Genomic DNA, 57,108 nt, shown 5'->3' on the forward strand with positions numbered 1-57,108 from the left:
TAAAGAAGATTTTAACAACGAAAAAATGTTTAATTTAAACCAACTCACTCCAGGTATTTATATAATGGACATTAAAGGAGAAGGATTGAGCTACACAGAGAAAATCATCATAAAGTAATTTTATTTTAAAGAGTCCCGAAAGTTTTTTCAGGACTTTTTTATTTAAAATATATATTCTATTCCAACCCCAATAGCTTGTCTTATTTGTGTTTTTGGTCCCTCAGTTACTTGTATTCCTGCGATTTCTCTTTTTGATTTGATGTCGTCGTCGTAAATTACATGTGCTCCAATATTAGCTTTCACATATTGATTTACCACGAGCTCTACTTGCAAATCACAATCAATATCAATGTTTCCAAAACGATTTACATAATCAGAATATAAACTCAACCGATTTTCTAAAATGATATTTTTGAAAATCTCTTTTTTGTATTTATTAGTAATTAAAAAACCAAGTTCAATTTTTGATTTTTCCCCTTCTGTAAGTAGATTTCCATCTAAATCATAAATGGCTTTAGGAACGCCAAAGGCTCCTTGATCAGCAAGTCTTTGATCTAAAACTAGGGTGGTTTTAAAGGTAAATGGCGAGATATAAAATGTTCTTCTCTTTTCCTTATCTATGTTTTCAGCACCTATTCCCATAAAAATGTATGCCGGAGCAAAAGGTTTTGAGATGGCTTTTTCCGTATTTGGATAGGCATAACCATTAGTGAATTGCGTATTGAAATTAAATTTAGCCGAATGGAACCAATTAGATAGCGTGTCTTTTCGATAGCCAAAAGTAGAGTTAAACTGAATCGCATCTTCTGTTTTTCGTAAGTCTATTCCGTCTTGTTTATTCAACCCATATTTAAAAATTAGTTCGTTTGACCAATTGTAATTACTTCGGTTATAAACTCTGTGGAATTTACCTTTAAATAATCCTGAAATCGAACTAGTTCCTCCTGCACTCCAATTGATAAAGGCGACTTCAGAAATATCAAATCCTAAACTGTTTTTTTTACTCCAATAGGTTAAGGGAAGGTAATGCGTTTTAGTTTGTATTTTGAGTGGTACAGTTAGCGATTTTTTTGCGCCCAATACTGTAATGGCAGGTCTAATCGTATCGTATAAAAATGTTTTTGTTACTTCTTGAGATAAACAATTAAAAGAGATGGAGCAGGTAAGGAATAGTAGCGTGTAGGTTAACAATTTCATTAAGGGGGCGTTATACGGATTATAGGTGTTTTTTAGTCAATAATTTTCTTCTACAATACCGATATGCAATGAAAACAGGCTCACTATATACTGGCTATTTTGAATTCATCACCGATTTTGTTTAAGAGGGCAAAATAATTATTTTAATAGTTTGAAAAAAGGATTTCAAGACTTTTAACGTCAATTTTGCAGTATTGTTGTAATTCAGCTACAGTTCCCTGTTCTATAAATTCATCTGGAATACCAAGAACGGTTATTTTTGAGGTATAATTATTTTCAGAGGCAAATTCAAGAATCGCACTTCCAAAACCCCCTTTTACAGTTCCGTCTTCAATAGTTACTATTGTTTTAAAGTTGTTGAATAGGATATGTAATACCTTTTCATCTAGTGGCTTTACAAAGGGAAAATCATAATGTGCAATAGTTTCTGGATGTTGCATTTTGGCTATAGCCAAAGTAACATTGTTACCGATGCTCCCATTTGATAAGACAGCAATTCTTGAGCCTTTCTTATTGCAAATGCTTCTACCGATTTCTATTTCTTGATACTTTCCTAAATTTGTAGCTTGCCAATTAGTAATTACTCCACGTCCTCGTGGATACCGAATCGCGATTGGATTATTTAATCCTAATTGGGCGGTATATAAAATATTTTGTAACGCAATTTCGTCGCTAGGGGCATATACAATCATATTGGGTATACAACGCAAGTAGGCTATATCAAAAACACCGTGATGTGTTGCTCCGTCTTCTCCCACTAAACCCGCTCTGTCCAGACAAAAAATCACCGGAAGATTTTGTAAAGCCACATCATGAATCACCTGGTCGTATGCTCTTTGCAAAAATGTAGAATAAATATTGCAATAAACGATCATTCCTTGGGTTGCCATTCCTGCGGCTAAGGTTACCGCATGTTGTTCTGCAATTCCAACATCAAAGGCCCGTTTTGGGAATTCATCCATCATAAATTTTAGCGAGGAGCCGGAAGGCATCGCAGGTGTAATCCCTATAATTTTTTCGTTTTTTCTAGCTAAATCTAAAATGGTCAAGCCAAAAACATCCTGATATTTAGGAGGTAAGTTTTCTTCGGATTTGGGCTGAAGCGCTCCAGTTGTAGCATCAAATTTGCCAGGAGCATGGTAAATTACCTGATTTTCTTCGGCTTGCTGTAATCCTTTACCCTTCGTTGTAATGATGTGAAGGAACTTGGGTCCTTTTATTTTTTGTAAACGTTTCAATTCTTTAATTACGGCAAAAATATCATGACCGTCAATAGGTCCCGAATAATCAAAATTCAATGATTTAATCATGTTGTTCTGTCTCGGATTTTTCCCTGCTTTTACAGCAGTTAAATATTGTTTCAAAGCGCCTACGCTGGGATCAATACCAATAGCATTATCATTTAGAATGACTAATAAATTAGCATCAGTAACTCCGGCGTGATTTAAGCCTTCAAAAGCCATTCCTGAGGCTATCGAGGCATCGCCAATGATTGCAATATGTTGTTTGTTGTAATCTCCTTTTAAATTAGAAGCTATTGCCATTCCCAATGCTGCCGAAATAGAAGTAGAGGAGTGGCCTACGCCAAAGGTATCATAGACACTTTCACTTCTTTTTGGGAAACCGGAAATGCCGCCCAACTGCCTGTTGGTGTGAAAATTATCTCTTCTTCCCGTTATTATTTTGTGTCCGTAAGCCTGATGACCAACATCCCAAACCAATAAATCATTTGGGGTATCAAAAACATAATGCAAGGCGATCGTAAGTTCGACAACACCTAAACTAGCTCCTAAATGCCCCTCTTTGACGGCGACAATATCGATAATGAAGTTGCGCAACTCTTGAGCCACTTGAGGTAGTTGCGTTTCCTCTAGTTGGCGTAAATCGGCGGGGTTGTTTAGGTTTGAAAGTAAATTAGCTGACATAAAGCAAATATACGATTTGGAATTGTATTTTTACATTCGATAAAAAAACTTGTTCCACAAAGAATTTAAATTTGCAAAATTTGCCGTCGATACCATGATAAATCCTTTCACTGACGAATATTTTATGAAAAAAGCGTTGCAGGAAGCTGTCATGGCTTTTGATAAAGAGGAAATTCCTGTAGGCGCCGTTATTGTCATTGATAATAAAGTGATTGCCAGCAGTCATAATTTAACCGAATTACTCCATGACGTTACGGCTCATGCGGAGATGCAATCTATTACTGCTGCTGCGAATTATCTTGGTGGGAAATATTTGATTGGTTGCACGCTTTATGTCACACTGGAACCTTGTCAGATGTGTGCAGGCGCTTTGTATTGGAGTCAGATTTCGAGAATTGTATACGGTGCCACAGATGAAAATCGTGGTTTTGTCAAAATGGGTACACAATTGCATCCTAAAACCAAAGTGGTTAGCGGTGTGTTAGCCGCAGAAGCGGCTGATGTAATGAAGCGTTTTTTTAAAGAAAAGAGGAAATGAACAAGACGCTCCTCTCTTTATTTCAATTGAGAATTGAATATGCGTTCTCGTTTTATTGCCGCGAATTATAAAATTAGTGTCAATTTTTAAATTACGAAACTTTCTATTTTTAAAATATTAAAAATCTCTAAAACAGGGAAGTACACGATCCTTAGTCCCAAATTCAAATATATTTTGTATAAGATATAACTTATTTTTTGATACTTTCATTTAGAGAATAACTATGTTTGTAATTTATTAAAAAAACCCGTCTCGCTTAAAGCTGACGGGTTTAGTACATTATATTAAAATCGAAATTGTTTACTTTATTATAATGCTAATTTACTGATCAACTACGCAAGCATAGCTTTACATGCCGATGCACACTTGCGACAAGCGTCAGCACATTTCATACACTGTTCCATATCTGTATGTTTTTCACATTCCGCTGCACATGCAGTACACGCTTCTTCACATTTTTTGCAAAGTTCATCTAAATTGTCTGCATTATTTTTACTTGCAGTAATTAACTCATTGCAAGCGTCCTTACAGGTATTGCAAAGTTCTGTGCAATTTTCCATTCCTGCCATTCCCTTGTTTTCAGTAGCGCAGGTTTCGCATGCTTCAACACATGTTTCACAAGCTGCAACGCAACTTTCCATTTTTGTATTTTCCATTTTGGTAGTGTTTATAATAGTTCTTCAGAAACCCTGTTGCCTGTTCTTCAGTTTCGCTGTTGCTCGATTTTAAACAATAATTTTTTAAAGCAAAGCGGTTAATTTTTTCTAGTTTTTTATGTCCAAATAGCAACTCTTTATTAAAGAGTTAGAAAAGATTGCTTAAACTTGCTCTAAATTTATTTGCTGTTACGGTTTCTTTTTAAAACAATAATAACAATAATTATAATTACAACAGGCGGAATTACCCACATTCCCCAACCCATTCCTGAACTCCAGTTACTATCATTCATCATAATTAAATCAATAAATATAAAATTAAGTATGATAATGGGATATACTATTGTATAATTTTAGGAATAAGTTTCATAATTGCCACATGGTTTTGCGTGGAATGATTAGTATAGGTTATCATATAAATCATCCATTATCTCCATTTGTAGAAAAACCCGTCTCCATCTTAACAAAATGTCTTTTAAATTTTTAGGTACCGTTGTGAAATAATTTAGGAATTTTTTTTGGGTGTAGAGCGCAACTATTTTTCTATCGATTAAAGAATATAAATGGAGGGGCAGGTTAAACGTACTATAAAATGCTAATTAAAGGGTTTTATTAGAGGTGTTGAGATTATATTTAGTTTTAACAGATAATTTTTTTTAAAAAAACCTAGCTAATAGGTTTAGTTAGTAATACTGCTACTATTTTTCTGGGCTATCTTATTTAGACTCTTGCATTGCTTTTAAAGGACCTTATTTTCCCATTTTTCTTGCAATTATTTTTATTAGTTTCTATACTTCTCTTGCCAGCTTTGCTCTTACAACCTTTTTGTTGCTTTGAGAAAGAGGTTCGATTGTTGTTAAATTTGAGGCTTTTCTACGTTGATTTATGGCGCTAAATGGATTTTCTATTTGTGGTTTTGATGGAGCAAATTTTTATTTATTTGTAGGAAGAGGGCATAGTGTGATAAATAGGAGCGTTTTTTTAAGTTGGTTTTTTAATATTAAAAATAGCTGTTTAGTGTTCCAATGTCGAAACACGTCCAGAAGCGTGAGGGATTGCAATGGAAATCCTTTATGGAACGCAGTGGAGTAAAGATTGAAGTGAAAAGCCCGACCCGCAGTTTTTACGCAGGGTCACGCCCAAAACAAAAAACCCTTACATCGCTGCAAGGGTTTTAAATATGAAATCATAAATCAGATTGCTCCTTTGTCGGAATGACAAATAGGACTAGTATCTGTAATATTCTGGTTTGAATGGACCTTCAACAGGAACTCCAATATAATCTGCTTGATCCACACGTAACGTTTCTAGTTCAACACCTAATTTAGCTAAGTGTAACATGGCTACTTTCTCATCTAAATGTTTTGGCAACATGTATACGTCATTGTTGTATGCCGCACTGTTTTTCCACAATTCGATTTGAGCTAGCGTTTGGTTAGTAAATGAGTTACTCATTACAAAACTTGGGTGACCTGTAGCACAACCAAGGTTTACTAAACGACCTTCAGCCAAAAGGATGATGTCATTTCCAGCAATGGTATATTTATCTACTTGTGGCTTGATTTCCACTTTTGATGCACCATGGTTGGTGTTCAACCATGCCATGTCAATTTCGTTATCAAAATGTCCAATGTTACAAACGATAGTTTTGTCTTTCATTTTTTCGAAATGAGATCCTAAAACGATATCTTTATTTCCAGTAGTTGTGATGATAATATCAGCAGTTGCAATAACAGTATCTAATTTTTTCACTTCAAAACCGTCCATTGCCGCTTGAAGCGCACAAATTGGGTCAATTTCAGTAACGGTTACAATAGACCCAGCACCTCTAAACGAAGCTGCAGTTCCTTTTCCTACATCACCGTAACCACAAACAATTACTCTTTTGGCAGCAAGCATTATATCAGTTGCACGACGAACTGCATCAACTGCAGATTCTTTACAACCGTATTTATTGTCAAATTTCGATTTAGTAACCGAGTCGTTTACATTGATAGCAGGCATAGGCAATGTTCCCGCTTTTACTCTTTCGTACAATCTGTGAACTCCTGTTGTAGTTTCTTCAGACAATCCTTTAATTCCAGCAACTAATTCTGGGTAACGGTCAATAACCATATTCGTTAAATCTCCACCATCGTCAAGAATCATATTCAATGGTTTTCTATCTTCACCAAAGAATAAAGTTTGCTCAATACACCAGTCAAAATCTTCCTCGTTCAATCCTTTCCACGCATACACTTGAATACCAGCAGCAGCAATTGCAGCAGCAGCTTGATCTTGAGTAGAGAAAATGTTGCATGAAGACCAAGTCACCTCAGCTCCAAGCGCGATTAAAGTTTCAATCAAAACCGCAGTCTGGATTGTCATGTGCAAACATCCTGCAATACGAGAACCAGCAAGTGGTTGTTCGTTTTTATATTCAGCACGAAGCGCCATTAAACCTGGCATTTCAGCTTCTGCTAGTTCAATTTCTTTTCTTCCCCAAGCCGCTAGAGAAATGTCTTTTACTTTGAAAGCCACAAAAGGCATAGTTGTAGTACTCATTTATAGTATATTTGTAAGTGTAAATTTTTTGCAAAATTACATAATAAGTTGTGATTTTAAAAGGAATCACAAATATTTATGAATTGTTTAATTTTGTAATGTTTTAAAAATCAGTAAAATAATTTTTTTAAGCCCAATATTTTTTAATTTTTGGAGCTATTTCCCGCTTTTTGTTGCAATCTTTTTATTTTTAAAGGAAAAATAAAAAGGATTTCCACTTCAATCGGGGCTAAAAATCAGAATACTACCATGCCATTATTCAAAACCATCCACTTTAGTACAGACACCCAAATTCTAGTTTGGAAAATAACCGAATCCTTTGAAGAGCTCCACAATCAAGTTCAGTTAAACGATAAAAATGCTATACGTCTCCAGGGAATGAAATCGCAATTGCACCAGCGTGCTTTTCTCAGTGTTCGGAAGTTGTTTCAAGAACTAGGCTACAGCGATTTTGATCTGTATTATGACGAATTAGGAAAACCACATTTACATGACGGCAAACACATTTCGATTACCCATTCCCATGAGTTTTCGGCGATTATCGTAAGCAGTAAAACCGTAGGAATCGACATCGAATTGCAGAGAGACAAGATTATCCGAATCGCAGATAAATTCTGCGACTCAGAATTTCAGTTTTTATTGCGTCGCGAGACTTCGGGCTTCGGGAGTGAAAACCAAAGTGATTATATTCGGAAATTGACTGTAATCTGGGGCGCCAAAGAATCCATCTTCAAAATCCGAAACGAAAAGGGAATCAGTTTTAAAAATCACATCAAAGTGCAATCTTTTGAAATAAAAGATAAACAAGGGCAAACGGAACTTCATTTTGGCAGCATAATCAAGGATTTTAACATCCATTTTGAAGAAATAGAGAATTTTACATTGGTCTACGCTTTTCAAATCAGCTAAGCATGTTCCCGGCTTTTAAAAATATTCATAAAAAGGAAAGTACTCATTTTTTGGGCTCTACGTTTTAGAATCTCTACATTTTCGCCTTCAAAAAGTTCGTCCAAAGTTGCAAACCACAAATTCAACCATACTCCAAATAAATTGGAAGTAATTTGATGGTTGAATTTTTTGTCTACAGCATTATGGACTGTGATTGGATTTCCGTTGTAATTTTTTGTACCCAAGATATTCGCTTCCCAAAAGTCGGTCAACTTTTCTAGATGTTCTTCCCAATCCGTTATCGTTTCATTAAAGAAAAAACCGATTTCCTGATCTGCTCTTATTTTGTCATAAAAAGTCCGAACTAAAAGTTTCAGATCGTCACGGTTTTCAATTTGCTTTTTCATTAAATGATAATCTTGTTAATAAATATTAAGGATATGCTCAAAATAGCGCTAATTATAGTAAAGTTGAAAATTACCTTATGTTTCATTTGCGCCAAAATCGAAGTGTTTACCAACATGCAAATTAGAACAATCAAGCCTAATTGAAACATTTGTATCAAACTAGTTCCGTTGCGAAGAATGTTCATTGCAGCAACTGAGCCCAGACAACTTTGTCCAATAACGATTAATGTTGCAAAACCTATGAAATTGTTGTTGAAGTCGGTAAGTGTTTTGTTATATAGTGTCATAATATTTGAATTGTTTGTTACTGCAAATTTACAGGCTCTTGAATTCACTATTTTATGACCTACATCATAATGATGCTTACTGTACGGCAGCTGTTTTACTATTTGTCAAATTTAGTCATCCTTTGATTGAGCCTTTGACAAAGCTTCTACTTAACGGATATTGTTTATCGATACACTTTTCTATTGACGATTTTAAGTTCTCCTTTTTTTTCTAGTGTTTTGATGGCTCTTATTACGGTCTCGACACGAAGTCCCGTCAAGTCACCCATTTTTTGCCGCGTCAAATCAATATGAAAACCCTCTTGCTCCTTCTTAAAATTAAAATAAGCAATCGAGTAGTCAAATAATTGTAATAAGCGATGCTCTGCATCTTGTGTGGAAATCTCAGCAGCCATAACCGATTTATAATGTAATCGGCGAGCTAAATTTTCAATCATGATAATGGAAACAGCTGGATTTTCAGCTATTAATTTCAAGAAGTTAGCTTTTGAAACACAGATTAGCTCGGAGTCTTCTACAGCTTCAGCATTAGCGGGATAGGTTCTTTCTAGAAACAACGGTGGTTCACCAAAACATTGTTTATCATAAAAAAATCCTTGCACGAATTCCCTGCCTTCATCATTAAAATTATTCATTTTTACTGTTCCTGAAATAATCTGGTAATAATGAGTGGCAAAGTTATCCTTCTCGAAAATTATTTCTGATTTTTTGTAGAGCCTTCGCACTGCATCATATTTTTCGAGCATTTCAATTTGGATCATAAGCTTGTTAATGTGAAGTTTGTGAATCTATAAGCAAAGATAAGTTTTCTTAAAGTAATGCTCACTTTCAAAAAAACGTATACTTTTACGCCGATTATGAAAAATGAAAAGCAGAATATATACAGTCAGATACTCGAGGCTAATGTAAAGAACCAAAAATTATTGGCCATTCTTCTTGATCCAGATAAAATAATTTTAGAAAATGTTACCCATTTAATTTCAAAAATTAAGCAGTCACCAGCAACGCATATTTTTATTGGTGGAAGCCTTGTGGAAAAGAATATTCTAGACGAATTAATTTTAAAGATAAAGATAAACTGTGATTTACCTATCGTACTTTTCCCCGGAAATCCTTCGCAGATTTCTGATCAAGCCGATGCAATTTTGTTTTTATCATTAATCTCAGGAAGAAATCCTGATTATTTAATTGGACATCAAGTGAAAGCAGCACCTATTTTAAAAAAAACCCAACTCGAAATCATTGCCACTGGATATATGCTCATTGAAAGTGGTAGCGAAACTGCGGTAGAAAGAATCAGCAAAACTAAACCTTTGGACAGAAACAATCTCGATTTAGCTCTGGCAACTGCACAAGCCAGTGAGATGTTAGGCAATAAATTGATTTATCTGGAAGCGGGAAGTGGTGCTAAGCGCGCAGTTCCACTGGATATGATTCGATTAATTTCAAAAAACATCACAATTCCGCTGATTGTTGGAGGCGGAATTATAGATTTGCAGGGAATTCAGAAAGCCTACGATTCAGGTGCAGATTTGGTCGTAATAGGAACTGCTTTTGAAAAGGACGTCTCTTTTTTTAATTAAAGTGTGTTGCTTACTGATTTATAATTGGAGCGCTACCAAATTGGCCATTCGTTTAAGGTTTTTGAGCAACTTAACAAACAATTTGTAAATGCGGCATGAAAACCTAAGTCTAATTTCGTAAATCCCAAATGTAAACATGATAGAATATTTTTTTGCCCAATACAGATCCTATCCAACATTAGATATCATCCTAGAAATTGTAGCGGTTATTTTTGGCTTGTTGAGTGTTTGGTATGCTAAAAAAGATGATATTTTGGTTTTTCCAACGGGATTAGTGAGTACTTCCATATTCGTTTATTTGCTTTGGAAATGGGTTTTGTGGGGCGATATGATGATTAATGGGTATTATTTCGTGATGAGTATTTATGGCTGGTACCATTGGACTCGAAAAAAAGGGGACAGCGTTGCGTTTCCAATATCAAAAATTTCAAGCTCAGAAAAACGAATTGCGATAATTCTTTTTATATTTACCGTCGCCTTTGTGGTTTCGGTATATCACTATTTTGATAAATTTACCACTTGGTTTGCGTATGTAGATACATTTATTACAGGAATTTTCTTTGTAGGAATGTGGCTCATGGCAAAAAGGAAAGTCGAGAACTGGATATTTTGGATTATTGGAGACTTGATTTCAATACCTTTATATTTTGCGAAAGGCTATACTTTTACCAGTTTTCAATATATAGTATTTACCGTAGTCGCCATTTTTGGCTATTTAGAATGGAAGAAAATCTCAGACAGCTCAGCAGTAGAGCCACAAAAATAATTAAAATAGCCTTATTTGGTCCCGAAAGCACGGGCAAGACTACATTAGCCAGACAGCTTGCGGACTATTATAAAACCGGATGGGTTCCAGAGTTTGCCCGGGAATACCTGCAGGAGAAATGGGAGACAACGCAACAAGTATGTGATCGTGAGGATATGATGCCTATTGCTTATGGTCAGACTAAATTAGAAAATGAACGCGCTTTAATTGCCAATAACTATCTTTTTTGCGACACCAACTTAATGGTAACTAAGGTTTTCTCTGAAGTTTATTACAATTATTGTGATCCTTCATTAGATGAAGCGGCTTGCGAGCATCAATACGATTTATTCTTCCTTACGGATATTGATGTGCCGTGGGAAAAAGACGATTTGAGAGACAAAGCGGAGGGCAGAGAATCTGTTTTTGCAGTGTTTAAACAATCTTTACTAGACAATAATAAACCATTTATTACCCTTTCCGGTGATAAGGACTTACGACTTAAAAAAGCAATATCGATTATAGACGATTTGACTTTAGCAAGAGAATTAGGGTTTTCGTCCCTTGATTTCATTCAAATTTATGAGCATGGAATTCCAATAAAAAATATTCAAAAGCAATTGAATTTTTTTAAATATGGAATTTCCAAAGTAAATTTGGTTCGTCCCGCAACCTTGTCAAATGGAGTTTTGAAAGTGTCAGAAAAAGGTTTTAAAGAAAATGCCAGTTTCTTTGATGCACACAAATCCAACTTGAAATTAAATAAATTTGTTCCTGCATCAGGCGCTGCAAGTAGAATGTTTAAGTTTTTAACTGAATTTATCAATGATTTTGATTTTGAAAACGAATCTATAAATGCCTATATTAACCGTAAAAAAGCCAATAAACTTGCTGTTTTTATCGTAGGAATGGAAAAATTTCCTTTTTTTGATGCCATTGATAGTAAGCTTAAAGCTGAATTCGCAGGTTTTGATGTAATGGATCGAAGTCTAAAGAATTATTATTTTATAAAGATGCTTTTGTCATCCGATGCTTTTGATTTTGCTAATAAACCAAAAGGGATTCTTCCTTTTCACAAATACAAAACTCATATTGCAACTCCGGTGGAAGAGCATTTGCATGAATGTACTCATTATTCAAGTGCAATTAACTGCTCTAATTTGCATTTTACGGTTTCAGAATCACATCAACAGCATTTCGAAAGTATAATAAATAACATCAAAGCTAGAATTGAAGACCAAGCTGGTGTGGCTATAAATGTTAGTTATTCCTATCAAAACGAGAGTACTGACACGCTCGCTGTGACTATGAAAAATAAGCCTTTCAGAGATGAAAAAGGAAAACTGGTTTTTAGACCTGGAGGACACGGTGCTTTAATTGAAAATTTGAATAATCTGGATGCTGATATTGTATTTATCAAAAATATTGATAACGTTATTCAAAATAATATCGAGAAAATCTCTTTGTACAAGAAAGGGTTGGCGGGTATATTATTAGCCCTACAGCAAGAGGTGTTCCGTTATTTAAGTGCCTTGAATTCTGAAACAATTCAGATAGAATTAGTAGAGGAAATGGTTCTTTTTATAAAGGAAAAATTGTGTATTAACCTGCGTGAAGATTTTTACGAAAGTAGTTTTGAAAGTAAAGTGGACTCCCTTAAGGCGGCTTTAAATAAGCCCATACGCGTATGCGGAATGGTAAAAAATGAAGGAGAACCAGGCGGCGGGCCATTTTGGGTAAGAAATGAGCAGGATGCAATTTCATTGCAAATTGTAGAAAGTTCTCAAGTTGATTTGGAAAGAGACCATCAAAAAGGGATCCTTAATGCCGCTACTCATTTTAATCCTGTTGATTTAGTTTGCGGGATAAAAAATTATAAAAACGAAAAATTTGATCTGCCTCAATTTGTCGATCACAACAGTGGATTCATAGTGGAGAAAAACACCGCTGGCAAGAACATTAAGGCTTATGAATTGCCTGGTCTCTGGAATGGTGCAATGGCAAACTGGTTAACGGTATTTGTTGAGGTTCCCCTGATCACGTTTAATCCAGTCAAGACTGTGAATGACTTGTTGAAACCAGCGCATCAATATAAATAGATTTACTGAATCAATCCCAAAGTGTTGGGACAGCATAAATGGAAACAGAAAAAATCATATCCGAATTAAGCTATAAAGCCGTCCGCAGCAGTGGAGCGGGTGGGCAGAACGTAAATAAAGTATCCTCTAAGGTGGTATTGACTTTTGATTTACATCATTCTCAAGCGCTAAACGAAGCTGAAAAACTTTTGATTGAAACCAAATTATCCTCTAGATTAACTGCTGATCTCGTTTTAATATTGAATTGTGATGAAGACAGAAGCCAGTTTAGGAATAAAGAAATAGTCACCAAGCGATTTCTAGAACTGATAAAAACGGCATTGCAGGTTCCAAAAGTGCGCAAACCAACAAAGATTCCAAAATCGGTTATTCGAAAACGAATTAAGGATAAGAAGAGCATTTCAGAGGTTAAGAAAAACCGAAGAAAACCTGATTTTTGATTTTTGATAAAAAGTTTAAAAGTTATACTTGGAACTTTAAACAAAAGAATTATATTTGCCCCGTCTCAAAGGGGTGCTCTAAATAACGAGCTGAGATTATACCCAACGAACCTGGACAAGTAATGTTGTCAAGGGAAAAAATGACAAACTAATAGTGTGCACGCTACTTTATTTGTCATAGGAAACAATCATTTTTTAATTTAACAAAAAGAATAATTCCCCCTTTTATTCGTAATCTTTTTACGGATGAATACTATTTTCAATTTTTCGTGCCATAAAGACACAAAGGCGTCAAGTGTAGCTTTTTTAACGTCTATTCTCTTTTCTCTTTCTTCTTTTTTCGCCTTTTCACAAGTTAAAGACACTACCAAAGTAAACCAACTGGATGCAGTATTAGTTTCAGCAGTGCGTGTGACCAATAAAACACCAGTCAGTTTTAGCAATTTGGACAAAAAGGATATTAAATTCCGAAATTTAGGGCAAGACATTCCTATTTTGATGAATTATTTGCCATCTGTTGTTACCACTTCTGATGCTGGTAATGGCGTAGGATACACTGGAATTCGGGTTCGTGGTAGTGATGCAACGCGAGTAAATGTAACGATTAACGGTATTCCTTACAATGACTCCGAAAGTCATGGCACGTATTGGGTAAACATGCCTGATTTTGCTTCTTCGCTTCAAAGTTTACAATTGCAGCGTGGTGTGGGAACGTCTACCAATGGTGCGGGAGCTTTTGGTGCCAGTTTAAACATGTTGACAGATAATTTTGCCAACGAAAGTACAGGGGAAATTTCAAACTCGCTTGGAAGTTTTAACACTCGAAAACACACGGTGAAATTCAGTACTGGATTGATGAATGATCATTTTGAAATTGCAGGTCGTTTGTCTGCCATTAAATCGGACGGATTTGTGGATCGTGGTGCCTCTGATTTGAAATCCTATTTTCTGCAAGGAACGTATGTGGGCAAAACCACGTTGATAAAAGCCTTAGTTTTTGGAGGAACGGAGAAGACGTATCAATCTTGGAACGGAATAGACGGCGAAACGCTGAACAGGGATCGCACCTATAATTCAGCAGGTGCTTTCACGGATGAACAAGGCAACGCTCGTTTTTACGATAATGAAACCGATAATTACCAGCAAGATCACTCGCAATTGCATTGGAATGAGAAAATATCTGAAAATTGGAGTACTAATTTTGCGTTGCATTATACAAAAGGGAAAGGTTTTTTTGAAAATTATAAAGAAGATGCTAAATTTTCTAGTTACGGCTTGACACCAATTGTTAACAATGCAACACCAATTAATAGAACCGATTTAATTCGTCAAAAGTGGTTGGATAATGATTTCTATGGAACTACATTTTCAGCCAACTATAAGGACACAAAATTAGATGTCATTTTTGGTGGTGGCTGGAACAAGTATGAAGGCCGCCATTTTGGTAAAGTGATTTGGGCGAGATTTGCATCTCAAAGTGAGCTTGGAGACAAATATTATGATGATTATGCCATTAAAACTGATGGAAATATCTTTGCAAAAGCCAATTATCAAATCACTGATAAATTAAGTTTATTTGGAGATTTGCAATTTCGATCTGTAAATTACAAAGCTGATGGTGTTCAGGTAAATTTGGTAGATGATACCTTTAATTTTTTTAATCCAAAGACAGGATTAACGTATGATGTCAATGGGAATAACGCTTTGTATTTTTCGTATGCGAGAGCAAACAAAGAACCCAATAGAGGTGATTATGAAGGTGGTAATGTGAAGCCAGAAAAGTTGAATGACTTTGAATTGGGTTGGAGGCATGTTGCTGAGAAAGTACAATTCAATACAAATGTGTATTATATGGCGTACAAAGACCAGTTGATCTTAACCGGAAATCTGGATGATGTAGGGGCTCCAATACGTTCTAACAGCGAAAAAAGTTACCGACTAGGACTGGAAATTGATGCCACAATTGCAGTAACCGATCAATTTATTATCCGTCCAAATTTTACCTTGAGTGCTAATAAAAATACTGATTTAGCTGTTGCAGGGCAAAATTATGGAACTACTGATATTGCGTATTCACCATCCGTTATTGCAGGAAATATATTGGTTTACACACCTATTGAAAATCTTCATATCTCCTGGTTGCAAAAATTTGTAGGCGAACAATACATGAATAATATCGAATTGCCAGCGGCAAAGTTGGCCGATTATTTTGTGAATGACTTGAACATTGCCTACACTTTTAAACCTAAAACAGTCTTCAAAGAAATTGTTTTTACGGGTTTAGTGAATAACTTCTTAGACAAAAAATACGTTTCTAACGGATACATGTATGATGTTTATCCATATTATTATCCGCAAGCGGGAATTAATTTCTTATTGGGGATGACGTTGAATTTTTAGAAAAGTATTTGTTGATAATTGGAATCCAGTGTTGCAAAGCACTGGATTTTTTTTGTTTTTCTGTTTTTGTCGTGGGTATTGTTTAGACGATAAAATTTACCTAATCTTGTAATGTTAAGGAATGACGTATTTTTTTAAATAGAGATGAAGGAGGATGTTTAAGTTTTATTGGCACCCAAGGAAATACTTTTATAAATGAAAAAATTAGTATTTACCGTTCTAGCAGTGGTGGCATTTAGTGGAGTTGCAATGTTAGGAACTCAAGAAGTGAAAGAAGAGGTGACAATAGATTTTGTTGCAGATAATTGTACCGATGTTTATCACGAAACTTATAAAGAATTCCAAGATTTAGGGTTAGAGTATAATGCTGCTAAAGAAGCCTTTGCTGCCTGTAAAGAAAGTAAGGTATTAAATTAGCTTAATAACCAGTTTTTACCAGGTTAATTTTTTTTATATGAAATATTTATATTTAGTTTTATTGTTAAATGGTTTGGCGGCAATTGCTCAAAATAACGTCCGAATTACATATTCAATTACACCTACAGGAGGATCATTAGAAAAAAATCAAGATGTAGTCAAGAGTAAAGTAGCTAATTCATTTGTTGGGATAGATGATGCACTAACAAGATTGAGTTACATGTTAATAGTAAAAGATCAAAAGTCTCATTTTTATCTAGAATCAATGTTAGATTTTAATGAAAAACCGGCTAGACTAGCGAGAGCTTTTGCTGGAAATGCTGAGTTTTTTAAAGATGAACAGCAAAAAACGATCATTAAAAAAGTTGATTTTTCAGATGAAATTTTTTATGTTAAGCTAGACTCAGTAGCCCAATGGGAATTGCGAAAAGAGCAAAAGATAATTAATGGTTACACTTGTTTTAAGGCTACAAGAGAAAAACTACTTAGATTGAAGCAAAGGAATCCACTTCATATTGTTGAAGCTTGGTACTGCCCTGCAATTCCTGTAAGAAACGGTCCCAAAGAATTTGGAGATTTACCAGGGTTAATTTTGGAGTTACAAGATGATAAAATTACATATTTGGCTTCAAAAATAGAACTAAATAATAATTTGAAAGTAACATTAAAGGAAGTGAACCATAAAATAATATCCGAAAATGAATTTTACAAAATAATTAAATTAACAGATGCTAATACGGCAGCTACTGTCAAATGATTTATTTCATTTGGTTGTCTATAAAAAAAATTAGTGTTTACCGCTCTAGCAGTGGTAGCGTTTAATGGAGTTGCAATGGCAAAAACGGAGGAAGTAAAAACCAACTCATTAAATGTAGAAAAAGTAGCGGAAAAAACTTGTGAAGAAAAAGCAGTTGATATTTATGAAGGAGTTATGGGTAGTGGGTCCGACAATTTGGCGTTACTGAATGATTTAATAGGTTTATGTCATTAAAATTATAAATAACGCTTCAAGACATCTTCTTGAAGCGTTTAAATTATTAAAACTATGAAATTTTTATGTCTATGTTTAATGTTAGTAACTACAGCCTACACACAATCATCGGGTAAAGTTAAATATAAGTTTTATGTGCCTTTAAAATTGGAAGGGAATCCATCTGAAAACACGAAACAGTTTGTTATAAAAATGGTTGATTACGCTAATAAACAGGAATTTGAACTAATTTTCAATAAATTACAATCGAAATTTTTATTGATTGAGACAATGAATTATAGTTCTGATTATGAACGGAAAATAAATAATATAGCCAGAACAGCATTTACTTCACCTGACACTTATACCAATCTTACCCAAAAAAGTCAAGTTTCATTATTGAGTGACGGAACGCTAATCGAGGGTAAAATGGAGAAAAATAATTGGGAAATAACTGGTGAATCTAAATATATAGGGAATTACTTGTGTTACAAAGCAATTTTAAAGATACCATATATTAGTAGAAAAGGAGATCCCAAAGTAAGAGAGGTAATTTCTTGGTTTGCCCCAAGTTTACCTTATTCTTATGGCCCAAAAAGTGCTTTTGGTTTGCCAGGACTTGTTTTAGAGTTTACAGAGGATGAGAAAACATTTATAGCTTCAAAAATAGAATTATTTGAAAAAGAAATCCAAATAGACTTTCCAAAAGGAAAAACAGTAACAAAAGAAGAATACGATAAAAAACTCGAATCTAGCATGGGAGGCGTGTTAATAGGTAAAAAAAGAGAAATGGAGAAAGACAAACAATAAATTTGAATATAATTTTTACCTTGTTTTCAAGCTTCACTTTATGTTCAGAATGCTTTTTTTTTACAACCCTCTCCTTCTCTCAATCCCGCACTATTACCGGTGTGGTTGCTGACAATACGAATAAACCACTAGAATCGGATAATGTTATTGCAAGACACAATTATAATGAGGTAAAGTGTAAATTTGAACGAGTAAATCAGCAATTCTTGTAAAAAATATTTTGTTAATTTTTCGTTAAAAATTTAAGTAAGTTCTGTATATTCATTTTTTTTTCACTCATATTTGCCTTGGTTAACCATAAAAAAAGTATAAATTTAAACCAATTTAAAAATAAAAAAATTAGTATTTACCGCTCTAGCAGAGGTAGCGTTTAGTGGAATTGCAATGGCTAACGATTGCGTTCAGAAAAATGAAATTAATGATTTAAAAATAGAGAACATTGTTATTGATGATCCTTGCAAGGATGAACAAGATGCTGCTGTAAATGAGTGTTTGTCTAATGGTTGTAGTGAGAAGGAAGCATTTTATTTCGGAGCTGTAGCTTGGGGTAATTGTATGAAAGAATTGAGTATTCGTGCTTAAGGTAGTTTTCTGAGTAGTAAAACTAAAATTAGCTTTACGAAATTAAAGAATACGCTTTAATAAAAGCTGAATAAATAACAAAATATAAGGCTGTTTCATCAAAATTGAGGCAGCCTTAATTCTATCTATTAAAATTATGAAATTAATACAATTGTTTTTCTTTTTGATAAGCTTTAATTGTTTGAGTCAAATTAACAATGGGAAAATAGAATATGGGCTTCATATTTCTACATTTGAAGGACTTGAAAAAACAACAAGGATGAAAGTTGCTTATGTAAAAGCAATGGAGAACTCGCCATTTATAAATTTTGAATTGCTTTTTAATTCTAATGAATCTTTTTTTTCTATCAAAGATGGTTTAGGTCTTGATGACCAAGGGTATTTATATGCCAAATTATTTTCGGGATATGAGGGAGTTATTTTCCAGAATGAGGAATTTTCGTATTCTGAAATTAAAGGCGAAATAGGTAAATTTCTTATCAAAAGGAACAAGAGAAAAGATTGGACTTTAGAGAATGAAACGAAAGAAATTAATGGATTTGTTTGTTTTAAAGCAACGGCCGTAAAAACAGTGATAAATAGTGCAGGTGTTTTTCATTTTCCAATAATAGCGTGGTATTGTCCTCAAATTCCACTTTCTTACGGGCCAAATGGATATGGTGGATTGCCGGGTTTAATTTTAGAGCTTCAAGTTAGAAATATTTTATTTGGAGTAAAAAAAATTGATTTAAAACCAAACAAAAATATACTCGTGCCGCAGCGTAAAGAATTTAAAGTAGTTTCCGAAAAGGAATACGAAGACATACTTCTAAAAAAATAGATCTAAAATTTAAGTACATTCCTTAAATACGTTTTTTTTCATATTTGCCTTGGTTAAGCAAAAAGAAATTATAAATTTAAACCAATTTATAAATAAAAAAATTAGTGTTTACCGCTCTAGCAGTGGTAGCGTTTACTGGAGTTTCAATGGCAGGAACGGAGGAAGTAAAGGAAGAGGTTAAGATTGATGTTAGTAAAAACAAGAGTGTTATTGATGATAATCTGTGTGAACAAATGGCAATAAATAGTTATGAATACATAACTTCGCATTATGAAGTTGTAAACGAATCCGCACTTTTAAATTATTTAATAGGTAGATGTCATCCAGAGTATAAAGGAAAATTATCCTACACTTCTTCGTAATTTCAACTTTTTACCTAATTATTATTCATTCAATTTTTAATCTTTTTCAATAGCCTGAAATCACCATGAAATATAAAATATTAGTAATAACTTTGTTTTTTATGTCAAACATTGTTTTGTCGCAAGCAGGTAAAATACAGTATGAAGTAAAGTTAGGTATTGATTTAAAGGAAGTTGATAAAACTTATGTTGAGTTTTTTAAAGAAATTGTTGATTATGGAAATAATCAACAATTTCAATTACTATTTAATAATAAGAGCTCAAGTTTTAAATATGTCGAGAAATTGAATAATGACACTAATTTTGATAAAAACGCGGATTTAATTGCGCGAACTTTTATTAATTCATCTTCAGATGTTTATGTCGATTATATAATAAAGAAAGTTGTTTTGAAGGAACCTGATGGTACTCTAATTGAAAAGAAGTATGATCCAGCAGGATGGGAAATTACCAATGAGTCTAAAATCATTGGGACATATCTAAGTTACAAGGCAAAAAAAATAGTTTACTATACAAGTGCTAAAGGTCAAAGTAAAAATATGGACGTAATCGCGTGGTTCGCTCCTAATTTGCCTTATCCATATGGTCCAATAGATTTTTATGGTTTACCTGGACTTATTTTAGAACTGACACAAAATAAAGCCACTTTCCTAGCGACTAAAATTGATTTGGTAGAAGAAGAAATAAAAATAGACTTTCCAAAAGGCAAAACGATTACTAAAGAAGAATACGATAAAAAGCTGAAAGCACAAATGGGTATGTAAATTATTTGCTTTAAAAGCATAAATAAATAAATTTTTGATGTTCAAACTTCTATTTTTCTTCTTTTTCATAACACTCTCTTTTTATCAATCTGGTTCCGTTACAGGTGTGATTTCTAACTTTATTGTTAAGCCTTTAGAATCTGCAAATGTTATAGCTAAATCCAATTATCAGGTTATGAATGAATCAGCAATTCTTGTAAAAAATAATCTGTTTATTTTTAGTTAAAAATTGAGGTAAATTCTGGATATTCATTTTTTTTCTTTTTCATATTTGCTTTGGTTAACTAAAAAAAAGTATAAATTTAAACCAATTTAAAAATAAAAAAATTAGTGTTTACCGCTCTAGCAGTAGTGGCATTTAGTAGAGTTGCAATGGCAAAAACTGGCAAAGTAAAAGTAAGTAAAAAGATTAAAACTAAAAAAGAAGTTGTCGTCGAAACAGATTGTAATTTAGCGCGATATGTAGCATATGTGGATGCTAGAAGTGTTGGTTTTACTCATGATCAGGCAATAAGTGCTTCTTATTCTGTTTATTTTATGTGTCTGGGATTACAGGAAGCTCATATATCACAATAAAGATAAAGCTTCGATTAGAATTAGAAAAACTCAAACACACCATTTTCAATGAATTTGGTGTGTTTTTAATATAACCACAAAATGAAAATATTTCTCATTATGCTAATCTTGTCAACGACGCTTGGATATGGACAAGGTCAAAATGTTGTCATATCCTATGGATTACAAATAGAAAAAGAAAAAGGATTATTTGACAATAATGCTACGTTAAAAAGTTTGCTTGAAAAGTCAATGGTAGATGCAAAAAAACTAACGTTTCAATTAATCATAACTGAAAATGGTTCTAAATTTTACAGTGAAAAAATATTAGACAGTGATGATGCTATCACTTCACAAAGGTTCACGCTTGCAATGGCAAATTATGTTGGAATTGTATTTAGTTTGAAAGAAAAATTATTATTTCAAAAGGAAATGTTAGGAGAAAACATTTACGCAGAAGAAGCTTTGAAAAGTAATTGGATTTTAACAAGTGAGACCAAATTAATAGATAATTATTTATGCTATAAAGCGACCAATGTTTTTACGGTTCGTTATGAAACTAAAGTTTTCAACCATCCAGTAGTCGCATGGTATTGTCCAGCATTACCGTATCCTTATGGGCCTGTAGGTTATGGAAATTTGCCAGGATTAATTTTAGAACTTCAGGTAAGAAATGCGGTCTTTGGAGCTAAAAGTATTCAGCTAAATAGTAATCTTACTTTTGATATTAAATCGTTAGAGAAATTGAAAATATTAAATGAGAAGCAGTTAGAAGAAGCCTATAATAAGCTAAATGGATTTTAAAAATCTTTTTTTGAATAGTATTAGTCTGAAATCAAAACAAACTATTTTTTTAGTAAAGTTTCTAATGGGTAATTAAAACAGTTATAATCTTTTCTCAAAATTATTGGATGAATACCTTTAAATATCTATTATTACTTTTTTCTTTTTTTTCGTTCTCTCAAACAAAAAGTCTTGTGGGAGTAGTTTCTGACGATACTAATAAACCATTAGAATCTGTAAATGTCATTCCTAAACACAATTATCAGGTTACGCGTAAATCAGCAATTCTTGTAAAAAATATTGTGTTAATTGTTCGTTAAAGATTTAAGTAAGTTCTGTATATCCATTTTTTTTTCACTCATATTTGCTTTATTTAACCAGAAAAAAAGTATAAATTTAAACCAATTTAAAAAATGAAAAAATTAGTGTTTACCGCTCTAGCAGTGGTAGCGTTTACTGGAGTTTCAATGGCAGGAACGGAGGAAGTAAAGGAAGAGGTTAAGATTGATGTTAGTAAAAACAAGAGTGTTATTGATGATAATCTGTGTGAACAAATGGCAATAAATAGTTATGAATACATAACTTCGCATTATGAAGTTGTAAACGAATCCGCACTTTTAAATTATTTAATAGGTAGATGTCATCCAGAGTATAAAGGAAAATTATCCTACACTTCTTCGTAATTTCAACTTTTTACCTAATTATTATTCATTCAATTTTTAATCTTTTTCAATAGCCTGAAATCACCATGAAATATAAAATATTAGTAATAACTTTGTTTTTTATGTCAAACATTGTTTTGTCGCAAGCAGGTAAAATACAGTATGAAGTAAAGTTAGGTATTGATTTAAAGGAAGTTGATAAAACTTATGTTGAGTTTTTTAAAGAAATTGTTGATTATGGAAATAATCAACAATTTCAATTACTATTTAATAATAAGAGCTCAAGTTTTAAATATGTCGAGAAATTGAATAATGACACTAATTTTGATAAAAACGCGGATTTAATTGCGCGAACTTTTATTAATTCATCTTCAGATGTTTATGTCGATTATATAATAAAGAAAGTTGTTTTGAAGGAACCTGATGGTACTCTAATTGAAAAGAAGTATGATCCAGCAGGATGGGAAATTACCAATGAGTCTAAAATCATTGGGACATATCTAAGTTACAAGGCAAAAAAAATAGTTTACTATACAAGTGCTAAAGGTCAAAGTAAAAATATGGACGTAATCGCGTGGTTCGCTCCTAATTTGCCTTATCCATATGGTCCAATAGATTTTTATGGTTTACCTGGACTTATTTTAGAACTGACACAAAATAAAGCCACTTTCCTAGCGACTAAAATTGATTTGGTAGAAGAAGAAATAAAAATAGACTTTCCAAAAGGCAAAACGATTACCAAAGAAGAATACGATAAAAAACTCGAATCTAGCATGGGAGGCGTGTTAATAGGTAAAAAAAGAGAAATGGAGAAAGACAAACAATAAAATTGAATATAATTTTTACCTTGTTTTCAAGCTTCAATTTATGTTCAGAATGCTTTTTTTTTACAACGGTCTCTTTCTCCCAATCCCGAACTATTACCGGCGTGGTTTCTGACGATAATAATAAACCACTAAAATCTGCAAATCTCATCGCTAAATCCAATCATCAAGTTACGAATGAATCAGCAATTCTTGTAAAAAATAATTTGTTAATTTTTAGTTAAAAATCTAAGTAAATTCTGGATATTCATTTTTTTTTTTTTTCATATTTGCGTTGGTTAACCAGAAAAAAGTATAAATTTAAACCAATTTAAAAATGAAGAAATTAGTATTTACCGCTCTAGCAGTGGTTGCGTTTAGTGCAACAAGTTTTGCAGAAACTCGAGAAGTTAAAGTAGATAAAATTTTGTTTACTGATTGTGAAAATTGGGCAATGGACCAAATGGCACTTTATGATCCAGGGGACCAATTGCCACCTGAAGAGGCTCACGATAATTACAGATCATTGGTAGAGGAATGTGATAGAAACACATAGTAATAAAAATTTAAAATAGCAGCTGTGGATTTAAACAAAATCATTTAACAGCTGCTGTTTTTTTTAATATAAGTTTAATTATGATAAGTAAAATTGCGTTTTTTTGTTTATATATGTTCTCGTTTTATAGTGGATATTCGCAAAAATTATCAGGAACAGTTGTTTTCAAAGTCGTTTCTGCTAGTGTTTACGATGACCGTGAAAACGATGAAAGAGGAAAAAAAATGGTGGAAGGAAGACTGGCTAGTCTTGCTAAGCAAACATTTTTATTAGAATTTACTGCTTCAAAATCGAAATTCGTTCGTAATAACAGCTTGTCTATTAATGACGATAAAGGAGAACAACTTTATGATAAAATGACTACGAGTTACTATTCAAGTTCTTATGATTATTATTTGGATAGTAGTGCAGGCGTAGGGATGTTTAAATATAGTAGAGACGGTACACTTATTACACAACAGGTAAAAGAAAAAGAATGGGATATATCTACTGAAAGTAAAAAAATAGGGGACTACTTATGTTATAAAGCGGTATATATTAAAAAATATATGGGAAGAGATGGTAATATGAAAACATTGCCCATTACGGCGTGGTTTGTTCCTAGTTTACCTTACAGGTATGGTCCCAAACAGTATTATGGTTTACCTGGATTGATTTTGGAATTACATGAATTATTTGGTGTATTCTTGGCGACTGACATAAAAATTGGTGACGATAAAAATATCACGATAGAGTTCCCTAAAGGTAAAACGATAAGTGAGGAGGAGTACAATGCGAGACAAGCAGCATTTGTAATTAAAAGTAAATAAATGCGCAGAATCCTATTTTTTTTATTTTTCACGACGCTCTCTTTCTCTCAAACTCGCACCATAATAGGAGTAGTTTCTGACGTTAGCAATATTCCACTTGAATCTGCAAATGTAATCGCTAAACCTTTACAAGATAAAGCGAGCCTTAAGTTTGCTATTGCTGATAACAAAGGGCGCTACCGCTTAGAACTCGAAAAGGAAGTCAAATATGAAATCACTGTTTCGTACATTGGTTTTGTAGAGGAAATATTTATTCTTGAGGCTGATGCAGCTATTGCCACGCATGATTTTAAACTGAAACCTACTGGAGAACAACTCAAGGAAATTGTAATTAAGCACGAGTTCAAACCTATTGTGATCAAAAAAGACACCATGACATTTGACGTGAAAAGTTTTGCTAATGGCAATGAACGCAAAATGAAAGAAATCCTCGAAAAACTCCCTGGTGTTGAGGTCGATAAAAACGGAGGTGTAACCGTGCAAGGCAAAAAAGTGACCAAAATGCTCGTAGAAGGCAAATCCTTTTTTGGTGGTGGCTCTAAATTGGCTGTAGAAAATATTCCTGCGGATGCATTAGATAAAATTGAAGTCATTGACCACTTCAACGAAGTAGGATTTATGAAACAGGTTTCGGATAGCGATGAACTGGCAATAAACGTAAAACTAAAAGCCGATAAAAAGAAATTTGTTTTTGGTGATGTCGAAGCCGGTGCCGAAGTGGGGAATGCGGACAATGGTTTTTATCTAGGACATGCCGCTTTGTTTTATTACAGTCCAAAATCGAATGTGAGTTTCATAGGCGACTTGAATAACATTGGCAAACGAACCTTTACTTTTGATGATTTGATGCGTTTTGGTGGCGGCATGAGTACGTTTCTTTCTGGTCGAAAATCATTGACTAATTTGTATTCTTTTGCTAATGACAATCAAGATGTGGTTCAGAATACCTCACAATTTGGCGCGGTCAATTTTAGTCACGATACTTCTTCTAAGCTTTCTATATCTGGTTTTTCTATTTTTTCAAAGGTATTGACGGCTTCTCAAACCGAAAGTAGGAATGAATACTTGCAAAATACCGCTTTTGCTTTTGAGAATAAATTACAAAATTGCGATAACCGCTCCGTGCTTGGAATTGGTAATATAAAACTAGATTATTCGCCAAACGCGAAAGAGAAATGGTATTACAACGGACAATACCAGTCGAGCACGAATGCGATGTCGAACACTATCAACTCAATTACCAATCTAAATTCCAGTGTTTTTGAAACCATCAACAAAGCTGATAATACTGCGATAAAACAATACGTCGAGTGGCACAAAAGCTATAGTTTAGCACATACCACCACATTAGTAGTCAACCAAGCGTATGATTACAACACCCCACAAACCAATTGGTTTACGGATCAGCCGTTTTTAGATGGCTTAATTCCGTTGCAAGATGATACCTCCTACCGTATAGAGCAAATTAAAAAGGTAAAAACCAATAGTGTAGACGCGTTGTTCAAGCATTATTGGATTATCGATAATTTCAATCATTTGTATACTAATGTAGGAAACAATTACGGGGCTTCTCGTTTTGAAACTTCGGAGAAACAGCTACTGACAAATGGAACAATCAATGATTTTGCTTTGAACGGTTTTGGGAATGCTGTAAAATACCAGTTGAACGATGCCTACGTTGGACTTGAATACAAATTCAGAATAGGAAAATGGACCAATAAACCGGGATTGTATTTGCATTGGTATCATTTAATTACACAACAAAATTCAGGAAATCAGTCGCTTGCTAAAACGCTTTTTCAACCGCAATGGAACAGTGAGTATGAGTTTAACAAATCAGAAACCTTAAATTTTACTTACAAATTAGAAAATGGTTTTCCGCAAGTATCGCAATTGGCGGATCAATTTACGCTGCAAAATTACAATTTAGTTTACAAAGGAAATGCGTTGTTACAAAACGAGCGCTACCATTCCGCAAACCTGCGCTATTCAAAAATGAATTTATACCGTGGCGTTACTTGGAACGCAATGGCTAGTGTAAACAAAAAAGTACAAACAATTCGGGACGAAATTCAGCTGGATGGCATTAACCAGTTCAACACGCCTATTTTGAGCGACAATCCAGAAACGAATTACAATGTAAATGGCGCGTTTACAAAAAAAATATACCGTTTTAGTTTGCGATTCAATACCAGTTTAAGTTGGTTCAACTATTTTCAAACCATCAATACTATTGAAACTTCGAATAACAGAAACAATCAGAGAATGGGAGTTGTATTAAAAACAGCTTATAAAAAATGGCCAGGCTTTAGTGTTGGGTACAACAAAGGTTTTAGTCAGTTTTCAGGTATAACCAGATCTAATTTTCAAACCGATGCCATTACCTCTGATTTTGATATCAATATTGCTAAGTTCTGGACCTACAAAATCAGCTACGAAAATCTCAAAAACACAAACAACAACAATCAAAGTAACTTTTATGATATTGCTAATACTTCATTGCGCTATCAAAAGAAGAATAGCCCTTTTGGTTTTGAAGTAATAGTCAACAACCTCTTTGACAATAAAGTCAAAAACGATTATTCATTCTCGGATTACTTAATCAGCGAGCGCACTACTTTCGTATTGCCAAGGGTGTTTTTGTTTTCGGTAAGTTATAAGTTGTGATAAATTTAAACACATTAAAGCAAGATAGTTATGAAGCTAAATATAAAATTAAACCTGTTAATTTTTTGTTAATTAAATAAGTAAATTCTTAAATCGGATTTTCTTTTTTTGATCTTTATGGAGGCTAACCATAGCACTATTTAAAAATTTTAAACTAACAGTAAAAATGACAAACTTCAAACTTATCCTCATCATCGTTTTGTTTTTTATTGGCTTCACTGGTCACTCCCAAATAGCAGTGAGCGGGTTTTCAAATTATGCGGTGGGATTTAATACTAATAAAAACAGGGATGTTAGTGCGGAGCTGAAAGTGTTTACTAATTATTATTTTGCAGAAATGCCTATTGAAGCTAATGTATTTTATAATTTTGAAACCAAAGAGTACCACCGTTTTTCGGTTGGATTGGGAGTTAATTTAAGTCCATTTAGAGGTTTTGATGAAATAAATAGTTTTGTGCTTCCTGCGACTCTGGAGATTTTTCCAATTAAAAATTTAAAAAAAATAGCACTACTTTTAGAACTAACACCGGTATTTAGAATTGAGGATAATGCAGTCCTCAGAGGTCTTATTGGGATTCGGTATACTTTTGACAAAAAATAATGTTATTAACAGTAAAAATAAGTTTGATTTAAAAATAGTGAAACAAAAAGCCACGGCGGAGGAAGTAGCCTGACAAAAAAAGTAAATACGGCCATTGCTGTTGTAAGGCGTATCCCTTTTTTTGCTGTCACGCCCATAAAATCAATTATAAACGCGCAACACATCTCCATTTACTTGAACCCGATATTGCTTTAAAGGATATTGTAATGGTCCCTGGCCAGAAAATAAACTGTATTCTATGTTGTCACAGCCACAAATAGCATTGATGCCTTTGATAGTCATAGTGGAGCAAGAACTTAAAGCTTGATTGGGACATGCAGCGTCAAATGCATTATAGCCGCTTCCTGTATTAAAAATAATAACGCCTCGTACTCCAAGCGCAGGAATAACAACGGAGTTACTTACAAACTTTAAATTGGAATAAGAAGGCAACTTCATATTGATATCCATAGTAAAACTATAATTAGGCAGATATGGATTGGTATTGTTAAAACCAGAATCACTACACGAAAAAAGTAAAGGAAGAATTAATAAAAAGAAGGAATATTTTTTCATTTTAAAATAGTGTCAAAGTATTAGTGAAACAAATTTAATTTATTTAACTTTGAATTATATATGATTAACATATATTTAAAGACGAAAAAAAAATAATAGTATCTTTGTGGAAAGAAATCCCGTCCTGATGGGATTTTTTCTATTTATATAAATGAGGAAGTTATGAGTACAGTATCGTATTACACCGCAGAAGGATTGAAGAAGTTAAGAGAAGAATTGGATTATTTAAAAAGCGTAATGCGTCCAAAAGCATCTGCAGATATAGCCGAAGCAAGAGACAAAGGCGATCTTTCTGAGAACGCCGAGTACGATGCTGCCAAGGAAGCACAAGGAATGCTAGAGATGCGTATCGCTAAACTAGAAGAAGTACATTCTAACGCTAGATTAATTGATGAAACACATCTGGATGTTTCTAAAGTGTTGGTTTTGTCCAATGTCAAAATCAAAAACCAGACCAATGGAATGGAAATGAAATACACGTTGGTAGCTGAAAGTGAAGCCGATTTAAAAACTGGAAAAATATCTGTTACTTCGCCAATTGGTAAAGGATTATTAGGAAAATCAGTAGGTGAATTTGCAGAGATAACAGTCCCAAATGGGGTTTTAAAATTCGAAATTTTAGAAATCACAAGAGATTAATTTTTTTAAGTCTATCTGGTTACTTCTTTAATATTTTAAACAATAAACCACAGTAACAAAGCAGCTATGTCAATATTTACTAAAATAGTTAACGGAGAAATCCCGTGTTATAAAATTGCAGAGGACGAAAACTTCTTAGCCTTTTTGGATGTAAATCCAAATGCAAAAGGACACACACTTTGTATTCCCAAACAAGAAATCAATAAGATTTTTGAGATGGAAGAGGACTTGTATATCGGTCTAATGCAGTTTTCTAAAAAAATTGCGGTAGCACTGGAGAAAACAGTTCCATGCAAACGAATTGGTATGGCAGTTGTTGGCCTTGAAGTGCCACATGCACACGTTCACTTGATTCCGCTGAATGAAATGGATGAAATGCGTTTTCAAAATAAAGTGTCCATGTCAAAAGATGAATTTGAAGCATTAGCAATAAATATCCAATCGAATTTATAAAAGTTGGACAAATAAAATAAATTGGTATGGTTTTCGTTTAAAAGGGAATAGGTGAAAACCTATTCCCTTTTACTTTGAGTCCCTGCTACAATATGAAAAATAATTTTATACTTTTTGCGCTTTTTATTACACTTTTAAGTTTTGGTCAAGGCAGTACAGGAAATAGTCTAGTCGACGCTAAAATGAACTCTATTCCTTCCAATCAGACTACTTCTACAACAGCAATTGCCGCATATATCAATGCTAATTTTAAAACAGAGGCTGATAAAATGCGAGCTGCTTTTTTCTGGACTGCATCAAATATTAGATATGATGTAGCTAATAGATATGCCGTTAATTTTAGTGAAACAGCGCAAGATAAAATTACTAGAACTTTAAAAACAAGAAAAGGAGTTTGCAGTCATTATGCTGCCGTTTTAAAGGAACTGTCTGATAAAATTGGAATTGAGTCCTATATTATTCAAGGTTATAATAAGCAAAATGGTACAATAGGAAAATTAGCGCACGCTTGGACTGCTGCAAAAGTAGACAATAAATGGTATTTGTTTGATCCAACTTGGGGATCCGGATACGTTCATAATGGGCAATTTATTAAAAAACTAAATAATGTTTATTTTAAGGCGGACCCAGCTAAAATAATTGCCTCGCATATTCCATTTGATTATTTGTGGCAATTCCTGCACTATCCCATAACTAATAGTGAATTTTACGAAGGAAAAGTCCAAATGAATACATCCAAAAAATACTTTAATTTTGAACGAGAAATCAGCAAATACAATGCACTGTCTGAAGCAGATCAGTTGTATGCCTCAGCAGAAAGAATAGAAAAAAACGGATTAAAAAACGCTTTGGTGCTAGAACGTTTTGAGTTCAAAAAGAAAAAATTAGAGTATTTGCGAAGAAATACCAACATCGAGAAATTAAACGTTATTGTAAACGAAATGAACCTTGCAGTTGTCATGCTGAATGATTTTGTTCATTACCGAAACAATCAGTTCAAGCCTACTTTTTCAGACGATGAAATTAGCAATATGATCCAGACTCCACAGGAAAAACTAGCTAAATGCCAAGACGCAATTTATGCAGTGGGTGCTGTGGGAAGTGAGAATTCAGCTAATGTGGCTTCAATCAAAAAATCCCTGAGTAAAGCTTTGGCGCAAGCCAATGAACATGCTTCATTTGTGCAAAACTATTTGAGCAAGTCTAAAATCAGTAGAAAAACAATGTTTTTTAGAATCACTCAGAGTAGAGTTTCTTCAAATTAGAGGGCTTTTTTTAAACTCACTTGCATCGTCGTTCCTTTTCCCATTTCGGAATGTAAGACTTTGATGCTTCCTTTGTGGTATTCTTCCACGATTCTTTTGGTCAATGAAAGGCCTAATCCCCAACCTCTTTTTTTGGTTGTAAAACCAGGTTCGAAAATACTTTTGAATTGATTTTTCTGAATTCCACCGCCGGTATCTGATACATTTATTTTTACATAATCTCCTTCTTGTTCAATTTCTAAGGCTAGTTTTCCTTTGCCTTTCATCGCATCTATGGCGTTTTTTACTAAGTTTTCGATGGTCCAACTGTGTAGAGTGGGGTTCAAGGAAACCATAATAGGCGATTGTGGCGCTTTAAATGAAAACTCAATTTGCTTGGAAAATCGGGATTGCAAATAGTCGTACGATTGTTGTGTTTCGGCTACGATATCTTTGTTTTCTAATTTGGGTTCGGAACCAATTTTCGAGAAACGGTCGGTTATGGTTTGCAAACGCTCAATGTCTTTTTCAATTTCGAATGTGGTACTTTCGTCTACATTTTCAGATTTCAAGAGTTCGACCCAGCCAATCAAGGAAGAGAGCGGCGTTCCTATCTGGTGTGCGGTTTCTTTGGCCATTCCGGCCCAAAGTTTATTTTGCGTTGCCATTTTGGTACTCCTATAAAAGTTATAAACCAAACTTCCAAATAAAACAATAATAAGTACTAAGGCAACAGGATAATACTTTAATTTATTCAGTAAAGCAGAATTACCATAATATAAATTTTGAAATTTTCCAGGGACATATTCAATTACAATGGGCTCATTTTCATTTTTTAAGTCTCGTAAAAAAGCGATTGCTTTTTGCTTGTTTTCTACAACGGACTCATCAATATTAACGGTATTTATGATGCTGTCATTTTCAGTAAGTATAATGGGAATCGAAGTATTGTTGCTGAAAATCTGAAGTGGAAGTTCGACTTCTGTATTTTCGCCCGCGTTAATCAGTGTTTTTTGGGCTTGTGCCCAAAGGTTCATTTTTAAGCGTTCTTCATTTTTAAAAATTTGAAAAAAAGTGTAAGTGTTCCAAAGAATTAAGGAAATTATAAAAAAAGAGGCAAAAATGATAATCCAACGGGTTGTATTTCTTCTTTCAGAAAACTGCATAAATGAAAATTTGAATGATAAATATAACGAAATAAAAGCTTTTGTATTTTAGTTTCAATCAAAGAATTTATTTTTGAAATATCTAAAACCTAATTTCATTCTATTTCTACACAACTGCTTCTTAAACTTAATTCAATTGTCTACTTTTGTATCTTTAAGAAATAAATAAAAATTATGATTACTATTGATCCTAAAAGTATTGAAACGGCAAAGTTACAGGGGTATCTGCAAAGTTCTGTAGGGCCTAGGCCTATCGCTTTTGCTAGTACAATGGACGCTAATGGGAATCCTAATGTATCGCCTTTTAGTTTCTTCAATGTGTTCAGTGCTAATCCGCCTATTCTTATATTTTCGCCAGCAAGACGGGTGCGTGATAATTCGATAAAACATACCTTAATGAACGTTGAAGCTACTCGCGAGGTAGTGATTAATGTGGTCAATTATGACATGGTGCAGCAAATTTCTCTGGCCAGTACAGAGTATGCTGATGGCGTAGATGAGTTTATAAAATCTGGCTTGACACCAATTGCTTCAGAGGTCGTAAAACCTTTTAGAGTAAAAGAATCTCCTGTTCAATTTGAATGCAAAGTTACTCAGATTATTCCTTTGGGAACCGAGGGTGGAGCTGGGAATTTAGTACTTTGTGAAGTAGTACGTATTCATATTTCCGAATCTGTTTTAGACGAAAATGGAGCTATTGATCAATATAAAATCGATTTAGTTTCCAGGTTAGGAGGGAATTGGTATTCCAGATCCAACCAAGGACTTTTTGAAGTGCCAAAACCATTGTCAACTTTAGGAATTGGGGTGGATGCAATTCCAAATTTTATAAAAGAAAGCCCAGTTTTTAACGGAAATGATTTAGGCATGTTGGGGAATATAGAAGCCTTGCCTACAATGGAAGAAGTTAGTATATTTGTAAAACAGAATTTTGCTGTGAAAGGCGTTTTGAGTGCTGATGATCAGCATAAAGTACACTTAGAGGCTAAAAAATATTTGGACGAAGAGGATGTTCTGTCTGCTTGGAAAGTGCTTTTGGCAAAAAAATAAAAAAATAAATAACATTAAAAATAACGAAGATGGAAGTTACAGGAAAAATTAAAATGCTTGGGGATGCAAAAAATGTGGGAAGCGGAAGTTTCTTGAAAAGAGAATTAGTTGTAACCACGGAAGAACAATATCCACAACATATTTTAGTGGAATTTGTACAAGATAAATGTGATTTATTGAATAGTTTTAAAGTTGGTGAAGCGGTAAAAGTTTCTATCAATTTAAGAGGACGCGAATGGGTTGATCCACAAGGAGTAACTAAATATTTTAATGCAATTCAAGGTTGGAGAGTAGAAAGAGTAGCTACTGAAGCGACTTCTGCGCAAATGCCTCCAATGCCGGCTGCTGAAGCTTTTGCACCAGCAACCAACCTAAACGAAGAAGAAGCTGACGATTTGCCATTCTAAGAGATAAAAAAGTTAGAACTTATAAGTCAGAAGTTTGAGTTTTTACTTGAATTTCTGACTTTTTTTATTTTTTTTGAAATTGCCATTTATTTTTGAAATGTAAAAATGTATTATTTATCTCCAGATTTATTTTTCCCTCCTGTTTCCCAAGCCAATCGCGATGGAATCTTGGCCATTGGTGGGGATTTATCATCAGATCGCTTGCTACTAGCTTATAACAGTGGAATCTTTCCTTGGTTTGAAAATGGGGAGCCCATTATGTGGTGGTCACCAAATCCCAGAATGGTTTTATTTCTAGATGAATTGATTGTTTCAAAAAGTATGCGAAACATTCTGAATAGAGATAGTTTCAAAGTTACTTTCAATCGGAATTTTAGAGACGTAATTTCAAACTGCCAAAACATCAAGCGCGACGGGCAAAATGGGACTTGGATTACCAATGATATGATTGAGGCTTATTGTAAACTGAACGAACTAGGAATTGCAAAGTCAATCGAAGTTTGGCAAAATGAGCAACTCGTAGGCGGATTATACGGGATTGATTTGGGTCGTGTTTTCTGTGGTGAAAGTATGTTTTCTAAAGTTTCTAATGCTTCCAAAGTAGCCTTTATTGCTTTGGTGAACCAATTAATAAAAGAAAATTACAAACTATTGGATTGCCAAGTTTATAATCCACATCTTGAAAGTTTGGGTTGCAGAGAAATAGAACGCGATGAGTTTATGGAACTATTGAAGAGCGAATAATATTTAGAATTTCAACTTCTTAAAACTCCAATCCAAGCTATTGAATACTACCAATTCATTTTTTAAAGTTGGTAAATCCATAATTAATTTCAGCGTTTCATGCGCCATCATGGTTCCAATTATCCCAGGAAGTGTGCCTAATACGCCATTAAAGCTGCAGTTGGGCACGTCTTTTGGATTTGGTGGTTCTGGAAATAAGTCGCGAAGATTTTTATTTTCATTGTGAATGAAAACGGCCATCTGTCCTTCAAATTTTAAGATACTGCCATAGATTAATGATTTGCCTGCTGCTAAACAGGTATCATTTACTAGATAACGGGTTTCAAAGTTATCACTCCCATCCACAATTACATCAAAATCCTTGATGATTCTGCTGGCATTTTCAATAGTTAATTTTTCTTCAAAAGCGATGATCTCAATCAGTGGATTTAAAGTTTCTAAAACTGATTTTGCCCTCAGCGCTTTAGATTGACCAACATGTTGTTCTGTATACAAAATTTGGCGGTGTAAATTATGTAATTCGATTTTGTCAAAATCAACGATTCCAATAGTCCCAACCCCAGCCGTTGCGATATATTGTAAAATAGGGCATCCCAATCCGCCAGCGCCAATCACTAAAACTTTCGCTTTTTTGAGTTTTTCTTGCCCGGAATCTCCTATTTCCGGCAACATCATCTGTCTGTTGTACCGTAAAAAATCTTGTATAACACTCATTCTTTCTACTATCAAAAAATCTATTTATATCTTTTTTCTTCTTTAAAAATCAAAAATTAGCAATCTTTAATATCGTTAATTAACAATCTAAAATTATTTAAAGCTTTTGTCCCAATCTTTCCAAACAGGTTCGTATCCTCTGCTGGAAATGACTTTTGCAATCTCGGCAGCGGACCGTTCGTCGCTAATTTCAAATTGCTCTAATGATTGCGGATCAACGACATAACCACCAGGATTAGTTTTTGAACCAGCACTCATACTTGTAATCCCAATTGGAATAATATTATCACGAAATTTTTCATTCTCCCTAGTTGATATGGAGATTTCTAAATCTTCATTCCATAAACGGTAGGCGCAAATCAATTGTGTTAAATCTTTATCATCCATGATAAAGTTGGGTTCAATAACCCCTTCGGCTGGTCGTAATCTGGGAAAAGAAACAGAATATTTAGTTTGCCAATACTTTTTTTGTAGATAATCTAGGTGTAGCGCATTAAAAAAACTATCGGTACGCCAATCCTCCAATCCCAATAAAACGCCCAAACCTATTTTATGAATGCCCGCAGTGCCTATTCGATCTGGCGTTTCCAGACGAAAATCAAAATTGGATTTCTTTCCTTTAGTATGGTACTTTTTATAGACTTCCTGATGATAGGTTTCTTGATATACTAAAACAGAATAAACACCAGCTTTATGCAATTGCTCATATTCAGCGGTCGAAAGCGGTTGCACTTCTATTGAAATGATAGAAAAATCATTTTTTATTTGTTCAATGGCTTTTAAAAAATAATGAATATTTACTGTGTAATTCGCTTCTCCCGTTACCAGTAAAACATGATCAAAACCAGCGCTTTTTAAAGCTTCGACTTCCAATGTTATTTCGGCCTCAGTGAGGGTTTTTCGCTTGATTTTGTTATCTAAACTAAAGCCGCAGTACGTACAAATGTTCTGGCATTCGTTACTCAAATACAAAGGCGCATACATTTGAATCGTTTTGCCAAAACGTTTTTGTGTTAATTCGTGGCATTCTTGAGCCATTGGTTCTAAATAATTTTGTGCAGCAGGTGAAATCAAAGCTAAAAAATCATCTAGATTTCGTTTTTTCTTTGCTAATGCCTGTTCCACATCTTGCGCTGTGGTTTGGTATATTTTGGTTTTGATCGCATCCCAATCGTAATTTTCAAAAACCGTTTTAAAAGTGTTCATGTTTTTAATTATTTAAAATTATTTAGGCGTGACGGCTGTTTTGAAAATCCTGTTCGTTCCTCTCCGTATTTTCAAAACAGCCGTCGGGCTATTCGTTTCAATCTTTTTTTGTAGCGGTTGAAAAAACCGGCACAAAAAAAGGATTTTCACTGCTATCCCTCACGCAAAACGTGGAAAAAACGCATTCTCTAACCATTCATCTTTTTAATTTATTGTTAAAAAGAATTGAAATTTGTCAGGTTGAGCACGTCATCATGATTGCAATGAAGCACGAAAGGTTGTTATTTGGTCGTTTGTAATCTCGACTGCGCTCGATTTGATAAAAACATAACAGTAATTTCAAAGACTATTTTGTATTGTTAAGTTTGTATCATTACATTTTACCTTTGTCAAAGTTTTAAACTTTGACAAAGGCTGTTGTAAAACAACCTTTTATTGAAATCCTATTTATTCGTTTAATATAATTTCAATTCATTTTTTTATCCGTTTTTGTCTTCCTCTCCTTTGTAGAAGGCTAGGAGAGGATCAATCATATAAAAATGCCGTCAGCGGACTCGAAGCCACCGCGCGATTATATTGTTGTCCAAGTTTGGCTTCGAATGCTTTGCGTCCTGCAATAACCGCTTCTCTAAAAGCTTCTGCCATCAGTTTTGGATTTCCCGCAATAGCTATAGCGGTATTTACTAAAACAGCATCGGCACCCAGTTCCATGGCTTTTGCCGCATCCGAAGGCGCCCCAATTCCGGCGTCGATAATCACAGGAACATTACTTTGTTCGATTATGATTTCTAAAAAATCGATTGTTTTCAAACCTTTGTTGCTGCCAATGGGGGAACCCAAAGGCATTACTGCCGATGTACCAGCATCTTCCAATCGCTTGCATAAAACAGGATCAGCATGAATATAAGGTAAGACAATAAATCCTAATTTGGCCAATGCTTCTGTTGCTTTTAAGGTTTCTATAGCATCAGGCATTAAATATTTTGGGTCAGGATGAATTTCGAGTTTGAGCCAGTTAGTTTCCAACGCTTCACGAGCTAATTGTGCTGCAAAAATGGCTTCTTTGGCATTTCGAGCACCCGAGGTATTGGGCAATAAATTAATGTGTGGATGTTTAAGATGTGATAAAATAGCATCCGTTTCGGTTTCTAAATCGATACGTTTTAGCGCAACAGTTACTAATTCGCTTCCTGATGCTAGGATAGCTTCTTCCATCTGTCGATTCGAACCAAATTTCCCTGTGCCTAAAAACAATCGTGACTCAAAGATTTTATCTCCTATTTTAAATGGTAACATATAATTGTCTGTTAAGTTGGGTGATCAATTGCGATAGATTTTCATTTTGGGTAATCAAACCAGAAACGGCTATGCCATGAATTCCAGTTTGCATCAGACCTTGAACATTTTTCATTGTGATGCCGCCAATGGCATAAATGGGAATTTGGATGTTTTTGATCTTCATTTGGTTGATAATTGAGTCATAGCCTTCCAATCCTAAAATTGGACTTAAATTTTGTTTGGTTGTCGTAAATTGAAACGGACCCAAACCAATATAATCGCAGTTTTCAGCAGTTCTTTGCAGTACATCTTCCCATGTATTTGCAGTACCGCCTATGATTTTTGTCGTTCCTAAGATGAGTCTTGCTTCATCAATGCTCCTATCACTTAGTCCTAAATGGACTCCGTCAGCATCCAATAGCTTTGCAAAATGCACATTGTCATTGATGATAAAAGTGGCTAAATATTCTTTGCACAACTTTTTTACGGCTTCTGCCAAAGTGAAAGCTTCAAATTTATTTTGATTTTTGAATCGCAATTGGATCCAATTACAGCCATTGTCTAGCGCTTTGTGGATGTTATACAATTGTTCTTCGATTGTATTTCCCTGTGAAATATATTGTAACTTATTATACATGATGGTATCCTAATTTAGTTTTGTTGGATTGCAAGAAGGTTTCTATATATATTTTAGCAGTACTGCAAGCTGTTTTCAGGTCTTGTTCTAAAGCTAAATTGGCAGTTATAGCTGCTGATAATACGCAGCCTGAGCCATGCTTTTCGGAAACCAAAGTTTCTTTTGGCAACAGCCGGAAAAAGTCATTTTCCATGTATAAATAATCAATACCTATTTCGTCTGAATTATGACCCCCTTTGACTAAAACAGCGCAGTATTTCGAAAGGGTTATTGCTATTGTTCGGGCATTAATTTCTTCCGACGACAGTTGTAAAATCTCATTGTAATTGGGTGTTATCAAATCAATTTTTTCTAATATTTCAATCAAAACAGTTTGGTTTTCGATGGTTGTAAAACGGAATTCTGTGGTAGATTTCAAAACCGTATCCCAAACTATTTTTGTTTTTGGCGAAAGCCTTTTTATAGCAAAAACAATTTCTTTTAAATAATCCAAGGAAGGAACAATGCCAATTTTTACTGCCTGAACAGTGTAACTTTTGAATAGCACTTTTATGGAACGCAAAACAAATGTTAAGTCAGTCCATTCTATTTCGAAGAATTCATTTTCGGTTTGAATCGTATTGCCTGTATTGATGGCAAAACCAGTCACGCGATGTTGCTCGAATGTTTTTACATCCGCTAAAACGCCTGCGCCTCCCGAAGGATCAAAGCCAGCGATGGTTACTACGAATGGACGATTTGTTGACATATTTTAAAATTTTCTATTGGGTTGTTTTGATTCCAAATTGTTCCTAAAAGCGCTGCATCATCAAAGCCAGCTTGTATTGTTTTTTGGATATTGCTAGCTTCGATTCCACCTAGTCCAATTATTTTAGTCTTGAAGTTGGTTCTCTTTTTTATTTTCTCGAATAAATCGTGTTTTGGAGCATAATCGACTTTTGAAATTGAGGAATACACGGGACTTAAAAAAGCATAATCAAAATTGGAATCTAAATCATTGAAATCCTCGATACAATGTGTCGAAGTCGATAAAATGAAATCCAATTCTTTATAGCTTTTTAATTTAGATTCATTTATGGTGGTGCGATTACTTTCTGTAAAATGTATGCGATGAATTCCAAGGGATTTGGCCAAATGATGGTGGCTGTGTAAAACCAGTTGTTCTCTATATTCCAGACCAATTGCAAGTACAACAGCATTCAATTCTTCTATTGAAAAGTCAGGTTTTCGGACATGAAATACTTCCATTCCTTCCTGAAAAAGAGAATGGATTATTGCTATTTCATTTTGAATTGCTATTGGACTGGATATAATTATCATGTTTTTAAATTTCTTGCAAGATCTATTTGGACCTTGTACCTATTGAGCTAATTGATTTAAGAAACCTAAAAGGTTTTGAAAGCCTTGCAGCAGTATTAACTATAAATCTCTTTTCCTTGTTCGATAAACTCTTCTGATTTTTCTTTCATGCCTTTTTCGGCTTCAGCAACATCACGAATTTCATGTGAGATTTTCATAGAACAAAATTTAGGACCACACATCGAGCAAAAATGAGCCACTTTGGCACCGGCTGCAGGTAAGGTTTCATCATGGAATTCACGTGCTGTATCCGGATCTAAAGACAAGTTGAATTGATCTTCCCAGCGGAATTCAAATCGTGCTTTGCTCAATGCGTTGTCACGGTATTGTGATCCGGGATGACCTTTGGCTAAATCAGCAGCGTGAGCCGAAATCTTATAGGTGATTACACCGTCTTTAACGTCTTTTTTATTGGGCAATCCAAGGTGTTCTTTTGGTGTAACATAGCACAACATAGCGCAGCCGTACCAGCCTATCATTGCTGCTCCTATCGCAGAAGTAATGTGGTCATATCCTGGTGCAATATCGGTTGTTAAGGGGCCTAAAGTATAAAAAGGAGCTTCATCACAATGTTCTAATTGTTTTTCCATATTTTCTTTTATCATGTGCATCGGTACATGACCTGGGCCTTCAATAAACACTTGAACATCATGTTTCCAAGCCACTTTAGTGAGTTCGCCAAGTGTTTCCAATTCGGCAAACTGGGCCGCATCATTTGCATCTGCGATAGAGCCGGGACGCAAACCGTCTCCTAATGAAAAGGCTACATCGTATTGTTTCATGATTTCGCAAATATCTTCGAAATGCGTGTAAAGAAAGTTTTCTTTGTGGTGAAATAAACACCATTTTGCCATGATAGAACCACCACGGGAAACAATTCCAGTAACGCGTTCGGCTGTTAAATGGATGTAACGCAATAAAACGCCGGCATGAATGGTGAAGTATGAAACTCCTTGTTCTGCTTGTTCAATTAAGGTATCGCGGTATACTTCCCATGTTAAATCTTCGGCAATACCATTTACTTTCTCTAAAGCTTGGTAAAGGGGTACAGTTCCGATAGGTACCGGAGAATTTCTGATAATCCACTCTCTGGTTTCGTGAATGTTTTTTCCTGTAGATAAGTCCATAATCGTGTCTGCTCCCCAACGACAAGCCCAAACTGCTTTTTCTACCTCTTCTTCTATAGTTGAAGCTACAGCGCTATTGCCAATATTTGCATTAATTTTTACCAGAAAATTACGTCCCACAATCATGGGTTCACTTTCTGGATGGTTAATGTTGTTTGGAATAATGGCGCGGCCTCTGGCTACTTCACTACGAACAAATTCAGGTGTAATTTTAGATTTTGGAGTATTTGCTCCAAAACTGTTTCCGCCGTGTTGATGTTGCATCGCTTTGGTTTGTTCTTCCAATAATTCTAAGCGTTGGTTTTCACGAATAGCAATGTATTCCATTTCGGGAGTTATGATTCCCTGTTTTGCGTAGTACAATTGAGACACATTAGCTCCTTTTTTGGCTCGCATGGGTTTGTGTAAATATTCAAAACGCAAATCGTTTAGTTTTTCGTCGTTCAAACGCTTTTTTCCATAATCAGAAGAGATTTCAGATAGTTCTTCCACATCATTGCGATCTAGAATCCATTGTTCCCGAATGCGAGGCAATCCTTTTCGAATGTCAATTTCGATATTTGGATCTGTGAATGCTCCTGAAGTATCGTAAACGGTTATTGAAGGATTTTTTTCTATTCGCCCGTTTGATAATTGTGTATCAGCCAATGTAATTTCTCGCATTGCCACTTTTATGGGATGAATAGTACCATCTACGTAGATTTTTGTAGAGTTAGGGAAAGGAGTGCTGGATATTTTATCTTCGTTGTTCATTTATGGATGTCTTAAAGGTGTAAAGTCAAAAGTTTTTATGTGTGTTGTTCAGCGATTTTTAGCTCAGGCAGATTTTGGAGATTGAGCATATTTTTTTTCTTATTTTTTAAATCGTATTTAGTCTTTTTTATAAAATAATTTGATCGTATTCCGAGTTCTGCTAGGGATAGTAATGGAAAGCCCGTAAAGTTGAAAGCCAAATAAAACAAGGATTAGTGAAGCGACCGAAAGGAAGCTTAGACTAAGACTATGTTTTATGGGATTGCCACTGCGGACTTGAAATGGATAGCCCGCTCGAGCAGCCAAACTAGCCTCCTTGAGTGGCAGAGATGATGAGAATATCGTCTGTTTCTTGAATGTAATGGACATTCCAATCCGATTTTGGAATAACGAAGTTGTTTATGGCTATGGCGATTCCGTTTTGTTTGATGGGAATTTCCAAGTCAAGGAGTGCCTGAACAGTAAGACTGTCGGTTGTAAATTGTTTCGTTTGATTGTTGATTTTGAGTTCCATTCCTTTTGGTTTTAGTATATAGTTATACTTTAGGAATGGCTACAATGACGCATAAAAATGCGTGCAGAAGTCATCTTACTTTTCCCTACGCTAGTATGAACTAGATCAGGTTCAGAGGGTAATTCTCAGCCTACAATGTTGTAGACACCCCTAAAGTGTGGGGCAAATGTAGGGAAGTTTTATATATAAGTTTACTATTTAACGTTTTAAATTCATAACTCCTACTTCGGGGGTTGGGGGGCTTTCCAGCAACTCTCCAAATGATCATTAACGATTCCGGTGGCTTGTAGGTAGGCGTAAACTACGGTTGATCCTAAGAATTTGAATCCTCGTTTTTTTAAATCTTTGCTGATCATGTTAGAAAATGGAGTAGTAGCGGGAACATCTTTCAGAGAATTTCGGTTGTTGATAACGGGTTTTCCATCAACAAAATTCCAAATATAATTCGAAAAACTCCCAAATTCCTCTTGGATTTTTATAAAAGCTTGCGCATTGGTAATCACTGAATAGACTTTGAGTTTGTTCCGAATAATACCAGCATCTTGCAATAAATCGAGGATTTTATCATCGTTGTATCGAGCAATTTTTTGATAATCAAATTGGTCAAACGCTTTTCGGAAATTTTCTCTCTTGTTCAAAATAGTAATCCAACTCAATCCTGCCTGAAACGTTTCCAAAAGCAAAAACTCAAATAGAGTGGCGTCATCATACACGGGAACACCCCATTCTTCGTCATGGTATTTTTTGTACAAATCACTTGAAGTGCACCAATCACATCGTTTTTTGTCGTCTATAATCATTGTTTTTCGGAGGCTAAATAGTTTTTTATTAAATAGTGACCTAAATAAATCAGCGGAGTCAGCAGTATTGCGATACCGAGTTTAAACGTATAACCCGTTAATGCTGAGGTTAGAAAGGTATCAAAATTTATTTTTCCAGGTAGCCAAAATGCAATTCCCAATACAATGAACGAATCAAATAATTGTGAGATAACAGTTGATCCGGTAGCTCTAAGCCAAATTTTCTTATTTCCGGTTCTGTTTTTGAAAAACCAAAAAACGGTCACATCGATTAATTGCGAAACTAGAAAAGCAATAATACTTCCTACAATAATCCACATACTTTGACCAAAAACAGCAAAGAATTGGTCATCATTTACAGGGCTGATGCCTTTTGCGGCGGGAATGTTAATTGCAAATAGTAAAACAAGGAAAGAATAGGCGATTAAACCGGCTGTGATTAAGGAGAGTTTCTTAACTCCCTTTTCGCCAAAATACTCATTGATTAAATCGGTAGTTAAGAAAACGATAGGCCAAGGCAAAATCCCAATACTCATCACAAACGGACCAATTTGAATTAATTTTCCGCCAATCAGTTCGGCTGTTACTGCATTGGTAATAAAGATTCCGGCTAAAATTACAAAGACTAGTTCTTTTTTGGTTTTGAACATAAATAAAAATTAGAAGTCAAATTTAGTGTTTTAATCTTTTTTAGGATTATCCAAGTTCCAAATTTTTTCAGCAGTGGTAGGGTGTAATTGTTAACCCTATTTAAGAACGGTTAACTGCAAAAGTAATGTATGCTTATGAAAGTTTGGGAAGCCTAGTGTTTTCAGTATTGTAAGAATAATTTTGTGTTTTATTATATATTTGTAGTAAAATAATTAGGATACACTGTTTTTTTTTTTTTTTTTTTGATTTGCACTCGGACGTCCTAAACCACTTACTAAAAAGTTTAGTAAGACAATTATCAAATTATTTTAAATTATGAAAAAATTGTTATTAAGTGCAACTTTATTAGTTGCCTTTTCGTTAACTTCGTTTGCAGGAGAGAAGGGAGCAAATAAAGCAGAAGTTGAAAATTACCCTTTTTTGAAATCACAAGCTAATCAAGACTTAGTTGGAACTTGTTATGTAACTATTAGTGCGTACGATGAAGAAGGCAATAAAGTTAAAACTTGGGTTTTACAATTTAATAATGTAGAATCCGCAGAAGACTGTAATCAAATTGGTGGTATGGTTGAAAAAGCCTTGACTAGTTTATAATTTTTAAGAGTTCAGGTTATTAGCTTGAACTCTTTTTAATTGCCATTAAAATAATTAAAAAGATGAAAAGAATAATTATAATACTTGTAATGGCTATCCAATCAGTTAATAGCTTTGGTCAAAATAAAATGTTGAATGTTGAATATGAGATATTTTATAATACTGATATACCTAATACACAATATGCTAATTTATTTGTTAATGGATCTAAAGAAGAATCAATTTACATAAAAAAAAGTGATTCTAAAGTAAATAAACAAGTAAAGAGAGAAGAGGACAACTCAATATCGATTACCTACAAGTCAAAAAGAAGTAGTGCTACTTATTTTAACTTTAAAAAAGATACTCTAATTAGTTCTGAAAGTGTTTTTGGTGAAGAGTATCTAATTACAGAAAAAACACCTAAAATGCATTGGGAATTAATTGATGAAACCAAAGTTAAAGACGCTATTACTTTATCAAAAGCGATATGCGAATTTAGAGGAAGAAAATACATAGCTTGGTATGCATTAGAATTTCCACTGAAATATGGGCCATGGAAATTACATGGTTTGCCAGGTCTTATTTTTGAAGTATATGATGAAACTAAAAGATACTATTGGTATTTAAAAAAATTAAATTATGAAACACTAGATGAATCCGTTTTTGTCATGGACACTCAAAAAGCTAAAATAATTGACATTAAGGAATACGCTAAAATAAAATACAATACTGAATCAACAGATGAAAAGCTATTAACGAAAATGCCACGGGGTACTACAATAGTTAGTTAACAAGTATTTAGAAATGGTTTAGAAATTAAATTTGAATGGGAAAAATAAAATTGATAGTCTTCTTTGCATTTTTTTCTTTAAACGCAATTGCTCAAATTAAAATAGCAGGTAGTGTTATCGATATTCAAAACAAACCAATTCTGTCGGCTAGTATTATTCTAAAAGATAACAATGGCAAGATTATTTCATATACGTACTCAAATGAATTGGGTAAATATAATATAAGTACAAACAACAAAGGAAAGCTTATTTTGCTGCAAATGCTATGGGATTTGAGCAAAAAAGTATTGATATTGAAATAGAAGGTAACGACATCAAGGATATAGTTTTTGATTTAACACCTAAAAGTAATGAATTACAAGAAGTAACAGTTTCAGCTTTTCGTCCAATAACAGTTGATGGTGATAAGGTCATTTTTGATGTCAAATCTTTTGCGCAAGGGAACGAGCAAGTTGTAGAAGATTTATTAAAAAAAATACCGGGACTGAATATTGATGCCAATGGAACCATAAAAGTAGGTAATCAAGAAATTGAAAAGGTGATGATTGATGGAGATGATCTATTTGAGCGAGGCTATAAAATTTTAACTAAAAACATGCCTGTAAGTCCAATTGAAAAAGTGGAACTTTTACAACGATATTCTAATAATAAGCATTTAAAAGGCATTGAGAGCACCAATAAGGTGGCATTGAATCTCACCTTAAAAGAAGATGCCAAACGCATTTGGTTTGGCAATATGCAAATAGGCTATGGATTGGTAACGGCGAACCGATATGAAGTCAAAAGTAATTTAATGAATTTTGGTAAGAAAAATAAACATTATTTTTTAACTAATTTTAACAATATAGGATTTGATGCCATTGGAGATATTGATAATTTGATAAGGCCGCAAAGTGTAAGTGAACCTGGTAGCATTGGCGATGACCAATCCGTAAAAAGTTTAATAGTTTTGGGATTTGAGATGCCAAACTTAAAAAAACGCAGAGTCAATCTCAACAATGCCGAAATGCTATCGCTTAACAGTATTTTTACACTTTCAAAAAAAATCAAGTTGAAGACTTTAGGTTTCTTAAATACCGATGAAAATAATTTTTTTAGAAACGGTTTCCAGCAATTCTCCGTTGGGAATACTACTTTTACTAATACCGAGGATTTTTTAGGGAGAAAAATACAACTCACAGGTTTTGGAAAAGTAGATGTAACGTATGATATTACAAAAACTAAAACTCTTGAATACACAGGGAAATTCAATAAAACCAATGAAAAAAACCGAAGTGATTTACTCTTCAACAACGATTTATTAAACGAACAATTAAATGCGAACAATCAACTTTTTGACCAAAAAGTAGTTTTTACAAATAAGTTCAAAGAGAAAAAAGTATTCTTACTCTCAGGCAGATACATCAACGAAAAAACGCCACAAAATTATGCTGTTAATCAGTTTATTTTTAAAGATTTATTTAGCGAAAATGCCAATAGTACCAAACAATTCAGCGAAAACAGAATGCAATTTGCAGGTATTGAGGGGCATATATTAGACAAAAAAGAAAGTGGTGATTTGCTTGAAGTAAAGTTTGGCAATCAATTACGAATAGATCAGCTAAACACGAGATTTGAATTGTTAGAAAATGGTAACAATCTTTCGCTCCCAACTGGCTATCAAAACAAGTTAAGATATGCTACAAACGACTTGTATTTATCTGCAAAATATCGCTTCAAAATAAAAAGTTTTACCTTATTGACTCAATCAGATTTTCATCAATTATTCAATGAACTGGAAAACTTTAATGTTAAAACCAATCAAAATCCATTTTTCATTATTCCAAAAATAGGCTTAGATTGGAAAATAAACGACAAAAATAAAATAGTAACTTCCTACTCTTACAACACAACAAACGCTGGAGTTTTAGACGTTTATTCTGGTTTTGTGCAAACGGGTTTTCGTTCGTTTTCAAAAGGTTTAGAGGAATTCAATCAATTGAATTCCTCTAACGCGATATTGAATTACACTTATGGCAATTGGGGCGACAAGTTTTTTGCCAATACCTTTATTTTATATTCCAAAAGCAATGATTTTTTTAGCACCAATTCCATCATTGCTCAAAACTTTTCACAGTCCGAAAAAATCATCATCAAGGATAGAGAATTTGTATCATTTTCTACCAGCATCGATCGTTATTTTAAATCCATCAAATCCAACTTAAAAATCAATTTGGGAGCAACCAAAACGAATTTTAAAAACATCGTCAACAATTCCAATCTTCGCGAAGTAAAAAACTTCAATGCGGATTATGGTTTGGAATTGCGTTCTGGTTTCAAGGGCTTTTTCAATTATCACTTAGGGTCAAAATGGAATTACAATCAAGTGAAAACCACTGTTACAAATGATTTTACTGACAACATGAGTTTTTTAGATTTGTCATTGATGTGTAGTGATAAGTTCAATATTCAAGTTCAAAGTGAACGCTATTTTTTTGGGAATCTAAGTAACGATAGTAATAAATATTATTTCTTGGATTTAGAAGCGCGTTATGTAGTTAAAGAAAATAAACTAACCTTTTTCCTTTCAGGGAATAATCTTTTTAATACCAAAACCTTTAGGAATTATAGCATTTCTGATATCAACATTTCACAAACGGAATACAGACTATTGCCAAGATATGTGCTATTGAAAATGGAGTATCGTTTTTAAAAGCAGCAAGACGTTTATTACTGATGAAGGCAAAGAATAATGTAATTGGGCTTATTTTACAGGTAGTTTTATTTCTAAAAAAGTATTCTGCTGTTTAAACCATTACAAATACGAGCTCTTTTTTGGTTTTAAACATAAATAAAAATTAGAAGTCAAATTTAGTGTTTTTATCTTTTTAAGATTAACCTAGTTCCAAATTTTTTCAGCAGTAGTAGGTTGTAATTGTTAACCCCACTTAAGAACGGTTTACCACAAAAGTAACTTATGCTTATTAAAGTTTGGCAAGCCCAATATTTTCAGTGCTATAAGAATAATTTTATAATTTTTTAAAAAATTGTAGTAAAATGAGTAGGATATATTGTTTTTTTTTTTTTTTTTTGATTTGTACTCGGACGTCCAAAACCTCTTACTAAAAAGTTTAGTAAGACAATAATCAAATTATTTTAAAACTATGAAAAAATTCTTACTAAGTGCAACTTTATTAGTTGCTTTTCTTTAACTTCGTTTGCTTCTGAAAAAGAGGGACTAAACAAAAGCGAAGTTAAAACAGAGGTTAAAACACAATTACAAACAGAATCTGACTTTCAAAGCACAAATATGGCTAAAGATATGTGTGTGACTATTGAATTCAGGTGGGCTGATGGTGAAAGTGATGGTGAAGGAGGAATGATATTAACATTTCATAAATATGAAGTTGTAATTTGTGTTTAGAATATAGTAATTTGTAATTAATATCTAGGAGTGGGACGCCACTCCTATTAAATAAAATCTCATGAAATATTATCAATTGTTTTACTTACTTGTTTTTTATAATTGGTCAAACGCTCAACAAAGTGTCAAAATGACTTATGAGCAAAAAATCTTTTATAACGATGCTTTTTTTAGCCAAATTCCAGGTGGTGCTAGTGAAGAATTTAAAGCTGCTTTCAGGAAGCCTAAAGTCTTTGAGTTGACAAACAACAGTGAGTACTCATTATTTAGAAGTACAGTCGAAAAGGAAATAGTCATAGCTTCTAAAGAGGTTAGTACGGCAACATCGATTGATAAAGGAACATTTATCAAGCCCTTTAATATTTGGATTCTTAAAGACTTCGTGAAAAAATCAATAATTAGTAGTACTGAAGTAGATAAACAGGAATATTATGTGGAAAAACCATTTTCTAAAGAAACATTGAAATACGACAATAGAATTAAAGATATTGATGGTTACAAATGTTTATCAGCCTATTCTATAGGTACAGCTAATGATACCATTCAATATTGGTACACCCAAGAAATCCCAATCATTGACGGCCCTTTTAATGTGACATCTATTCCGGGTTTGGTATTAAGTGTCGAATCTAAAAAGAAGGTAATTTATGTTACCAAAATTGAATTTTTTGACAAAAAGTTAGTAATTGATGGTGTCAATAAAAAGACTCCCTTTGTTACCGAACTGGAATTAAAAATTAAAATCGAAGAATCTAGAAAGCCAAAGTCCTATACTGATGAATTTGGAAAAAAATTCGAGTCGAATACTGTAATTATAAAAGCGGGAAATTAAAAATCAGTATAAAATGAAAAAGTTAATATTATATATTGTAGTCAATTTCGTTTGTATAATTAGTTATTCGCAAACTGCAATTAAAGTTTTCTTTGATACAAATACTGTTGTTAAAGAGGAATCTTTGAAAGATTTGCCTGTTCATATTAGGGCTGCTGCTTTGCAACAATTGAATAGTATAAAAAAGGAATCGGCTATGATTGTTCAAGGTAATACTGTATATTTTGAAATTAAACCACAACAAATTGATAAAAAACAAAAAGGTACAATCAATTCTAATGATAGAACATCTGGAGTTTTATTTTCAAAAGATTTGTCATTAGAAGGATCTTATCCTGGACTTAAAATATTGAAGAATTTCAAAACTAAAACAATTAAAACTAAAATAAAAGGTAAGTTAACTACCGAAAAATTAGTTGCTGTTAATTGGAAAATTACAAATAAAAAAAAGAAAATCCTGAGCTATACCTGTTATGAAGCTACCACTACTTTTAAAAATAAGCTTTTAACAGTTTATGTGACCAATGATTTAAAAGTTTCAGGAAGTCCAAGTGATTTACCTTTTATTAATGGTCTAGTATTATTGTATAAACATGGAAATAGTACAACAACTGCGCAAAGGATTGAACTGAATCAAGAAGAGCCTCTAAATTTTCTATAATACGATGCAGTTAAACTTTAAACTCATCTTGTTTCTGTTATTTCCAGTTTTTCTTTTTTCGCAGCATACAATTCGCTTAAAGGTTGTTGATGAAGCAAGTGCTACCGTGCCTAGAGCTATCGTGATTATTAGCCAAGACGGCAATCAAATTGCTTTTGGGACTACAGATGGAAATGGTTTTTTAGAAAATCAATTAGCCTCTGGAACGTACACGATAACTATCAAAAAATTAGGTTTTGTTCCTATTATTGAGATAGTTTCTATTCAAAAAGAGGAGTTCTTAACTTTTACATTGCTTCCAGAAACTAACCAACTCAAAAATGTGATTATTACCAGTAGACCTAAAATAATGAAAGTGAAGGGTGATACTATTTCGTATAACTTAAAAGCTGTGGTTGATGGTACCGAAAATAAAATTGAAGATGTAATTAAAAAACTTCCGGGGCTTGATATTGACCAAGACGGAAAAGTACTCTACAAAGGGCAACAAATAGATAACGTTCTTGTTGATGGGAATGAGTTTTTTGGGAACAAACATCAAATGGCTACCCGAAATATAAATGCGGACATGATTGAGGGAATCGACCTGTTAACTAGTTATTCGGGTTTTGCAACTGCCAGCGGTAGCAAGAAAGGAATAGCTTTAAACTTGAAAACAAAAGACAGTTATAAAAATAAATGGATCATGGATTTCGACCTCGCCGCAGGAATTAATACTTCTTTTCGATTTCATTCTAATTCATTTAAGTTTTTCAAAAAGGGAAATTTTGCTGTTATATCGGATTATAATACGATTGCTAAAACACCAATCTCTAGGGAGGATTATAATGAAATGAGAATTGTGTCTGAAGTGGATAGTGACAATGGGGAATTCAAATCTATTGAAACCCCAACCTTTTTAAACCCCAACGCTTTTATAAAGGACAAGAAAAATGCCTTTATTGGAATGAATTATACTAGTTTAATAGGCAAGCGTTCTAAGGTTACATTTTCGAATGTTTTCAACAAAGCGACTATAATCGAGGAAAATGCAAGACTTCAAACCAATATTGGAGAATCGGAAAGCCGATTCTCTTTTTTAGAAAATAAAACAGCAAGCTACAGCCTCAATAATAGTGCTTTAAAATGGGAGTTTAATAAATCGAAAACTACTTTTATATCCTATGTCGCTGGATTTACGCCAAATGCAGACGAAGATGATCAGGATTTACTGCGTGCAACAAACCAATTAGACTACACTAAAAGCGATACTAATTTTAATTTTGCTCATGTTGTAAAAGTGCAAACCACGCTTTTTAAGACTATTAATTATAAGGCCATAGCCCGGCATTCCTTTGATGATAACCGTCAAAAAGTAGCTTTGTTTTCTCAGCAAAATTTATTTGGTAGCACGCTGGATACGATTAATCAAAATCAAAATAATAAAGAGGTTAATTTTAGCTTGAGCAACGTATTTACAAAAGCCCAAAAGTCAAATATTTTTTCTTTAAAAATAAACTTTTTGTCACATCAGTCCAGATTTAGTACTGCTGTTTTTCAGAACGATACTACTGATATTACTTTAAAATTAGAGCGGCAATCCATGCAAACCAATTTTTCATGGTTGAAAAATTGGGATTTTAAATTGCAGTCCATTTTGGGTTTTAATACAACGGCAACAAACAGTCATTTTCAAGGTTCGCAAAATGTATTGACCAGATATGAACCCAACTTTAGTTTAATGTACAATTTTAAGGGACTTAAAAAAATTACGTTTAATTATATCTTGGATCATCAAGTACCTACTTTGAATCAAGTGCAACAAACCGATATCATAGTTGATTTTCAAACGGTGGCCAAACCAAGCTTAGTTGATTTTAATCAAGTACTACCTAAAAACAGTTTCTCACTTCAATATTTAAGTGTAAATCCAAAAAGTCAAAGTGTACTTTTTTCTACTTTGTCCTATGATACAGAGCAAAATTCAATTTCGAATAATACTAAATACAATACTGATTTTATAGAAACTGGTGCCATTACAACTAGAAACAGAAAAAGTGTGAAGGCATTAGCTTTGTATGATTTAAAATTGAAGCGCTTGCCCTTTTCTATTAAAACGACCTTGTTTTATCTAAAATCGATAGGATTGTCACAATTTGATGGTGTTGATAACCAGTTTGTAACTCAAAATCTCACCAATCGTGTGCAACTGATTTCTAATTTTAGAAAATCAGATATCCAGTTTGGTGTGGATTACAACTTTATTCAAAGAATGGTAGCGCAAAGCATCAGTAATTTTAGTAACACGAGCCAAAATCATCAAATTACAGTGTCAGTTCGAGGTAAAAACAAGACTAAGTTAAAATGGGATGCGGGTTTCACAATGGATAATCAAGATTCTGGTTTTGCTACTAACAAACTATTTTTTCTGAATGCAAATGTGCAGTATGTTGCGGATAAAAATTGGAAATTGGTTTTTAATGGGAACAACATGCTAAATTTGAATCAGACAACGTTATTGTCAAACACCTTAAATGCAAGCTTTTTTACAGAATCAAGAGTAGCAATTCGTCCTGGCTATTTGATGCTAGGTGTGAATTACTCCTTATGAGTTTAAAAAAAACCCCATTTCAAATCACTGTGAAATGGGGTTTTGTATATAATAGGAAATCAAATAGTAATCTATCCTAAAGCAGCTCTTTTGAAACCTGTAATTTCAACTTTGAATTCTTTAACATAATCACCTACTTTTTTACTGTCATCTTTGATGAAGTTTTGATCCAATAACGCTTTTTCTTGGTCTAAAGTAGTGTTGTCAGAGATGAAACGCAGTACTTTTCCAGGAATAATTTTGTCCCAAATTTGTTCAGGTTTACCTTCAGCTTTTAATTCAGCTTTAGCATCTTCTTCAGCTTGTTTTAAAACTTCTTCAGTTAATTGAGAGAAAGAAATATACTTAGGAACATTTTTTAAAGTTTTTCCTAAACGTTTTGCTTCTTCATTTTCTTTTTCGATTATAGCAATACGAGCAGCAAGTTCAGAAGCAACGAAAGATGGGTCAAAATCTTTGTAAGATAATGTGTCAGCTCCCATTGATGCAACTTGCATAGAGATATCTTTAGTAAGAACTTCTGCGTTAGGTACAGCAGCAGAAATAGCAGTTAATGCAGCAATTTTGTTAACGTGAACGTAAGATCCAACAAAAGCACCTTCTAAAATTTCAAAATCACCGATTTCGATTTTTTCACCAATAACACCTGTTTGCTCGATCAATTTCTCAGCAACAGTAATACCGTTGAAATCTGACGCTAAAAATTCTTCTTTAGAAGAGAAGTTAATCGCTTTTTCAACTAATTCTTTAGCTAAAGAAACGAAAGATTCATTTTTACCTACGAAATCTGTTTCACAATTTAAAGTGATGATTGCTCCTTTAGTTTTGTCAGCATTGATAAAAGAAACAGCTGCTCCTTCAGAAGACTCACGGTCAGAACGGTTAGCAGCAACTTTTTGTCCTTTTTCTCTAAGGTTTTGTATAGCTTTATCGAAATCTCCATCAGCTTCAACTAAAGCTTTTTTACAGTCCATCATTCCGGCACCTGTAGTTTGTCTTAATTTATTTACATCTGCAGCAGTAATTGTTGCCATAATTTTTTTATTTTAAATTAAAAAATAGTTTTAATAAAAAATTCCAAATTCAGAAATCCTGAATCCAATTGATAAATTAAATCATTGCTGAGATAATTTTTGGAATTTGGAATTTTAGAATTTGGAATTTCTTTTTGTTTTATTCTTCAGTTGCAGTTGGAGCAGCAGCTTCTACAGCAGGAGCTACTTCTACAGCTTCAGCAGCAGGAGCTACCGTTTCAGCAGGAGCAACAACTTCAGCAGTTGCTTCGCCTTCTTTGTCAGAACCTCTATCAGAAAGTCCTTCAACAATTGCAGCGGTAACCAAAGTTAAAATTTTATCAATTGATTTAGAAGCATCATCGTTAGATGGGATTACGAATTCAACCTCTCTTGGGTCAGAATTAGTATCCACCATTGCGAAAACTGGAATGTTTAATTTTTGAGCTTCTTTTATTGCGATGTGTTCTGCTTTGATATCAACTACGAACAATGCAGCTGGTAGTCTAGACATGTCAGCGATTGAACCTAAGTTTTTCTCTAATTTAGCACGAAGACGATCTACTTGCAAACGCTCTTTTTTAGAAAGAGTCATGAAAGTACCATCTTTCTTCATTTTATCAATAGTAGCCATTTTTTTAACAGCTTTACGGATAGTTACGAAGTTAGTTAGCATTCCACCAGGCCATCTTTCAGTGATGTAAGGCATGTTTGCAGCTTTTGCTTTTTCAGCAACGATGTCTTTTGCTTGTTTTTTGGTAGCAACGAATAATATTTTTCTACCTGATGCAGCGATTTTTTTCAAAGCTTCATTCGCTTCTTCAATTTTTGCTGCCGTTTTATATAGATTGATAATGTGAATACCATTACGCTCCATATAGATGTAAGGAGCCATGTTTGGATCCCATTTTCTAGTCATGTGTCCAAAGTGAACACCTGCTTCTAGTAAGTCTTTAACTTCTACTTTGTTTGCCATTTTTGTTCTAGTTTACGTTCTGTTGATTAGCAATGCATAAATGGCGGTTTACCGGCTATATGCATTTAGATGCTAAACTATTTCCTACCTCAGTAGGAGAGCAACAACAACTGTGTTTTTTAAATTTATGCTGAAATTTTTTCAGCAACTTTAGAATAATTATACTGAATTAATTCCAGTACCTGTTCTTGAGAACCTGAAACGAGTTCAGATTGAAGTCCAGTATTAACGTTTAGAGAATTGAAATCTCTTACGAGCTTTCTTCTGACCGAATTTCTTACGTTCAACCATTCTTGGATCTCTTGTCAATAAACCTTCTGGTTTCAAGATAGCTCTGTTTTCAGCATTTACTTCACACATAACACGTGCTAATGCCATTCTTACAGCTTCTGCTTGACCAGTTGAACCACCTCCGTAAACGTTTACTTTAACGTCAAAGTTGCTTACATTTTCTGTCATAGACATCGGTTGTAATACTTTGTACTGTAAAGTTGCAGTTGGGAAGTATGTTTCGAATGCTTTTTTGTTTACAGTGATTACTCCTGTTCCTTCTGAAACATAAACACGTGCAACAGCGGTTTTTCTTCTACCGATTTTGTGAATAACTCCCATTACTTAAGATCGTTAAGGTTAACTGTTCTAGGTTTTTGAGCGCCTTGTTTGTGCTCTGATCCTACAACAACATTTAAATTTCTAAAAAGTTCAGCCCCTAACTTGTTTTTAGGTAACATCCCTTTTATCGCTTTTTCAACTAGTAATGCAGGATTTTTTGATTGCAATACTTCAGCAGTTAAAGTTCTTTGTCCTCCAGGGTAGCCAGTGTGACGGATGTAAGTTTTCTCTTTCATCTTGTTTCCTGTAAGGTTGATTTTTTCTGAGTTGATAACAATTACGTTATCTCCACAGTCAACATGTGGTGTGTAACTTGCTTTGTATTTTCCTCTAAGGATCATTGCGATCTTCGAAGCCATACGACCTAAGTTATGCCCATCAGCATCTACAACAATCCACTCTTTTGTAACGGTGGCTTTGCTTGCTGATTGTGTCTTGTAGCTTAATGCGTCCATAATATTATTTTAATTAAACATTCCATCCCCAATAAAGGGGTTGCAAAAGTACAATTAATTATTTTAAATGCAAATACCTTAAACTATTATTTTTATCTTGTTTTAGTGCTGATTATCAAATGGATATTTAAAATTAATTTCTATCTTCAAATTTTGGATTAGTACACGTGCAGTGGAGTTACCGGAATCATGATTTTTTTTATGATTTTGTTGACTATTCCTGATTTTTTAAACCTAAATTCTCTATTAGAAATGCTATTTTTGTCAATTAAATAGTTATTGTTCTAATTATTTATATCTTGTAAGTATTTTTCCTTTATCAATTACAATAAATATCCCTTTATGAAAGCTAAAGCTACGTTAAAACAAATCGCAAAAGAACTGAATGTTTCTGTTTCAACAGTTTCAAAAGCGCTCAATGATAGTCCGGAAATAAGTGACCTAACTAAAGTGAAAATAAAAGAATATGCAAAACTCAAAAATTACAAACCCAATGTAATTGGTCTCAATCTTAAAAATAGAAAAACAAAAACAATAGGGGTCATTATTCCCAATATCTTGAATTCTTTTTTTGCCAAGGTTTTTAGCGGTATTGAAAAAGTAGCGGATGAAAAAGGGTATAATGTGATCATGTGTATCTCCAATGAATCTGCAGAGAAAGAAGCGCATACTTTGGAAATGCTTAGCAATGGAACCATTGATGGATTTATTGTTTCGGTTTCTGAGGAAGCACAAAAAAATCAGGATTACGATCATTTCTCCGCAATAATAAATGATGGTACTCCAATCGTAATGTTTGATCGAATTGCGGAAGGTGTTGATTGTGACAAAGTAATTGTTGATGATTTTGATTCAGCACTAAATGCAACACAACATTTAATTGATTTGGGCTGCAAAAATATCGCCTTATTGTCTTCAATCGATAATTTAAGTGTTGGTAAATTAAGAGCCGACGGATATTTGAAGGCATTAGAAAATAATGCTATTGCAGTTGACTCAAATATTATTATTCGAACGGATGCCGAAGAAGATTTAAAAGAGAAAATCGAGAAAATTTTTGAAAACAAAATAGACGGAATTTTCGCTTTAGAAGAAAATGATTCTGTCGCAGCTTTGCGTGTCGCGCTCAAAAAAGGATTTAAAGTTCCAGAAGATATTTCCATTATAGGTTTTGCTGACGGAATTCTTGCTTCTCGTAGATTGTCACCTAGTTTAACAACGGTAAGTCAGCACGGAATTGAAATAGGAGAAGTCGCCGCCAAATTACTGATTGACAGATTGGAATCTAAAGAAGAGGATATTCCTTATGAAACCGTGGTGATTAAGACGGTGTTGAAAGAAAGAGAATCTACAAGAAAATTGTAGTTACTTATTTATAATAAACGCAAAAAATCTCTAATTATTTTTAAAAATAATTAGAGATTTTTTTATGGTATAATATTATATGATTTAGTGCGCTTCTAGTTAGTTTTTCCAAAGTTATGTAGACCAATTGCAAACCATATTTTAATTTTTTATCAAAAAATTAAAAGCTATTATATTAGATCTTTACGTTTTTATAAAACTCTTTTACCTTGTTAAATTGATGTTAATATTTAAAATAATTATTTAAATCAGTTTTTTTTTTCATTCATATTTGTCTTACGAAACAACAATAATTGTTGCGTAGTAAGTTGACCTGAAATTTTAAAGAACATTAGCTGAATCATAGTCGCGAATATCATAAGCTAACCTTGCAAGGATGTTTTAAAAAAGAAGTAAAATCAACGAGGCGGAACAAATTAATCTAATATTTCATCCGTAATTGCAGTCAGTCTGCAAACAGATTTATTTATTAATCACAAAATTAAAGTAAAATGAAAAAAAGTTTATTTTCAGCGGTATTTCTGTTGGTGACCTCAATGTCTTTTGCAAATGAAGTAAAAGACAAATCGTCTACAGCTGTAGACGACGGAGCTGTTGCTTCTTCTAAAAAAACAGTGGAAACCTTGACTACTATTAAAAATGATGAAGATATTTGTTCAGTAAGTTG

General features: G+C 33.7%; 63 protein-coding genes and 1 riboswitch (2 of these 64 running past the window's edge). Of the genes, 40 read left to right on the top strand and 23 right to left on the bottom strand.

Annotation, left to right across the window (positions count from 1 at the left end; translation table 11 throughout):
- On the top strand, nt 1–118 hold the final stretch of the coding sequence (locus IWX83_RS00275; protein WP_196826860.1) for a T9SS-dependent M36 family metallopeptidase. Its footprint begins 2,543 nt before the window's first position; only the last 118 of its 2,661 coding nucleotides appear in the window; its start codon lies off the left edge, out of view; the stop codon is at nt 116–118.
- A 44-nt stretch (nt 119–162) separates the two neighbouring features.
- Here IWX83_RS00275 and IWX83_RS00280 read toward each other — a convergent pair whose 3' ends face one another.
- Nucleotides 163–1,197: a DUF3078 domain-containing protein gene (locus tag IWX83_RS00280; protein ID WP_196826862.1), complete on the bottom strand. Its 1,035-nt coding sequence runs from the start codon at nt 1,195–1,197 to the stop codon at nt 163–165.
- A 143-nt stretch (nt 1,198–1,340) separates the two neighbouring features.
- A complete protein-coding gene (locus IWX83_RS00285) occupies nt 1,341–3,122 on the bottom strand; it encodes a 1-deoxy-D-xylulose-5-phosphate synthase (RefSeq protein WP_196826864.1) in 1,782 nt (593 codons plus the stop codon).
- A gap of 94 nt (nt 3,123–3,216) precedes the next feature.
- On the opposite strand from IWX83_RS00285, the gene IWX83_RS00290 reads away from it, so the two are divergent.
- Nucleotides 3,217–3,660, top strand: a complete 444-nt coding sequence (locus IWX83_RS00290) for a nucleoside deaminase (protein WP_073352638.1) — start codon at nt 3,217–3,219, stop codon at nt 3,658–3,660.
- Between the two features lie 332 nt (nt 3,661–3,992).
- On the opposite strand, the gene IWX83_RS00295 is transcribed toward IWX83_RS00290, so the two are convergent.
- A complete protein-coding gene (locus tag IWX83_RS00295; RefSeq protein WP_196826866.1) occupies nt 3,993–4,316 on the bottom strand; it encodes a hypothetical protein in 324 nt (107 codons plus the stop codon).
- Between the two features lie 1,227 nt (nt 4,317–5,543).
- Complete coding sequence (gene ahcY, locus IWX83_RS00300; protein ID WP_132065532.1) at nt 5,544–6,860, bottom strand: adenosylhomocysteinase; 1,317 nt, start codon at nt 6,858–6,860, stop codon at nt 5,544–5,546.
- Nucleotides 6,861–7,109: 249 nt separating this feature from the next.
- Here ahcY and IWX83_RS00305 point away from each other — a divergent pair, with 249 nt between their 5' ends.
- Nucleotides 7,110–7,769 carry a 4'-phosphopantetheinyl transferase superfamily protein gene (locus IWX83_RS00305; protein ID WP_196826868.1) on the top strand — a complete coding sequence of 220 codons (660 nt, stop codon included), beginning with the start codon at nt 7,110–7,112 and terminating at the stop codon, nt 7,767–7,769.
- On the opposite strand, the gene IWX83_RS00310 is transcribed toward IWX83_RS00305, so the two are convergent.
- The 3 genes from IWX83_RS00310 to IWX83_RS00320 form a co-directional block, all read right to left on the bottom strand.
- Nucleotides 7,766–8,155, bottom strand: coding sequence for a group III truncated hemoglobin (locus IWX83_RS00310; protein ID WP_196826870.1), 390 nt, complete (start codon nt 8,153–8,155; stop codon nt 7,766–7,768). The two genes, IWX83_RS00305 and IWX83_RS00310, sit on opposite strands and share 4 nt — an antisense overlap.
- Nucleotides 8,155–8,442, bottom strand: coding sequence for a hypothetical protein (locus IWX83_RS00315; protein WP_196826872.1), 288 nt, complete (start codon nt 8,440–8,442; stop codon nt 8,155–8,157). Before IWX83_RS00315 ends, IWX83_RS00310 begins: the two co-directional genes overlap by 1 nt.
- Before the next feature lie 164 nt (nt 8,443–8,606).
- Complete coding sequence (locus tag IWX83_RS00320) at nt 8,607–9,203, bottom strand: Crp/Fnr family transcriptional regulator (protein WP_196826873.1); 597 nt, start codon at nt 9,201–9,203, stop codon at nt 8,607–8,609.
- A 57-nt stretch (nt 9,204–9,260) separates the two neighbouring features.
- Between IWX83_RS00320 and IWX83_RS00325 the strand changes: the two genes are divergently transcribed.
- From IWX83_RS00325 to IWX83_RS00430, 22 genes are all read left to right on the top strand, one after another.
- The gene (locus IWX83_RS00325; RefSeq protein ID WP_370568381.1) at nt 9,261–10,025 is read left to right on the top strand and encodes a geranylgeranylglyceryl/heptaprenylglyceryl phosphate synthase; all 765 of its coding nucleotides are present in this window, start codon (nt 9,261–9,263) and stop codon (nt 10,023–10,025) included.
- A 136-nt stretch (nt 10,026–10,161) separates the two neighbouring features.
- Nucleotides 10,162–10,791, top strand: coding sequence for a nicotinamide riboside transporter PnuC (gene pnuC, locus IWX83_RS00330; protein WP_066080646.1), 630 nt, complete (start codon nt 10,162–10,164; stop codon nt 10,789–10,791).
- A complete protein-coding gene (locus IWX83_RS00335; protein ID WP_196826875.1) occupies nt 10,746–12,869 on the top strand; it encodes a DUF4301 family protein in 2,124 nt (707 codons plus the stop codon). The genes pnuC and IWX83_RS00335 overlap by 46 nt, the downstream gene beginning before the upstream one ends.
- Before the next feature lie 38 nt (nt 12,870–12,907).
- The gene (gene arfB, locus IWX83_RS00340; RefSeq protein ID WP_196826877.1) at nt 12,908–13,309 is read left to right on the top strand and encodes an alternative ribosome rescue aminoacyl-tRNA hydrolase ArfB; all 402 of its coding nucleotides are present in this window, start codon (nt 12,908–12,910) and stop codon (nt 13,307–13,309) included.
- A 246-nt stretch (nt 13,310–13,555) separates the two neighbouring features.
- Entirely contained in the window at nt 13,556–15,709 is a 2,154-nt protein-coding gene (locus IWX83_RS00345) for a TonB-dependent receptor (RefSeq protein WP_196826879.1), read from the top strand.
- Nucleotides 15,710–15,904: 195 nt separating this feature from the next.
- A complete protein-coding gene (locus IWX83_RS00350; protein ID WP_066080631.1) occupies nt 15,905–16,126 on the top strand; it encodes a hypothetical protein in 222 nt (73 codons plus the stop codon).
- A gap of 37 nt (nt 16,127–16,163) precedes the next feature.
- Nucleotides 16,164–16,883: a GLPGLI family protein gene (locus tag IWX83_RS00355; RefSeq protein ID WP_196826881.1), complete on the top strand. Its 720-nt coding sequence runs from the start codon at nt 16,164–16,166 to the stop codon at nt 16,881–16,883.
- A gap of 33 nt (nt 16,884–16,916) precedes the next feature.
- Nucleotides 16,917–17,117, top strand: coding sequence for a hypothetical protein (locus IWX83_RS00360; RefSeq protein WP_066080623.1), 201 nt, complete (start codon nt 16,917–16,919; stop codon nt 17,115–17,117).
- Nucleotides 17,118–17,171: 54 nt separating this feature from the next.
- Complete coding sequence (locus IWX83_RS00365; protein ID WP_196826883.1) at nt 17,172–17,906, top strand: GLPGLI family protein; 735 nt, start codon at nt 17,172–17,174, stop codon at nt 17,904–17,906.
- Between the two features lie 384 nt (nt 17,907–18,290).
- Nucleotides 18,291–18,488 (top strand): hypothetical protein, encoded by a 198-nt coding sequence (locus IWX83_RS00370; protein WP_066080618.1) that lies wholly within the window; start codon nt 18,291–18,293, stop codon nt 18,486–18,488.
- 136 nt (nt 18,489–18,624) lie between these two features.
- Nucleotides 18,625–19,308: a GLPGLI family protein gene (locus tag IWX83_RS00375; RefSeq protein WP_196826885.1), complete on the top strand. Its 684-nt coding sequence runs from the start codon at nt 18,625–18,627 to the stop codon at nt 19,306–19,308.
- Between the two features lie 104 nt (nt 19,309–19,412).
- Entirely contained in the window at nt 19,413–19,670 is a 258-nt protein-coding gene (locus IWX83_RS00380; RefSeq protein ID WP_196826887.1) for a hypothetical protein, read from the top strand.
- Between the two features lie 65 nt (nt 19,671–19,735).
- Entirely contained in the window at nt 19,736–20,434 is a 699-nt protein-coding gene (locus IWX83_RS00385; RefSeq protein WP_255546014.1) for a GLPGLI family protein, read from the top strand.
- A 330-nt stretch (nt 20,435–20,764) separates the two neighbouring features.
- Complete coding sequence (locus tag IWX83_RS00390) at nt 20,765–21,010, top strand: hypothetical protein (RefSeq protein ID WP_066080603.1); 246 nt, start codon at nt 20,765–20,767, stop codon at nt 21,008–21,010.
- Between the two features lie 81 nt (nt 21,011–21,091).
- A complete protein-coding gene (locus IWX83_RS00395) occupies nt 21,092–21,793 on the top strand; it encodes a GLPGLI family protein (protein ID WP_196826891.1) in 702 nt (233 codons plus the stop codon).
- 107 nt (nt 21,794–21,900) lie between these two features.
- Nucleotides 21,901–22,092 (top strand): hypothetical protein, encoded by a 192-nt coding sequence (locus IWX83_RS00400; protein ID WP_196826893.1) that lies wholly within the window; start codon nt 21,901–21,903, stop codon nt 22,090–22,092.
- A 93-nt stretch (nt 22,093–22,185) separates the two neighbouring features.
- On the top strand, nt 22,186–22,455 hold the full coding sequence (locus IWX83_RS00405) for a hypothetical protein (protein ID WP_196826895.1): 270 nt from the start codon (nt 22,186–22,188) through the stop codon (nt 22,453–22,455).
- 65 nt (nt 22,456–22,520) lie between these two features.
- A complete protein-coding gene (locus IWX83_RS00410; RefSeq protein WP_255546015.1) occupies nt 22,521–23,261 on the top strand; it encodes a GLPGLI family protein in 741 nt (246 codons plus the stop codon).
- 313 nt (nt 23,262–23,574) lie between these two features.
- Nucleotides 23,575–23,793: a hypothetical protein gene (locus IWX83_RS00415; RefSeq protein WP_073352483.1), complete on the top strand. Its 219-nt coding sequence runs from the start codon at nt 23,575–23,577 to the stop codon at nt 23,791–23,793.
- Nucleotides 23,794–23,873: 80 nt separating this feature from the next.
- Complete coding sequence (locus tag IWX83_RS00420; protein WP_255546016.1) at nt 23,874–24,602, top strand: GLPGLI family protein; 729 nt, start codon at nt 23,874–23,876, stop codon at nt 24,600–24,602.
- Complete coding sequence (locus tag IWX83_RS00425; RefSeq protein ID WP_196826901.1) at nt 24,603–27,269, top strand: TonB-dependent receptor; 2,667 nt, start codon at nt 24,603–24,605, stop codon at nt 27,267–27,269.
- 166 nt (nt 27,270–27,435) lie between these two features.
- On the top strand, nt 27,436–27,870 hold the full coding sequence (locus IWX83_RS00430; protein ID WP_196826903.1) for a hypothetical protein: 435 nt from the start codon (nt 27,436–27,438) through the stop codon (nt 27,868–27,870).
- Between the two features lie 141 nt (nt 27,871–28,011).
- Here the strand turns inward: IWX83_RS00430 and IWX83_RS00435 are convergent, their stop codons facing one another.
- Complete coding sequence (locus IWX83_RS00435) at nt 28,012–28,425, bottom strand: hypothetical protein (protein ID WP_196826905.1); 414 nt, start codon at nt 28,423–28,425, stop codon at nt 28,012–28,014.
- A 162-nt stretch (nt 28,426–28,587) separates the two neighbouring features.
- Here IWX83_RS00435 and greA point away from each other — a divergent pair, with 162 nt between their 5' ends.
- The 3 genes from greA to IWX83_RS00450 all read left to right on the top strand — a co-directional run bounded on the left by greA (nt 28,588) and on the right by IWX83_RS00450 (nt 30,782).
- Nucleotides 28,588–29,064 (top strand): transcription elongation factor GreA, encoded by a 477-nt coding sequence (greA, locus tag IWX83_RS00440; RefSeq protein ID WP_073352474.1) that lies wholly within the window; start codon nt 28,588–28,590, stop codon nt 29,062–29,064.
- A 66-nt stretch (nt 29,065–29,130) separates the two neighbouring features.
- Complete coding sequence (locus IWX83_RS00445; RefSeq protein WP_073352471.1) at nt 29,131–29,517, top strand: HIT family protein; 387 nt, start codon at nt 29,131–29,133, stop codon at nt 29,515–29,517.
- A gap of 92 nt (nt 29,518–29,609) precedes the next feature.
- Nucleotides 29,610–30,782, top strand: coding sequence for a transglutaminase domain-containing protein (locus IWX83_RS00450; RefSeq protein WP_073352470.1), 1,173 nt, complete (start codon nt 29,610–29,612; stop codon nt 30,780–30,782).
- Here the strand turns inward: IWX83_RS00450 and IWX83_RS00455 are convergent.
- On the bottom strand, nt 30,779–31,927 hold the full coding sequence (locus tag IWX83_RS00455) for a HAMP domain-containing sensor histidine kinase (protein ID WP_196826907.1): 1,149 nt from the start codon (nt 31,925–31,927) through the stop codon (nt 30,779–30,781). The two genes, IWX83_RS00450 and IWX83_RS00455, sit on opposite strands and share 4 nt — an antisense overlap.
- A 174-nt stretch (nt 31,928–32,101) precedes the next feature.
- Between IWX83_RS00455 and IWX83_RS00460 the strand changes: the two genes are divergently transcribed.
- The 3 genes from IWX83_RS00460 to aat all read left to right on the top strand — a co-directional run bounded on the left by IWX83_RS00460 (nt 32,102) and on the right by aat (nt 34,128).
- A complete protein-coding gene (locus IWX83_RS00460) occupies nt 32,102–32,977 on the top strand; it encodes a flavin reductase family protein (protein ID WP_132065550.1) in 876 nt (291 codons plus the stop codon).
- Nucleotides 32,978–33,006: 29 nt separating this feature from the next.
- Entirely contained in the window at nt 33,007–33,384 is a 378-nt protein-coding gene (locus tag IWX83_RS00465) for a DUF3127 domain-containing protein (RefSeq protein WP_073352464.1), read from the top strand.
- 105 nt (nt 33,385–33,489) lie between these two features.
- Nucleotides 33,490–34,128 (top strand): leucyl/phenylalanyl-tRNA--protein transferase, encoded by a 639-nt coding sequence (gene aat / locus IWX83_RS00470; protein WP_073352462.1) that lies wholly within the window; start codon nt 33,490–33,492, stop codon nt 34,126–34,128.
- Nucleotides 34,129–34,131: 3 nt separating this feature from the next.
- Here the strand turns inward: aat and IWX83_RS00475 are convergent, their stop codons facing one another.
- The 10 genes from IWX83_RS00475 to IWX83_RS00520 all read right to left on the bottom strand — a co-directional run bounded on the left by IWX83_RS00475 (nt 34,132) and on the right by IWX83_RS00520 (nt 43,166).
- Entirely contained in the window at nt 34,132–34,842 is a 711-nt protein-coding gene (locus tag IWX83_RS00475; RefSeq protein WP_196826909.1) for a HesA/MoeB/ThiF family protein, read from the bottom strand.
- A gap of 93 nt (nt 34,843–34,935) precedes the next feature.
- Nucleotides 34,936–36,048, bottom strand: coding sequence for a 2-iminoacetate synthase ThiH (gene thiH, locus IWX83_RS00480; protein ID WP_196826911.1), 1,113 nt, complete (start codon nt 36,046–36,048; stop codon nt 34,936–34,938).
- 525 nt (nt 36,049–36,573) lie between these two features.
- Nucleotides 36,574–37,344 (bottom strand): thiazole synthase, encoded by a 771-nt coding sequence (locus tag IWX83_RS00485; RefSeq protein WP_196826913.1) that lies wholly within the window; start codon nt 37,342–37,344, stop codon nt 36,574–36,576.
- On the bottom strand, nt 37,331–37,963 hold the full coding sequence (locus IWX83_RS00490; RefSeq protein ID WP_196826915.1) for a thiamine phosphate synthase: 633 nt from the start codon (nt 37,961–37,963) through the stop codon (nt 37,331–37,333). The genes IWX83_RS00485 and IWX83_RS00490 overlap by 14 nt, the downstream gene beginning before the upstream one ends.
- Complete coding sequence (locus tag IWX83_RS00495; protein ID WP_196826917.1) at nt 37,956–38,711, bottom strand: hydroxymethylpyrimidine/phosphomethylpyrimidine kinase; 756 nt, start codon at nt 38,709–38,711, stop codon at nt 37,956–37,958. The genes IWX83_RS00490 and IWX83_RS00495 overlap by 8 nt, the downstream gene beginning before the upstream one ends.
- Entirely contained in the window at nt 38,687–39,283 is a 597-nt protein-coding gene (locus IWX83_RS00500; RefSeq protein ID WP_196826919.1) for a thiamine phosphate synthase, read from the bottom strand. Before IWX83_RS00500 ends, IWX83_RS00495 begins: the two co-directional genes overlap by 25 nt.
- Nucleotides 39,284–39,378: 95 nt before the next feature.
- Nucleotides 39,379–41,202 (bottom strand): phosphomethylpyrimidine synthase ThiC, encoded by a 1,824-nt coding sequence (gene thiC, locus IWX83_RS00505; RefSeq protein ID WP_196826921.1) that lies wholly within the window; start codon nt 41,200–41,202, stop codon nt 39,379–39,381.
- A 307-nt stretch (nt 41,203–41,509) separates the two neighbouring features.
- The gene (thiS, locus tag IWX83_RS00510; protein WP_073352445.1) at nt 41,510–41,716 is read right to left on the bottom strand and encodes a sulfur carrier protein ThiS; all 207 of its coding nucleotides are present in this window, start codon (nt 41,714–41,716) and stop codon (nt 41,510–41,512) included.
- 65 nt (nt 41,717–41,781) lie between these two features.
- A riboswitch (TPP riboswitch) is annotated at nt 41,782–41,878 on the bottom strand.
- A gap of 59 nt (nt 41,879–41,937) precedes the next feature.
- Entirely contained in the window at nt 41,938–42,516 is a 579-nt protein-coding gene (locus IWX83_RS00515) for a DNA-3-methyladenine glycosylase I (protein ID WP_196826923.1), read from the bottom strand.
- Complete coding sequence (locus IWX83_RS00520) at nt 42,513–43,166, bottom strand: queuosine precursor transporter (protein ID WP_196826925.1); 654 nt, start codon at nt 43,164–43,166, stop codon at nt 42,513–42,515. The genes IWX83_RS00515 and IWX83_RS00520 overlap by 4 nt, the downstream gene beginning before the upstream one ends.
- Before the next feature lie 316 nt (nt 43,167–43,482).
- Between IWX83_RS00520 and IWX83_RS00525 the strand changes: the two genes are divergently transcribed.
- From IWX83_RS00525 to IWX83_RS00550, 7 genes are all read left to right on the top strand, one after another.
- Entirely contained in the window at nt 43,483–43,761 is a 279-nt protein-coding gene (locus IWX83_RS00525; protein ID WP_196826927.1) for a hypothetical protein, read from the top strand.
- Nucleotides 43,762–43,823: 62 nt separating this feature from the next.
- Nucleotides 43,824–44,534, top strand: a complete 711-nt coding sequence (locus IWX83_RS00530; RefSeq protein WP_196826929.1) for a GLPGLI family protein — start codon at nt 43,824–43,826, stop codon at nt 44,532–44,534.
- 35 nt (nt 44,535–44,569) lie between these two features.
- On the top strand, nt 44,570–44,836 hold the full coding sequence (locus IWX83_RS17120) for a carboxypeptidase-like regulatory domain-containing protein (RefSeq protein ID WP_231379713.1): 267 nt from the start codon (nt 44,570–44,572) through the stop codon (nt 44,834–44,836).
- Entirely contained in the window at nt 44,800–47,226 is a 2,427-nt protein-coding gene (locus IWX83_RS00535; RefSeq protein WP_231379714.1) for a TonB-dependent receptor, read from the top strand. Before IWX83_RS17120 ends, IWX83_RS00535 begins: the two co-directional genes overlap by 37 nt.
- Before the next feature lie 772 nt (nt 47,227–47,998).
- Nucleotides 47,999–48,769: a GLPGLI family protein gene (locus tag IWX83_RS00540; RefSeq protein ID WP_196826931.1), complete on the top strand. Its 771-nt coding sequence runs from the start codon at nt 47,999–48,001 to the stop codon at nt 48,767–48,769.
- 13 nt (nt 48,770–48,782) lie between these two features.
- A complete protein-coding gene (locus IWX83_RS00545; RefSeq protein ID WP_196826932.1) occupies nt 48,783–49,430 on the top strand; it encodes a GLPGLI family protein in 648 nt (215 codons plus the stop codon).
- Nucleotides 49,431–49,434: 4 nt separating this feature from the next.
- On the top strand, nt 49,435–52,020 hold the full coding sequence (locus tag IWX83_RS00550) for a carboxypeptidase-like regulatory domain-containing protein (protein WP_196826934.1): 2,586 nt from the start codon (nt 49,435–49,437) through the stop codon (nt 52,018–52,020).
- Nucleotides 52,021–52,091: 71 nt separating this feature from the next.
- Here the strand turns inward: IWX83_RS00550 and tsf are convergent, their stop codons facing one another.
- The 4 genes from tsf to rplM form a co-directional block, all read right to left on the bottom strand.
- The gene (tsf, locus tag IWX83_RS00555) at nt 52,092–53,054 is read right to left on the bottom strand and encodes a translation elongation factor Ts (protein ID WP_073355613.1); all 963 of its coding nucleotides are present in this window, start codon (nt 53,052–53,054) and stop codon (nt 52,092–52,094) included.
- Between the two features lie 139 nt (nt 53,055–53,193).
- On the bottom strand, nt 53,194–54,009 hold the full coding sequence (gene rpsB, locus IWX83_RS00560) for a 30S ribosomal protein S2 (RefSeq protein WP_066080511.1): 816 nt from the start codon (nt 54,007–54,009) through the stop codon (nt 53,194–53,196).
- Nucleotides 54,010–54,234: 225 nt separating this feature from the next.
- A complete protein-coding gene (gene rpsI / locus IWX83_RS00565) occupies nt 54,235–54,621 on the bottom strand; it encodes a 30S ribosomal protein S9 (protein ID WP_066080508.1) in 387 nt (128 codons plus the stop codon).
- On the bottom strand, nt 54,621–55,076 hold the full coding sequence (gene rplM / locus IWX83_RS00570) for a 50S ribosomal protein L13 (protein WP_066080505.1): 456 nt from the start codon (nt 55,074–55,076) through the stop codon (nt 54,621–54,623). The genes rpsI and rplM overlap by 1 nt, the downstream gene beginning before the upstream one ends.
- Nucleotides 55,077–55,418: 342 nt before the next feature.
- On the opposite strand from rplM, the gene IWX83_RS00575 reads away from it, so the two are divergent.
- The gene (locus tag IWX83_RS00575) at nt 55,419–56,441 is read left to right on the top strand and encodes a LacI family DNA-binding transcriptional regulator (RefSeq protein ID WP_073355612.1); all 1,023 of its coding nucleotides are present in this window, start codon (nt 55,419–55,421) and stop codon (nt 56,439–56,441) included.
- Between the two features lie 491 nt (nt 56,442–56,932).
- Nucleotides 56,933–57,108, top strand: the 5' portion of a protein-coding gene (locus IWX83_RS00580) for a hypothetical protein (RefSeq protein ID WP_073355611.1). The gene runs 142 nt beyond the window's last position; only the first 176 of its 318 coding nucleotides appear in the window; the start codon lies at nt 56,933–56,935; its stop codon lies beyond the right edge, outside the window.

Source organism: Flavobacterium sp. CG_9.1 (genome assembly GCF_015751645.1).
GTDB classification, from domain to species: Bacteria; Bacteroidota; Bacteroidia; order Flavobacteriales; family Flavobacteriaceae; genus Flavobacterium; species Flavobacterium xanthum.

Coding starts and splice junctions, on each gene's coding strand:
- IWX83_RS00280 (WP_196826862.1), bottom strand. CDS start 1,197: ATGAAATTGTTAACCTACACGCTACTATTCCTTACCTGCTCCATCTCT.
- IWX83_RS00285 (WP_196826864.1), bottom strand. CDS start 3,122: ATGTCAGCTAATTTACTTTCAAACCTAAACAACCCCGCCGATTTACGC.
- IWX83_RS00290 (WP_073352638.1), top strand. CDS start 3,217: ATGATAAATCCTTTCACTGACGAATATTTTATGAAAAAAGCGTTGCAG.
- IWX83_RS00295 (WP_196826866.1), bottom strand. CDS start 4,316: ATGGAAAATACAAAAATGGAAAGTTGCGTTGCAGCTTGTGAAACATGT.
- ahcY (WP_132065532.1), bottom strand. CDS start 6,860: ATGAGTACTACAACTATGCCTTTTGTGGCTTTCAAAGTAAAAGACATT.
- IWX83_RS00305 (WP_196826868.1), top strand. CDS start 7,110: ATGCCATTATTCAAAACCATCCACTTTAGTACAGACACCCAAATTCTA.
- IWX83_RS00310 (WP_196826870.1), bottom strand. CDS start 8,155: ATGAAAAAGCAAATTGAAAACCGTGACGATCTGAAACTTTTAGTTCGG.
- IWX83_RS00315 (WP_196826872.1), bottom strand. CDS start 8,442: ATGACACTATATAACAAAACACTTACCGACTTCAACAACAATTTCATA.
- IWX83_RS00320 (WP_196826873.1), bottom strand. CDS start 9,203: ATGATCCAAATTGAAATGCTCGAAAAATATGATGCAGTGCGAAGGCTC.
- IWX83_RS00325 (WP_370568381.1), top strand. CDS start 9,261: ATGCTCACTTTCAAAAAAACGTATACTTTTACGCCGATTATGAAAAAT.
- pnuC (WP_066080646.1), top strand. CDS start 10,162: ATGATAGAATATTTTTTTGCCCAATACAGATCCTATCCAACATTAGAT.
- IWX83_RS00335 (WP_196826875.1), top strand. CDS start 10,746: ATGGAAGAAAATCTCAGACAGCTCAGCAGTAGAGCCACAAAAATAATT.
- arfB (WP_196826877.1), top strand. CDS start 12,908: ATGGAAACAGAAAAAATCATATCCGAATTAAGCTATAAAGCCGTCCGC.
- IWX83_RS00345 (WP_196826879.1), top strand. CDS start 13,556: ATGAATACTATTTTCAATTTTTCGTGCCATAAAGACACAAAGGCGTCA.
- IWX83_RS00350 (WP_066080631.1), top strand. CDS start 15,905: ATGAAAAAATTAGTATTTACCGTTCTAGCAGTGGTGGCATTTAGTGGA.
- IWX83_RS00355 (WP_196826881.1), top strand. CDS start 16,164: ATGAAATATTTATATTTAGTTTTATTGTTAAATGGTTTGGCGGCAATT.
- IWX83_RS00365 (WP_196826883.1), top strand. CDS start 17,172: ATGAAATTTTTATGTCTATGTTTAATGTTAGTAACTACAGCCTACACA.
- IWX83_RS00370 (WP_066080618.1), top strand. CDS start 18,291: ATGGCTAACGATTGCGTTCAGAAAAATGAAATTAATGATTTAAAAATA.
- IWX83_RS00375 (WP_196826885.1), top strand. CDS start 18,625: ATGAAATTAATACAATTGTTTTTCTTTTTGATAAGCTTTAATTGTTTG.
- IWX83_RS00385 (WP_255546014.1), top strand. CDS start 19,736: ATGAAATATAAAATATTAGTAATAACTTTGTTTTTTATGTCAAACATT.
- IWX83_RS00395 (WP_196826891.1), top strand. CDS start 21,092: ATGAAAATATTTCTCATTATGCTAATCTTGTCAACGACGCTTGGATAT.
- IWX83_RS00400 (WP_196826893.1), top strand. CDS start 21,901: ATGAATACCTTTAAATATCTATTATTACTTTTTTCTTTTTTTTCGTTC.
- IWX83_RS00405 (WP_196826895.1), top strand. CDS start 22,186: ATGAAAAAATTAGTGTTTACCGCTCTAGCAGTGGTAGCGTTTACTGGA.
- IWX83_RS00410 (WP_255546015.1), top strand. CDS start 22,521: ATGAAATATAAAATATTAGTAATAACTTTGTTTTTTATGTCAAACATT.
- IWX83_RS00415 (WP_073352483.1), top strand. CDS start 23,575: ATGAAGAAATTAGTATTTACCGCTCTAGCAGTGGTTGCGTTTAGTGCA.
- IWX83_RS00420 (WP_255546016.1), top strand. CDS start 23,874: ATGATAAGTAAAATTGCGTTTTTTTGTTTATATATGTTCTCGTTTTAT.
- IWX83_RS00425 (WP_196826901.1), top strand. CDS start 24,603: ATGCGCAGAATCCTATTTTTTTTATTTTTCACGACGCTCTCTTTCTCT.
- IWX83_RS00430 (WP_196826903.1), top strand. CDS start 27,436: ATGACAAACTTCAAACTTATCCTCATCATCGTTTTGTTTTTTATTGGC.
- IWX83_RS00435 (WP_196826905.1), bottom strand. CDS start 28,425: ATGAAAAAATATTCCTTCTTTTTATTAATTCTTCCTTTACTTTTTTCG.
- greA (WP_073352474.1), top strand. CDS start 28,588: ATGAGTACAGTATCGTATTACACCGCAGAAGGATTGAAGAAGTTAAGA.
- IWX83_RS00445 (WP_073352471.1), top strand. CDS start 29,131: ATGTCAATATTTACTAAAATAGTTAACGGAGAAATCCCGTGTTATAAA.
- IWX83_RS00450 (WP_073352470.1), top strand. CDS start 29,610: ATGAAAAATAATTTTATACTTTTTGCGCTTTTTATTACACTTTTAAGT.
- IWX83_RS00455 (WP_196826907.1), bottom strand. CDS start 31,927: ATGCAGTTTTCTGAAAGAAGAAATACAACCCGTTGGATTATCATTTTT.
- IWX83_RS00460 (WP_132065550.1), top strand. CDS start 32,102: ATGATTACTATTGATCCTAAAAGTATTGAAACGGCAAAGTTACAGGGG.
- IWX83_RS00465 (WP_073352464.1), top strand. CDS start 33,007: ATGGAAGTTACAGGAAAAATTAAAATGCTTGGGGATGCAAAAAATGTG.
- aat (WP_073352462.1), top strand. CDS start 33,490: ATGTATTATTTATCTCCAGATTTATTTTTCCCTCCTGTTTCCCAAGCC.
- IWX83_RS00475 (WP_196826909.1), bottom strand. CDS start 34,842: ATGAGTGTTATACAAGATTTTTTACGGTACAACAGACAGATGATGTTG.
- thiH (WP_196826911.1), bottom strand. CDS start 36,048: ATGAACACTTTTAAAACGGTTTTTGAAAATTACGATTGGGATGCGATC.
- IWX83_RS00485 (WP_196826913.1), bottom strand. CDS start 37,344: ATGTTACCATTTAAAATAGGAGATAAAATCTTTGAGTCACGATTGTTT.
- IWX83_RS00490 (WP_196826915.1), bottom strand. CDS start 37,963: ATGTATAATAAGTTACAATATATTTCACAGGGAAATACAATCGAAGAA.
- IWX83_RS00495 (WP_196826917.1), bottom strand. CDS start 38,711: ATGTCAACAAATCGTCCATTCGTAGTAACCATCGCTGGCTTTGATCCT.
- IWX83_RS00500 (WP_196826919.1), bottom strand. CDS start 39,283: ATGATAATTATATCCAGTCCAATAGCAATTCAAAATGAAATAGCAATA.
- thiC (WP_196826921.1), bottom strand. CDS start 41,202: ATGAACAACGAAGATAAAATATCCAGCACTCCTTTCCCTAACTCTACA.
- thiS (WP_073352445.1), bottom strand. CDS start 41,716: ATGGAACTCAAAATCAACAATCAAACGAAACAATTTACAACCGACAGT.
- IWX83_RS00515 (WP_196826923.1), bottom strand. CDS start 42,516: ATGATTATAGACGACAAAAAACGATGTGATTGGTGCACTTCAAGTGAT.
- IWX83_RS00520 (WP_196826925.1), bottom strand. CDS start 43,166: ATGTTCAAAACCAAAAAAGAACTAGTCTTTGTAATTTTAGCCGGAATC.
- IWX83_RS00525 (WP_196826927.1), top strand. CDS start 43,483: ATGAAAAAATTGTTATTAAGTGCAACTTTATTAGTTGCCTTTTCGTTA.
- IWX83_RS00530 (WP_196826929.1), top strand. CDS start 43,824: ATGAAAAGAATAATTATAATACTTGTAATGGCTATCCAATCAGTTAAT.
- IWX83_RS17120 (WP_231379713.1), top strand. CDS start 44,570: ATGGGAAAAATAAAATTGATAGTCTTCTTTGCATTTTTTTCTTTAAAC.
- IWX83_RS00535 (WP_231379714.1), top strand. CDS start 44,800: ATGGGATTTGAGCAAAAAAGTATTGATATTGAAATAGAAGGTAACGAC.
- IWX83_RS00540 (WP_196826931.1), top strand. CDS start 47,999: ATGAAATATTATCAATTGTTTTACTTACTTGTTTTTTATAATTGGTCA.
- IWX83_RS00545 (WP_196826932.1), top strand. CDS start 48,783: ATGAAAAAGTTAATATTATATATTGTAGTCAATTTCGTTTGTATAATT.
- IWX83_RS00550 (WP_196826934.1), top strand. CDS start 49,435: ATGCAGTTAAACTTTAAACTCATCTTGTTTCTGTTATTTCCAGTTTTT.
- tsf (WP_073355613.1), bottom strand. CDS start 53,054: ATGGCAACAATTACTGCTGCAGATGTAAATAAATTAAGACAAACTACA.
- rpsB (WP_066080511.1), bottom strand. CDS start 54,009: ATGGCAAACAAAGTAGAAGTTAAAGACTTACTAGAAGCAGGTGTTCAC.
- rpsI (WP_066080508.1), bottom strand. CDS start 54,621: ATGGGAGTTATTCACAAAATCGGTAGAAGAAAAACCGCTGTTGCACGT.
- rplM (WP_066080505.1), bottom strand. CDS start 55,076: ATGGACGCATTAAGCTACAAGACACAATCAGCAAGCAAAGCCACCGTT.
- IWX83_RS00575 (WP_073355612.1), top strand. CDS start 55,419: ATGAAAGCTAAAGCTACGTTAAAACAAATCGCAAAAGAACTGAATGTT.